The organism is Chroococcidiopsis sp. TS-821 (assembly GCF_002939305.1).
Taxonomy (GTDB): Bacteria; Cyanobacteriota; Cyanobacteriia; order Cyanobacteriales; family Chroococcidiopsidaceae; genus Chroogloeocystis.
On sequence record NZ_MVDI01000008.1, the window covers coordinates 1 to 57,671 of the forward strand.

52 protein-coding genes and 1 pseudogene (1 of these 53 running past the window's edge) are annotated in these 57,671 nt (G+C 42.1%); 17 read left to right on the forward strand and 36 right to left on the reverse strand.

What is annotated here, in order from left to right; genetic code table 11:
- The coding region (locus B1A85_RS17770; protein ID WP_148669260.1) for a sugar phosphate nucleotidyltransferase at positions 1 to 117 on the reverse strand (117 nt) is incomplete at its 3' end.
- 681 nt (positions 118 to 798) lie between these two features.
- On the opposite strand from B1A85_RS17770, the gene B1A85_RS17775 reads away from it, so the two are divergent.
- Positions 799 to 2,271, forward strand: coding sequence for a polysaccharide lyase (locus tag B1A85_RS17775; RefSeq protein WP_104548080.1), 1,473 nt, complete (start codon positions 799 to 801; stop codon positions 2,269 to 2,271).
- Between the two features lie 114 nt (positions 2,272 to 2,385).
- Here the strand turns inward: B1A85_RS17775 and B1A85_RS17780 are convergent, their stop codons facing one another.
- The 12 genes from B1A85_RS17780 to B1A85_RS17835 form a co-directional block, all read right to left on the reverse strand.
- Entirely contained in the window at positions 2,386 to 3,105 is a 720-nt protein-coding gene (locus B1A85_RS17780; protein WP_104548081.1) for a methyltransferase domain-containing protein, read from the reverse strand.
- Between the two features lie 33 nt (positions 3,106 to 3,138).
- Entirely contained in the window at positions 3,139 to 4,017 is an 879-nt protein-coding gene (locus B1A85_RS17785) for a polysaccharide lyase (protein WP_104548082.1), read from the reverse strand.
- A gap of 203 nt (positions 4,018 to 4,220) precedes the next feature.
- Entirely contained in the window at positions 4,221 to 5,153 is a 933-nt protein-coding gene (locus tag B1A85_RS17790) for a glycosyltransferase family 2 protein (protein ID WP_104548083.1), read from the reverse strand.
- A 35-nt stretch (positions 5,154 to 5,188) separates the two neighbouring features.
- Positions 5,189 to 5,713 (reverse strand): glycosyltransferase, encoded by a 525-nt coding sequence (locus tag B1A85_RS17795; protein ID WP_246841463.1) that lies wholly within the window; start codon positions 5,711 to 5,713, stop codon positions 5,189 to 5,191.
- 209 nt (positions 5,714 to 5,922) lie between these two features.
- Positions 5,923 to 6,372, reverse strand: coding sequence for a PssD/Cps14F family polysaccharide biosynthesis glycosyltransferase (pssD, locus tag B1A85_RS17800; protein ID WP_104548085.1), 450 nt, complete (start codon positions 6,370 to 6,372; stop codon positions 5,923 to 5,925).
- A 135-nt stretch (positions 6,373 to 6,507) separates the two neighbouring features.
- A complete protein-coding gene (locus tag B1A85_RS17805) occupies positions 6,508 to 7,299 on the reverse strand; it encodes a heparin lyase I family protein (protein ID WP_104548086.1) in 792 nt (263 codons plus the stop codon).
- Between the two features lie 128 nt (positions 7,300 to 7,427).
- Entirely contained in the window at positions 7,428 to 8,288 is an 861-nt protein-coding gene (locus B1A85_RS17810) for a sulfotransferase family 2 domain-containing protein (protein ID WP_104548087.1), read from the reverse strand.
- A 57-nt stretch (positions 8,289 to 8,345) separates the two neighbouring features.
- On the reverse strand, positions 8,346 to 9,464 hold the full coding sequence (locus tag B1A85_RS17815) for a glycosyltransferase (protein WP_104548088.1): 1,119 nt from the start codon (positions 9,462 to 9,464) through the stop codon (positions 8,346 to 8,348).
- Positions 9,465 to 9,665: 201 nt separating this feature from the next.
- Positions 9,666 to 10,844: a glycosyltransferase family 4 protein gene (locus tag B1A85_RS17820; protein WP_104548089.1), complete on the reverse strand. Its 1,179-nt coding sequence runs from the start codon at positions 10,842 to 10,844 to the stop codon at positions 9,666 to 9,668.
- The gene (locus tag B1A85_RS17825) at positions 10,837 to 12,210 is read right to left on the reverse strand and encodes an O-antigen ligase (RefSeq protein ID WP_104548090.1); all 1,374 of its coding nucleotides are present in this window, start codon (positions 12,208 to 12,210) and stop codon (positions 10,837 to 10,839) included. Before B1A85_RS17825 ends, B1A85_RS17820 begins: the two co-directional genes overlap by 8 nt.
- An 18-nt stretch (positions 12,211 to 12,228) precedes the next feature.
- Positions 12,229 to 14,295 (reverse strand): tyrosine-protein kinase domain-containing protein, encoded by a 2,067-nt coding sequence (locus B1A85_RS17830; RefSeq protein WP_104548091.1) that lies wholly within the window; start codon positions 14,293 to 14,295, stop codon positions 12,229 to 12,231.
- A 12-nt stretch (positions 14,296 to 14,307) separates the two neighbouring features.
- The gene (locus B1A85_RS17835) at positions 14,308 to 15,327 is read right to left on the reverse strand and encodes a glycosyltransferase (protein WP_104548092.1); all 1,020 of its coding nucleotides are present in this window, start codon (positions 15,325 to 15,327) and stop codon (positions 14,308 to 14,310) included.
- A gap of 1,401 nt (positions 15,328 to 16,728) precedes the next feature.
- On the opposite strand from B1A85_RS17835, the gene B1A85_RS17845 reads away from it, so the two are divergent.
- Entirely contained in the window at positions 16,729 to 17,634 is a 906-nt protein-coding gene (locus tag B1A85_RS17845) for a hypothetical protein (RefSeq protein WP_104548093.1), read from the forward strand.
- A 40-nt stretch (positions 17,635 to 17,674) separates the two neighbouring features.
- Here the strand turns inward: B1A85_RS17845 and B1A85_RS17850 are convergent, their stop codons facing one another.
- Positions 17,675 to 18,088, reverse strand: coding sequence for a hypothetical protein (locus B1A85_RS17850; RefSeq protein ID WP_104548094.1), 414 nt, complete (start codon positions 18,086 to 18,088; stop codon positions 17,675 to 17,677).
- Between the two features lie 1,664 nt (positions 18,089 to 19,752).
- Here B1A85_RS17850 and B1A85_RS17855 point away from each other — a divergent pair.
- On the forward strand, positions 19,753 to 20,970 hold the full coding sequence (locus B1A85_RS17855) for a glycoside hydrolase family 10 protein (RefSeq protein WP_104548095.1): 1,218 nt from the start codon (positions 19,753 to 19,755) through the stop codon (positions 20,968 to 20,970).
- 77 nt (positions 20,971 to 21,047) lie between these two features.
- Here the strand turns inward: B1A85_RS17855 and B1A85_RS17860 are convergent, their stop codons facing one another.
- From B1A85_RS17860 to B1A85_RS17870, 5 genes are all read right to left on the reverse strand, one after another.
- Positions 21,048 to 22,535 (reverse strand): site-2 protease family protein, encoded by a 1,488-nt coding sequence (locus B1A85_RS17860; RefSeq protein ID WP_104548096.1) that lies wholly within the window; start codon positions 22,533 to 22,535, stop codon positions 21,048 to 21,050.
- Positions 22,536 to 23,562: 1,027 nt separating this feature from the next.
- Positions 23,563 to 23,691, reverse strand: a complete 129-nt coding sequence (locus B1A85_RS25690) for a hypothetical protein (RefSeq protein WP_256387476.1) — start codon at positions 23,689 to 23,691, stop codon at positions 23,563 to 23,565.
- Positions 23,678 to 24,916: a Zn-dependent hydrolase gene (locus B1A85_RS17865; RefSeq protein ID WP_104548097.1), complete on the reverse strand. Its 1,239-nt coding sequence runs from the start codon at positions 24,914 to 24,916 to the stop codon at positions 23,678 to 23,680. Before B1A85_RS17865 ends, B1A85_RS25690 begins: the two co-directional genes overlap by 14 nt.
- Positions 24,917 to 24,973: 57 nt before the next feature.
- Positions 24,974 to 25,225, reverse strand: a complete 252-nt coding sequence (locus tag B1A85_RS23675; protein ID WP_146087195.1) for a hypothetical protein — start codon at positions 25,223 to 25,225, stop codon at positions 24,974 to 24,976.
- A 204-nt stretch (positions 25,226 to 25,429) separates the two neighbouring features.
- Entirely contained in the window at positions 25,430 to 26,383 is a 954-nt protein-coding gene (locus B1A85_RS17870; RefSeq protein ID WP_104548098.1) for a DMT family transporter, read from the reverse strand.
- 303 nt (positions 26,384 to 26,686) lie between these two features.
- Here B1A85_RS17870 and B1A85_RS17875 point away from each other — a divergent pair, with 303 nt between their 5' ends.
- Both B1A85_RS17875 and B1A85_RS17880 read left to right on the forward strand, forming a co-directional pair.
- Positions 26,687 to 27,397 carry a GntR family transcriptional regulator gene (locus tag B1A85_RS17875; protein ID WP_104548099.1) on the forward strand — a complete coding sequence of 237 codons (711 nt, stop codon included), beginning with the start codon at positions 26,687 to 26,689 and terminating at the stop codon, positions 27,395 to 27,397.
- A gap of 120 nt (positions 27,398 to 27,517) precedes the next feature.
- A complete protein-coding gene (locus tag B1A85_RS17880) occupies positions 27,518 to 27,928 on the forward strand; it encodes a gamma-glutamylcyclotransferase (protein ID WP_104548100.1) in 411 nt (136 codons plus the stop codon).
- A 139-nt stretch (positions 27,929 to 28,067) separates the two neighbouring features.
- Here the strand turns inward: B1A85_RS17880 and B1A85_RS24010 are convergent, their stop codons facing one another.
- The 10 genes and pseudogenes from B1A85_RS24010 to surE form a co-directional block, all read right to left on the reverse strand.
- The gene (locus tag B1A85_RS24010) at positions 28,068 to 28,217 is read right to left on the reverse strand and encodes a hypothetical protein (RefSeq protein ID WP_168192429.1); all 150 of its coding nucleotides are present in this window, start codon (positions 28,215 to 28,217) and stop codon (positions 28,068 to 28,070) included.
- 7 nt (positions 28,218 to 28,224) lie between these two features.
- Complete coding sequence (locus tag B1A85_RS17885; protein WP_104548101.1) at positions 28,225 to 28,968, reverse strand: aspartate/glutamate racemase family protein; 744 nt, start codon at positions 28,966 to 28,968, stop codon at positions 28,225 to 28,227.
- A gap of 95 nt (positions 28,969 to 29,063) precedes the next feature.
- Positions 29,064 to 31,859, reverse strand: coding sequence for a preprotein translocase subunit SecA (gene secA / locus B1A85_RS17890; RefSeq protein WP_104548102.1), 2,796 nt, complete (start codon positions 31,857 to 31,859; stop codon positions 29,064 to 29,066).
- A gap of 231 nt (positions 31,860 to 32,090) precedes the next feature.
- Positions 32,091 to 32,462 carry a hypothetical protein gene (locus B1A85_RS17895; protein ID WP_371681689.1) on the reverse strand — a complete coding sequence of 124 codons (372 nt, stop codon included), beginning with the start codon at positions 32,460 to 32,462 and terminating at the stop codon, positions 32,091 to 32,093.
- A 54-nt stretch (positions 32,463 to 32,516) separates the two neighbouring features.
- The gene (locus B1A85_RS17900) at positions 32,517 to 33,056 is read right to left on the reverse strand and encodes a diheme cytochrome C (RefSeq protein WP_104548220.1); all 540 of its coding nucleotides are present in this window, start codon (positions 33,054 to 33,056) and stop codon (positions 32,517 to 32,519) included.
- Between the two features lie 175 nt (positions 33,057 to 33,231).
- Complete coding sequence (locus B1A85_RS24015; RefSeq protein ID WP_168192430.1) at positions 33,232 to 33,387, reverse strand: hypothetical protein; 156 nt, start codon at positions 33,385 to 33,387, stop codon at positions 33,232 to 33,234.
- 36 nt (positions 33,388 to 33,423) lie between these two features.
- Positions 33,424 to 33,693, reverse strand: a pseudogene (locus B1A85_RS17905) (class I SAM-dependent methyltransferase); the annotation flags it as partial.
- A gap of 22 nt (positions 33,694 to 33,715) precedes the next feature.
- Entirely contained in the window at positions 33,716 to 34,621 is a 906-nt protein-coding gene (locus B1A85_RS17910) for a MoxR family ATPase (protein ID WP_104548105.1), read from the reverse strand.
- 61 nt (positions 34,622 to 34,682) lie between these two features.
- Positions 34,683 to 35,696, reverse strand: coding sequence for a bifunctional riboflavin kinase/FAD synthetase (locus tag B1A85_RS17915; RefSeq protein WP_104548106.1), 1,014 nt, complete (start codon positions 35,694 to 35,696; stop codon positions 34,683 to 34,685).
- A gap of 92 nt (positions 35,697 to 35,788) precedes the next feature.
- Positions 35,789 to 36,595: a 5'/3'-nucleotidase SurE gene (surE, locus tag B1A85_RS17920; protein ID WP_104548107.1), complete on the reverse strand. Its 807-nt coding sequence runs from the start codon at positions 36,593 to 36,595 to the stop codon at positions 35,789 to 35,791.
- Positions 36,596 to 36,838: 243 nt separating this feature from the next.
- Between surE and pheS the strand changes: the two genes are divergently transcribed.
- Positions 36,839 to 37,840, forward strand: a complete 1,002-nt coding sequence (gene pheS / locus B1A85_RS17925; RefSeq protein ID WP_104548108.1) for a phenylalanine--tRNA ligase subunit alpha — start codon at positions 36,839 to 36,841, stop codon at positions 37,838 to 37,840.
- 8 nt (positions 37,841 to 37,848) lie between these two features.
- Here the strand turns inward: pheS and B1A85_RS17930 are convergent, their stop codons facing one another.
- The gene (locus tag B1A85_RS17930; protein WP_104548109.1) at positions 37,849 to 39,267 is read right to left on the reverse strand and encodes an ATP-dependent DNA helicase RecQ; all 1,419 of its coding nucleotides are present in this window, start codon (positions 39,265 to 39,267) and stop codon (positions 37,849 to 37,851) included.
- A 375-nt stretch (positions 39,268 to 39,642) separates the two neighbouring features.
- Here B1A85_RS17930 and B1A85_RS17935 point away from each other — a divergent pair, with 375 nt between their 5' ends.
- Both B1A85_RS17935 and B1A85_RS17940 read left to right on the forward strand, forming a co-directional pair.
- Complete coding sequence (locus B1A85_RS17935; protein WP_104548110.1) at positions 39,643 to 39,897, forward strand: DUF4212 domain-containing protein; 255 nt, start codon at positions 39,643 to 39,645, stop codon at positions 39,895 to 39,897.
- A gap of 6 nt (positions 39,898 to 39,903) precedes the next feature.
- A complete protein-coding gene (locus B1A85_RS17940; RefSeq protein WP_104548111.1) occupies positions 39,904 to 41,577 on the forward strand; it encodes a sodium:solute symporter family protein in 1,674 nt (557 codons plus the stop codon).
- 105 nt (positions 41,578 to 41,682) lie between these two features.
- Here the strand turns inward: B1A85_RS17940 and B1A85_RS17945 are convergent, their stop codons facing one another.
- Both B1A85_RS17945 and B1A85_RS17950 read right to left on the reverse strand, forming a co-directional pair.
- A complete protein-coding gene (locus B1A85_RS17945; RefSeq protein WP_104548112.1) occupies positions 41,683 to 42,075 on the reverse strand; it encodes a RidA family protein in 393 nt (130 codons plus the stop codon).
- Between the two features lie 13 nt (positions 42,076 to 42,088).
- Positions 42,089 to 42,520, reverse strand: a complete 432-nt coding sequence (locus tag B1A85_RS17950) for an NUDIX hydrolase (protein WP_104548113.1) — start codon at positions 42,518 to 42,520, stop codon at positions 42,089 to 42,091.
- A gap of 272 nt (positions 42,521 to 42,792) precedes the next feature.
- Here B1A85_RS17950 and malQ point away from each other — a divergent pair, with 272 nt between their 5' ends.
- Positions 42,793 to 44,304 (forward strand): 4-alpha-glucanotransferase, encoded by a 1,512-nt coding sequence (gene malQ, locus B1A85_RS17955; RefSeq protein WP_104548114.1) that lies wholly within the window; start codon positions 42,793 to 42,795, stop codon positions 44,302 to 44,304.
- 117 nt (positions 44,305 to 44,421) lie between these two features.
- Here the strand turns inward: malQ and B1A85_RS17960 are convergent, their stop codons facing one another.
- Together B1A85_RS17960 and B1A85_RS17965 are read right to left on the reverse strand one after the other, a co-directional pair.
- Positions 44,422 to 45,207 carry a RodZ domain-containing protein gene (locus B1A85_RS17960; protein ID WP_104548115.1) on the reverse strand — a complete coding sequence of 262 codons (786 nt, stop codon included), beginning with the start codon at positions 45,205 to 45,207 and terminating at the stop codon, positions 44,422 to 44,424.
- 3 nt (positions 45,208 to 45,210) lie between these two features.
- Positions 45,211 to 45,984 carry a pseudouridine synthase gene (locus tag B1A85_RS17965; protein ID WP_104548116.1) on the reverse strand — a complete coding sequence of 258 codons (774 nt, stop codon included), beginning with the start codon at positions 45,982 to 45,984 and terminating at the stop codon, positions 45,211 to 45,213.
- 116 nt (positions 45,985 to 46,100) lie between these two features.
- On the opposite strand from B1A85_RS17965, the gene B1A85_RS17970 reads away from it, so the two are divergent.
- The 8 genes from B1A85_RS17970 (at position 46,101) to B1A85_RS18005 (ending at position 53,512) form a co-directional block, all read left to right on the forward strand.
- On the forward strand, positions 46,101 to 46,853 hold the full coding sequence (locus B1A85_RS17970; RefSeq protein WP_210404556.1) for a DUF2993 domain-containing protein: 753 nt from the start codon (positions 46,101 to 46,103) through the stop codon (positions 46,851 to 46,853).
- A 395-nt stretch (positions 46,854 to 47,248) separates the two neighbouring features.
- Complete coding sequence (locus tag B1A85_RS23680) at positions 47,249 to 47,755, forward strand: hypothetical protein (protein ID WP_146087196.1); 507 nt, start codon at positions 47,249 to 47,251, stop codon at positions 47,753 to 47,755.
- A gap of 127 nt (positions 47,756 to 47,882) precedes the next feature.
- Positions 47,883 to 48,641, forward strand: a complete 759-nt coding sequence (locus B1A85_RS17975) for a hypothetical protein (protein ID WP_104548117.1) — start codon at positions 47,883 to 47,885, stop codon at positions 48,639 to 48,641.
- A gap of 205 nt (positions 48,642 to 48,846) precedes the next feature.
- Positions 48,847 to 50,352 carry a calcium-binding protein gene (locus B1A85_RS23685; RefSeq protein WP_146087197.1) on the forward strand — a complete coding sequence of 502 codons (1,506 nt, stop codon included), beginning with the start codon at positions 48,847 to 48,849 and terminating at the stop codon, positions 50,350 to 50,352.
- Between the two features lie 112 nt (positions 50,353 to 50,464).
- A complete protein-coding gene (locus B1A85_RS25815; protein WP_104548120.1) occupies positions 50,465 to 51,484 on the forward strand; it encodes a calcium-binding protein in 1,020 nt (339 codons plus the stop codon).
- A gap of 216 nt (positions 51,485 to 51,700) precedes the next feature.
- On the forward strand, positions 51,701 to 52,150 hold the full coding sequence (locus B1A85_RS17995) for a DUF3574 domain-containing protein (protein WP_104548121.1): 450 nt from the start codon (positions 51,701 to 51,703) through the stop codon (positions 52,148 to 52,150).
- A gap of 72 nt (positions 52,151 to 52,222) precedes the next feature.
- Complete coding sequence (locus B1A85_RS18000) at positions 52,223 to 52,984, forward strand: alpha/beta fold hydrolase (RefSeq protein ID WP_104548122.1); 762 nt, start codon at positions 52,223 to 52,225, stop codon at positions 52,982 to 52,984.
- A gap of 48 nt (positions 52,985 to 53,032) precedes the next feature.
- Positions 53,033 to 53,512, forward strand: a complete 480-nt coding sequence (locus tag B1A85_RS18005) for a hypothetical protein (RefSeq protein WP_104548123.1) — start codon at positions 53,033 to 53,035, stop codon at positions 53,510 to 53,512.
- 66 nt (positions 53,513 to 53,578) lie between these two features.
- Here the strand turns inward: B1A85_RS18005 and B1A85_RS18010 are convergent, their stop codons facing one another.
- Both B1A85_RS18010 and B1A85_RS18015 read right to left on the reverse strand, forming a co-directional pair.
- Positions 53,579 to 57,118, reverse strand: a complete 3,540-nt coding sequence (locus B1A85_RS18010; RefSeq protein WP_104548124.1) for an NB-ARC domain-containing protein — start codon at positions 57,116 to 57,118, stop codon at positions 53,579 to 53,581.
- 69 nt (positions 57,119 to 57,187) lie between these two features.
- Positions 57,188 to 57,671, reverse strand: partial view of a glutathione S-transferase family protein gene (locus tag B1A85_RS18015; RefSeq protein WP_104548125.1) — the 3' portion only. The gene runs 194 nt beyond the window's last position; 484 of the gene's 678 nt are visible here — the last part of the coding sequence; its start codon lies beyond the right edge, outside the window; it ends in the stop codon at positions 57,188 to 57,190.

Sequence of the window (57,671 nt, forward strand, 5' to 3'; positions counted from 1 at the left end):
TTTCATGATGTGCCACAAGATTGGCTTGCCCCCGATCTCTACCATCGGCTTCGGTTTGATTGTTGTCTCTTCACTGATCCTTGTCCCCAATCCCCCTGCTAGTATTACCGCTTTCATTGGTTTTCCTCACTAAATGTTTAATTGGTTGTTTCTTTTGAACTAAGCACTGACAGCAATATTTTCAATATCTGCAATACAGCGCATCAAATTGATTCTTCTAGTAGAAGAATTGATGAATAAAATTACTGTAAGTGGTACTACTGAATTGTCTACTAATGCTGTTAGAAACACGCATGCATTGAGTAAATGCAACTACAAGCATTTTTTGTTTTTTTTATGAGAAGAAAAAATACCTGTACAGATCATGAATTTATCTGTATTGCAAAGGTTTAGGTTTTAAAAGAGCATATCAATGTTTTTCAGAAAAACATTAATCTTCAATTTCCTCAAAAATTCTCATCCTAATACATTGGTTCAAACATTTTCATTGAAATCGCCACTATTCAAGAGGTTTTTAAACCTTTTGTTTATTTTTCAATTACAGCATATTTCCTCTGTATATTCACTGAATAACTTCGAAAAAGCAATTAACTTTTCTGTGTTTTTTCACAGAAAAGTAGATCAGTGAAATCCCTCTGGAAACATCAGCAATTGAGACATTAACTTTAAATTGTGATGAGTTTTATGAAAAAAACATAAAGTCACAATACTTGTAATTTCAAAGGCAATTCTTGAACTATTAAGGTTCAGAATTCTCTAATTTTCAATTGCATCAATTTCCTTACTCACTAATAAGTTATGGCAGTTAAAAACAATAGCTATTCTAGAAAACTGGCAAGAAAAGTTAGCTTCTCTATTTTAGGAATATTAGTAAGTACATCATTTGTTTTACCCCTAAATGCTAATAAATCATTGGCAGCTATTATTGATTCAGTAACTGATGACATTAGTAATGCTAGAGGAAGAGAGTTTGCACAAGATAAAGGAGGGAGTGCCTGTAATAAGTTAGAAAATGTTACTAGCGTAATGGGCAGTACCATTCATCCAATTAGAGCCGGTAAACAAGCTTTTCGCCATTGGGTAAATCGCTGTGGCGAACGTTCAGAACTTGCAATGAAGAAAACTGTAATTGGGCAAACATACTGGTATGGTTGGTCAATGTACATCCCCTCAGATTGGCAAGACCCGTCTGATGCTTACGATATTCTCATGCAATGGGCAACTTATCCTTCTCCTAGAAATGGGAGGTTTGCTTGCGGAGCTAATGGCTCATACATTATGAGAAGTGGTAACAACATTAGCTTTAGATTTCAACGTAAAGGAGAAAATGCAGATTCTGAGTGTACAAGTTACAACTTAGGAACTCTCCCTGAACTTCGAGGTAAATGGGTTGATTTTGTCATGCACGTTAAATGGACGGGTAATACAGATGGATTTTTGAAGCTTTGGACGAAAGTTGGTAATGGTACGTACACTCAAAATGTAGACTACAAAGGACGCACTTTCTGGAACGATGAAGGTGAAGGACCTTACTTCAAAATGGGGTTATACAAAGGCGATCCTAACTTTAAGGGAGCAGCACCGCGTGTTTTATATACTGATGAATATCGTTTAGGTGATGCTAACTCTAGCTTTGAAGAAGTTGCTCCTGGGGGTTCTACAATAGAACCTAAGCCACCAGCACCACAACCAAAACCTGAAAAACCACAACCACTACCTGAAACTCCAAAGTTACTGATTTTTGAAGATTTCTCTTCTACTACAAGTGGTAATAACTTTACAGTTGAATCAGGGGGAACTTGGAGTGTTCGTAACGGAAAGTACGAACTGCGAGATAGCGATCGCAGTCTTCCGCAATCTCCTAATCGCAATATCTCAGTTCACAATAAATCCATATCTGGTGACTTCACATTAACTGCAGATGCTAGCGCCACTGCTACTTCAAGTCGATGGGATGATTTCTCAATCATCTTTAATTACCAAAATCCTAACAACTACTACTACGCTAGCTTTAATGAAAGCGATGATGATAAAACTAACGGAATTTTTAAGGTAGTTGCAGGAGTTGCTACGCAAGTTGCTAACTTTAATTCCTTAATCCGAGGAGGAACTACCTACAGTATTAAAGTAGAGCGAAGTGGCAATACGATTAATGTCTATCGCGACAACATTTTACAAGCTACTGTTCAAGATACTACCTTCAATAGTGGCAAAGTTGGATTTGGTAGCTTCAACAACTCAGCGACTTTCGATAATTTGAAAGTTGAATGAGCGATACATGGTAGCCCGCTTGAATCTAAAACAATTTAAGGCGGGCTATTCCAAGAACTGAACATCCAAAGTTTTTGATATTGATTGTCACTCAGTTGCCCTAGTTTCAAGATTCTAGGGTGATTCACCATACATGATAAAAGACTTTGTTAAAGTAAAAACTTTCTCCTCAAAAATATTTGCTCCAGGAAATAGTGCCATCAATTGTTTTTTTGTCAGTAGTTTTACTGAATCTACCAACATAATTGCAGTTTCGCGATTAGATGTTTTCTTCCTCCATCCCAGATCGAAATGAGTAATAAGCCATACTTTAAGTTGCAGTGGCAAAAATTGAAAGAAGGGAAAGAGAAAATGAGGCTCAATAGGAAAATAATAGTTTGGCGTTTGTACAAAATATCTCTTCCCTATCCTAAGGATCTCGTTTGCCATTGATTGCTGAGCTTTGTAGTCGCCAACATGTTCAATAACAGAGTTTGAAAAAACTATGTCAAATTGCTTGTCCTGAAATTGCTGCATATTTGTCGCATCAGCAATCACACAATTTATGATTTTATTGTTTGACTTGTACTCTTTAATATTAGTGATTGTCACCTCTATATTTTTGATTAAACCAATTTGTTTTAACCATGAAAGATTATTTTCCCAAATGATTGGTGTTCCACCTACGTCAATTATCCTCAAGCTATCTGCTTTACTAGCATAGCTCTCAACAAAGTTTTTAAACTGAATAAATCTTCTTTTTCTTAAATGATTGGATAGAGAATTAGATTTTCTTTCATCAGAAATTTTAGTTAAAATTTTTGCTGGATTAAGGCTGCTAACATTAAAGAGCATAATAAACCTCTTTAGGGGGACTCTTAAACTGTATTAAGGTGCAACATCTGCATAGGTTGCACTCGCATCTCCCATACGGATACTGTCAAAGTAAAGAACTCGAACATTAGCTTTAGATTTTTCAGGATTATGCTTCCAATCCGTTTTGTAAATGCCAAATTTTTGGAAGGGACCGACTTCGTCATTATAAGTATTAGGTCCAGTTTTTCTCATAACAAGCTTGCCATTTTTCCAGACTTCAACTAAGCCGTCATCTTCATACGACCACTTGACATGAAATACCCAGTCAGTCCATACCCCTGTCTGATATGCTCCTAAATCAATTGTTTCTCTACCAGCAGGTTTATTATTTTTAGTAACTCGACGATGATCCCAACGTCGGTGTACGTGCCATTTTCCATCTGCAATCATTAATGCAAGTTGCGGACTTCGCCATCTCTCTCCTAAGTCAAAATCTGGTCTAGCATTCCATTGAGTAACAATTTCATAGGATGGATCTTTTACGAACCCAGGAGGAAGATAAATACTAAAACCATACCAATATTCTGATTTGGTAGGAACAGCACCTAGTCTTAACTCTGCTCTTTTATTGTTAGAAGCAAGAGGGTCATCTTTATAAAGAGTAAACCGAGCAGCATAGCGACCTTCTCTAGCAACAGAATCATCTAACTGAACTGAGTGATCGCAGCAGATTTCCTTTCCTGGCTTTGTAACGTTTTTGCCTTTATGCTTCCAGTCTAGATTATTTCTCCAGTTATTTAAGCTTCCTGCCTCAAATGTTTCGCTAAAAATGACGTTTCTCGAATGACCTGTATTACCAGTTATTGTTCTCGTCCAAAGAAAGCTGAGCCAACTTATAGAGGTCAATAAAGCAATATGAAGAGAGACCTTGAGGGCTAGATTGAGAGACATTTTTTTAGTTATATCGCTGAAACTGCAATTGTCTATATTTCCTCTTTATCCAAAGTAGTTGTTTGATAACATTTAGCTTACATATTTTCTTGAAAGAAAGAATCTTACATACAAAATGAGTGTATGTAAGACATAGTAAGATATAAGATATGTAAGACCTAGCAAGGTATATGGAAAGTACTATTTACTTCTACTCGTCTGAATTATGTACTACTTTTACCTAGTTCTAAAGACAGAAAAGGTCTTAGTACAGGCCAGAACGTAGCTTTGAGTAAGTCTTTCAAAAGAAAGGCTAAATTCCACATCAACCATCTGCGCATTTGCAGAAAACACAAAAACTTTTCTTGTGAGGTTATTTGAGCTCGTTTAATTGCTGCTATGTACTCGCTAAACCACTTCCATCGAGTTAAATAAAGTTGTCCTTTTTTGTTAGGATCGTACCATGCAAGCCTTTTTCTAAATGCTTTGTGCGCTCTTACTGATGTATTTGGATGATCTCGTTTTAAAAATAGATATTCAGGAATTTCGTAAAATTCGCCTTTGAGAGTAAGTTCTCCTAGCAGGACTAAATCTGAGGAAGGGTAACTACCCATCCAAGCAGTTGATTTTAAAACATCTGTACGGATTAATCCAAATATAGGATGACACCCATGACCGTGACGAACTAACTTTTGGTATTGCGCAAACCGTTTGTGTGGTTTTGGCGATCGCAGATTAAAACCATCCACATATTTCTCTATTTCCTGCCCGTATTCATTAATCACAATAGTCTTCGGGTAAGCTAAAACTACCTCAGGATGCGCATCTAGCACTGCAACGCATTGTGCTAAGAGTTCCGGAGCACATACATCATCGTGACAAGCCCATCTAAAGAACTCACCTGTAGATAGCTCTAACACGCGATTAAAATTCCAACCGGCTCCTAAATTTTGCTCGTTTCGATAATAACGAATACGTCGATCTTGAGCAGCATATGCTCTACAAATGTCTTCTGTTTTATCAGTTGAGCCGTTATCAGAAATAATAATTTCAAAATCCTCAAATGTTTGAGCCAACAATGAGTTTAATGCCGCTTCAAGGTAAACTTCACCGTTGTATACAGGCATACCAATACTGACTCTTGGCTGATCTTTCATTTTTCTCTCGTGTTAATTAACAAAAAGGAGTAGCTCTACTTTGTTTGAAGTTCTGCAAGCTTGTATCGAACAATCAAATGTTCAGCAAGCGAAGGAGCATTAAACAGCTTATTTTTCAAAGGAACTGGAGGTTGCTTAATATACTTAATCAATTGCTCTAACTCAGTACAGTGAGGTACGCCAAATCTTTCTACAGCGCGTGCAAAGAGTAACTGGTGATCGTCCACGTGTTCTCCATAACGCCTTAACCTAGGTATTAGGACGAAACAAGCCCCCATTTCTGCTAACATCCGCGTGGAACCTTGACCAGCATGAGAAATAACTAAAGATGATTGCCTTATTGCATCATGCATTTCGCTGATTGTTAGCGAAGCTACACTAGTCAGTAGTGGATGGTTCAGTTTATCTGCGTTGGTTGCCCCGTGTTGCAGTAATACGGGCTCAACTATGATTTCTCTTTCTAGTAGTTCCTGCAACCAAAAAACAGCCCGATCAAAGGGAAAGAAAATAGTTCCAAGTGTGTAAACAATCATTGAAACAAACCTCAATTTAGGCTTCAAGGCGATTGAAAAGCTCGTATTAGCCTGCAATTTATTAATGCCTTGTCAGCCAAGATGAATATTATCTGCATATACGAGCTAATTTCATTGGCAACTGTATAAGATTCAACAAAATATAAAATATTAACTAAATAAATTCCCTTTGTTCGGCTGTATTTTGATTAGAATTCACGACAAGTTGTCTTGTGATTGTCGCTATTGAATAAAATTTAAGTAACAATACCTTTGTATTGAGCCTTTGGATAAATATTTACACATTCCGGCCACTGAACATAAAATTCATCAACAAGGTTGTAAACAATTTTTCCTGTGAGACTTAAACTACTAGTGCGGGAAATACTCTCAATAAATACAGTTTTAATACCAAATATTTTACTAGCTAAAATAAATGGTACAGCTAAACTTGCTCCTGTCGAAATCAGTAGATCTGGCTTACTTTGAGATAAAATCTTTAAAGCCTTAATAAAATTAATGCTTGCCCGACCTAACATGCGAGCTTCTTGCATAGTTACCCAATGAACTACTTCTTTTTCACTTAATTTTCTGGTGTCATAGTGGGGATAAGTTACCCATTCTCTTTGATAAGCAGACCAAAAACTTTTTAGACCTAACATAGTAGAGAAATGACCGCCCGGATTACACACTAGTAGTAGTTTCATTTGTTGAACTCCCTAGATCGGAATGTTAATGATGCTATATTAAGCCCTTAAAAATGCACGAGTTCATTCCTAGAGATTGCCTATAAACTTCTTGGATAAGTTTAAATTTAATGAACATCACACAAAGTTTAGCAGCTAACGAGAAGGAGCAACGTCTCGAAAGGTAGACTTGGCATCGCCTAAACGATATTGAGCTGTATATAAATATCTAGGAGAAGGACCTTCAAAATTAGGATCGCCTTTATATAATCCCATTTTAAAATATGGACCAGTATCTTCGTCGTTCCAATAAGTAGAACCTACGTGATTAATCTTAAGGTTATAAGGTTCGTTACCTACCCTCGTCCAAAGTCGCAGAAAACCGTCTTTATTTCCAGTCCACTTCACGTGCATGACAAAATCAACCCATTTTCCTTTGGCATCAGTAACACTTACAAGTGGAAACTTATTACAAACAATCTGTGCAACGTCGCCTTGGTACTGTAAATTGAAGGTAAATGTTTCATTAGTACGAGCAATGTAAGAACCATTACCTCCACAACCTTGACGAAACTTTTTATTTGTAGGATATGTTGCCCATTGATTGACTATATCGTACCCTACAGAAGTATCCTGCCAATTAGATGGAATAAACATAGACCAGCCATACCAATAAGTCTTGCCGATCTCAGTTTTTTTCATTACTAACTCAGAGCGCTCGCCGCATAAATTCACCCAATGTTTAAACGCATACTTCATGCCTTCAATTGAGCTAGCATTTACGAGTTGATTGCAAGTTGCTCCACCAGATGCAGTTGAGAATTCAAGTCTTCTTGCTTGCTCAATACTTTGAGTAACAGAATCAATAATATCTGCCTGTGATTTATTTGTAAATAAAATAAGTACTACGGCTACACTAATTGGTAATTGAGCCCAAAACTTCATCATCTTAGAGCCTCACACAGCTATTTCCCAATACTTATTCAGACTTTCGAAATTCACCAGGCTTCAAGAGAAATATTTTTGCTTTTTTTAAGCAATAACTTGTTCAAACTTTTCGTAATTCAACATCTAATTTACCTTGAAAGAAAGTGAGTAAGAGCATACTCATACACTTCCATGTCAGGTTGACATATTTCTCGTATTTTTGCTTCTATTTTTTCAGAGATAAGAGATTGCTTAGCCGTTTTTGCTTTACTGTTTTGGTTGTAATTTCTGATTTTCAGTTTTCGACCAAACTTTTGTTCAAACTGTTCAATAAATACTTCTTTATGCTCTAAAAAACCTATAAGTCTAAACTTGTGTAAGTTTTCTTGTGCTCGTTTTATGGCTGCTTCTGAAGTATAATCTCCACTTTGAACAAGACCCCCTATACTCTTGACATACATATATCCACCTCTTAAAGCTCTTTCTGAGTCTAAGAAGTTTAGAAGGTCTTCTTCAGAAAGTTTGGAGATTTCCTGCTGGCTGTAGAAGTAAGCAGAAATTAATCTTTTAACTGGGTTTCTGAGAACAGTAACAAATGCGTACTTATCAGAAAAATTTTGATAAGCAGCTTCACTGAAGCTGAAGTGACCAGCAATATAGTTAATATTTGGCTGACACATATAATACAACAGTAGACTTTCTCGAAATTTTCCAATCAAGTAGTCATTATCTTCCGCTGTTATTGGTGTATCTTCAAAGTATTTGCGTGCTGCACTAGAAGCTGCTGCTCCATTTAAGTGGAATGTATTGTGCTCAATAATGCTAGAAAAGCTTTGATAGCAAGCTTTAATAGCCTGAGCAATAGAAGTTCCTCCGCATTTGTGAAGGTGTAAGTAAAAAATCTTGGTATCAAGTGAACCTTCAAGAACATTATTACCGATCGCCGCGATCGCATCTAATGTTCTCAGAGCTTTATCAAAAGATGGTGTCGTTAGCAGATTACTAACCATATATCTTACCTAAAGTATGTCGAATGTATTTATTTTTACTAAGTTTGTTAGTGGCTGTTATGCCACAAGTGAGTCATAAATAGCTTCTAGTTTGAGAGTTTGTTTATGTAAATCAAATTTCTCACAAACAAGCTTGCGACCTTGCCGTCCCATTTTGGTTCCTAAATCAGGATTGGATAAGATGATGTCAAGTTTATCTGCTAGAGCCATGTAATCTCTTTCAGAAACTAGAAAGCCAGTTTCTCCATCAATAATTGCTTCAGGAATGCCACTATGTTTAGTCGAAACAACCGGAATACCGCAAGCAGAAGCTTCATTAAGTACAATGGGTAAACCTTCACAATCTCCATTTGGAGCAGTTTGGCTAGCAAGGGCAAAGATTTCAGCACCACGCATTAAGTTTAAAACCTTTTCATGCGTTTGAGCGCCCAGGAAACGTATGCGTTGCTCAAGACCAAGCGCTTTTGCTAATGCGTGCAATTCTTCAGTTAAAGCGCCTGTTCCTACTTGAATAAGGTTAACATCCGAGTGTTTACGTGCAACTTGCGCAAAGGCGCGCAGCAACGTGTCGATACCTTTTTTGTGGGTATGTCTGCCTACACAGAGAATGTAGCGCTCTGCTGCTTTTTTTCCAGGGGAAAATTTAGTGGTATCTACTCCAATATAGTGCTGAATAATTTTCTCCTCTGGATATTTTTTTTCTAAAAGTTTATCTTGAATAAACTGAGAAACAGCAATGAAGGCTGCAGCTTTTCTTTTGAGTTCTTCTTCATGAAAAATCAGTTGATAGTACAAGAATTTACCTTTGCGCCACAAAGCTTTACGAGAGATAGTAATGTCGTAGCCATGAAAGGTTACTAAAAACGGTATTTTTAGTTTTTCGGCTAAAGCCATTGCATATACGCCATCTGGACCAAAATGAGCATGAATTAAGTCAATTACTTCCGAATTGAAAAGTTTTTTAAAAAGATGAGGAGAGCGCGTTAAAAGAAATAGGTTTTGTTTAAATCCCAAAAAATCACTTTGACTCAAAGCAATATTGTGAAAGGGAATTTCTGTTAGAAGAGTATTAGCGATAAATGTTGGTTGATATCGCGATAGGTTTTGTGTTTGTTCCTTGATAAAAGCTTCGGATTTAAGCGGAAAAACTCTTCGGTAAATGCCAATATTTCTCATGGCAGTATATATAGGAATCGGAGGTCAGGGATAAGAGAAGAAAGGATTGATTGAGAAGCAAGTATGAAAGGTTAATAGAGTAACGCTTCTTTGCGCTTAATATTCAATATGATGATTGCTTGATTGAGAAGACCATTCTTGTTTATTTGCGATCTTCTAATAAATCTTATTTTGCAAATTTCTTCGTGTTTCTTAGAGAGCTCAAAGAACAAGTTGAGTTTCAGAAAAATGAGTGGATTGTAAGCCTGTAATCTTCATGATTTTTTGGGCATATTGTCTAAGGCTACAATTGACTTCGACCCATTTTTGACCGCGAGTAAGAATACTAGGAGTGTCGGGCGCATTAACAACACGTATAATTGCGCGTGCCGCTGCTACTGGATCGTATGGAGCTACCGTCCATTGAGCAGCGAAATTATGCAAGATTTCTCCAATACCGCCAGTACAGCTGCCAATAACGGGTACACCGCAGGCGATCGCTTCGACAACGGTGCGACCAAAAGGTTCTCTAGGAGCAAGTGTCACGACAACATCAGCATACTTATAGTAGTTCTCGATGTCTAACGCGGGCGGTAGAATTGTAAAGCGATCTGCAACTCCTAAATCTTCAGCTTGTGCAACTAAAGCACGACTATGAGCTTGTGCGGAGGATGTGTCTTGTCCAATAATGACTCCATGATAATGATGACCAGCAGCTTTTAAATGGGCTAACACTTTTGGGAGCGATCGCAAGTTTTTATCGTTGGCAATATCTTCTTTGCTAATCCGCGAAGGTGTCAGAATAACCCGCGCACCTGAAGCCAGAATTGGTAGTAGTTCTTCTGGAGGAGGCACATTTCGCCGTGCGTTAAACTGTTCGGGATCGACCGGAGGATAAAGAACATCGCGAGCATTAGGAACTAATCTCCTGATATGCTGCGCCGTAAATTGCGAATTGCAAATTGCGTAGGGAGCAAGACTGCTGAGCGTTACTTTTCTAATTAAGCTACCAAGGCGATGTGGTGAATCTGCTAAGTCGCGAAAAACAAGGTAAACAGGGCGACGACTCAATCGAAGTGCAGGTGCTGCTTGCAACATCGCTGGTAACACTTGCCGAGCTACGCAGTTTTCTAACAGCAAAGGCCAATCCGGAGGTTGTTGATTGACCCAACGCAGTGCTTGCTTCATAAACTGCGTCAAATCTTGTTCGGGAATGAGATGCAAACAAGCTTCATGACCTGCTTGACGCAAATACTGCTCCATTAAAGAATTAGATCTCAAAAGAACGCAGACTTGATCTAACGTCCCACATTGCTGAAAACCTTTAAGCATCAACGCCAGAGAAACTGTCGCTCCTCCTAAAGCATGATGAAACACTGGCACAACTAAAAGTTTACGCATGACGCACTCCTGACAACTTAGGTTTTGGACTACGTAGCGCAACACACAGCGCAATTAACAACCCTGATACATGCATCTCATATATGACAGGAGTTGTTGGAGCTAGCAATGTATAAAAAATTAGGATACAAAAGCAGCACATGGGTCTACCAGCGCGGGTTCGGTAAAGCCACAAAAAGAGCGAACCCCAAAAAACCGCAAAAATTGTTGTGCCAATGATTCCATTACGGTATAGTAGATTCCCCAAAATAAAACTGTGCGATCCAACGACCGCATTTTTGTTACTACCAGTAACTTGAATTGCACCTCCAGCACTAGGAAATCCCCAAATGAGTGCATCTTCATTACCGAGAAGGTCTTGCCATGTTTGGCGATAGATAGCGTTGCGGACATCTGTAGAGTCTTCCCGCGCTTCACTGACAGACTGCGTCGTTTGTGAAAATGTATTTGTAATCGTACTTGTTATCGGAGGAAGCGAGAGCGTTGTGAAGCTAATTAAAGCTATCAACGCAAAAATAATTGGAGGTCCCCAAAACTTAGTTAAATTCTTGAGTAAGAAATACAGAATAACTACGATGGGAAAAGAAACCCAAACTGCCCGCGTCCCACTAATAACAATTAAGAATACGCTTCCCGAAAGAAGAAGCAACGACCAAAAACGTTTTTTGATCTCTAAAGCAACTATACCGATGAAGCCAGCAAATATTGCAAAAAATTCAGGATAAATGAAGAACAAATTATAGCGACGTACGCCAATTGAATTGCCGTAATTTGCATAAGGTTGTAAAAAATTAGGGTTGTTAATAAACCCTTCAATCACTCCTTGCCCCGTGAGAAAGGCATAAACATTTTGAAAGCGAGGTGGAAAAAACAAAGTTTCTGGAATGACGAATTGTAGCAAAGCCCAGAAGGTGACCATTTGGACAACGCTTACCGTACAAGCCCAAGTCACCACTTCTATGCGAACTTTAATGTGATTGCTTTGGACGTACCACAACCAGATTGCCGGGCAAAAAGTCAGAAGAAATACCGTAGTGAAGGTATCTCTTCCTGAAACCGAGTATGCCACAATAATTTTGCCTATTTGATAGGCTCCAAAGCTAATTAAAGCAATAACAGGCAAAGACGGGCTTTTAAGTCGAAATTCCCCATATTTTTGCCATTCATAAACAGCAACACCCAGCAATAATACAGTAGCAAAGTATCTGTAGATTCCTAGCAACCACCACAGGGGAATCAGGACAATACTCGCGCAGACAATGCGTTCTGGCAGGGTTAAAGCTTGCCAGCGAATCCAGATACCAGAAACAAGTTGGTCTTGCTGCGCTGTTGCGGCAGCAAATCTCGGTTTATACAGCTGAGTCATCAGTTTATTTAAAATTAACTAAGCCTCGGTTTCGATTAATTCGCGCTGACGTCCGTAGCGATAGCCAACATCTTTGGGTTCAACATAGTTGACGACTAGCCCCATAATTTGGGCGTGATGCTGTGCAAGTTGTTCAAAGCCATCCATCACTGCATAGCGATCGCTCTTACCTGAACGCACGACAAACAGAACATTGCGCACGACTGAACTCATTAGATTTGTTTCGCTTGCTAAACCAATCGGTGGACTATCAACCAAAACATAGTCGTAACCGCCATCAGCTTGAATTTGGTCTAGATATTGTTGAAAACTACCACGCGCAAAAAATTCAGGAATTTTTCCTTTAGAAAGCGCTGGTGCTGGTAACAAGTCCAATCCCAAACAGACTGAAACTGGTGAGGGCTGACCATCTTTCAGTTTTTTCTGCGGCTGTCCCAAACGCTGACTCAGCTCAGCTTGACGTAAATCACCGTCAACAATCAGGACTCGGAAACCAAAGTTAACTAAAGCCAAAGCAAGTCCTAAAGTTACAGTCGTCTTACCTTCACCTGAGGTAGAACTTGTCACTAACAACCGCTGATGCTCTAACATCAAAACCGCAGAAGCCAGCCGTTGTAATTCAATTGCCACCTCACCAGACAAGTTGCGTTCCATATCGGCACGTTTGAGTCGAGAAATCCGACCCAAAACTGGAAATTCCACCTGTTCGAGATCTTTGGGACGCAGCATAGGATTGCGCTTCTCTAAGAAGAAAATTAAGCTGATGCTGCCGAATAATCCTGCCAAAATTCCACCAAGTGCGATCGCCCGTTTGCTTGGTTCTTCCGGTTTTGGATCGATAGCAGGTGCATCCAAAGTTTGGACGTTGGGATACACATTGAACGGGTTCGTTTTTGTTTGTTCAACTTGAGCAAGAATACTCTTGTAGACTCCCTCAGCAATCTCATATTGTCGCTGCAAGTTTATCAGCTGCGCTCTATTTTGAGCAATGTTGTTCAGTTCCGCATTAACGCGATTGATTTCACTAGCAATTTGATTCGCTTGTTGCTGTAATCCAGCAGCATTATTTTGCGCTCGGATCAGTTCAGCAATCATCTCAATTCGGCTATCGCGAGTGCCATTACCACCAAGCGTCGGATCGATTTGGTTGGCACTTGCCCCAGGAGCCGCGATCGCAATTTGCTGATTCAGCAGTTGCATCAATTCTTGACGTTGAGACAGCAGTGACTGCACTTGCGGACTTTCATCGGTATACCGGCTTCGTGCTTCTGCTAGCGCAGTTTCAGCATCAGAAAGTTTTTGTCGAATTGCTTGGTATTCTCTGTTTTCTCCTAAGCGCAATGAATTCATTGCCTGTTGCGCATTGATTCCTAAACGTTCCGATGCAGCTTGTGCTTGAGCTTGGTTTGCTTGAGCTTGTGATAGTACATTGGTGTAGGTTGTTCTTAACTCTCGCTGTTGAGCAATCAATGCCCTTGTTTGTTCTGCTACTTCTGTCAATCCAGTCGCTTGTTGAAAACTAGCTAACTCTGCTTGCGCTTTTGCTAACTGCGCTTGCGCCTCCTCTAAATCAGTTTGGGAAAATTGCTTGCGGACGTTTGTATCTTGATGGCGCAGTTCATTAAGACGAAGCTGATAAATATTAATCAGGTTGCTTAATCGCCTTTGCGCAATATCTGGACTAGAAGCTTTGACTTGTAAGTTAATAATTGTTGATTGCTCTTGCGGTGTCGCACTAAATGCCAACTTGTAATCACTCAATCGTGGAAACAAGCTTTTTTCTGGATCTACCGCCAGCGTCCGCTCCATAACGGTATCACTCATTAAAATTGCCATCTGAATCTGCAAAGGATTCAGTTCTCGCGTAAATCCTAGTGCGGTATTCTGTATTTGACCTAAAGTTCCTAAATTAGTGTCCAACCGCGTTGTTGGTTGGGGAAGATTTAACTTAGCAGTTGCCTTCCACACGGGAGCAACATTCGTCTTTGTATAAATGACTGAATACAGTGTGGCAGCAAGCACGACACCGTTTAGCAGCAACAAGGGCATCCAGTGTCTACGGATGATATTGACTATGTGGTTCATATTCTTTCTCAGCTATTGACCGAATAACTTGAAACGCAAGTAGCCACGCAGCCCTAAACGCAGAACTGCTCTTCCTTCAGAAGGAAATAAAGCACAGATACCACGCCGTAACAACCGCTCCAGGGTATCCTTGGCACTCCGCCCGATTTCGCGGCTTTCTTGCAACGAAAGCCAGATAATTTCAATTTTTTCTTTCCAAGGAACGTTACCTTGTTGTAGTGCAGTGAGCGTGCGATAGTCTACATCCAAACGCATATTCAGCCGGTCAGCTAACCCCATGTTTGCAGATGCCTGATTAATAAAATTTGCGGTATCTTCTCGTTCCTGAATCAAGTAACGCAAATCGTCATTGCGAGCTTGCTTGTTTTTACCGTGTATGCGATAAAACATGAGTGGTTCGTTAATGCAGCCTACTTCACCATAAAAAGGAACAACAACAGTTAAATACGTATCTGCTGCGGCAGCTTTTCGAGTCGGAATTGGTAAAGCTTGCTGTAATGCAGCGCGACGATATGCAAGTCCAGAAGTGATTCCCATCGCATATCTTCCCCATCGTAGTAGTAAAGGACGCACATCTCCTTGGTTGAGAAGTGTAGAACCTTTGCCGATTGGGACTCCATCTGTATTTACAGATGTCCAACAATGCGAAATCTGCACCCATTCTGGATGCTTGTCAAAGGCTGCAACAACCTTCATAAGTTTGTCTGGATGAAAGTAATCATCAGCATCTAGAAAACAGATGATTTCCCCTTGAGAATGAGCTATTCCGGTATTTAACGCCTCTCCTTGACCGGCATTCTTTTGCCAGATTGCCGTAAGCTGCTCTTTGTAAGCTTCAATAATTTCGCGAGAATTGTCTGTTGACCCATCATCAACAACGATCAATTCCCAGTTTTGGTAAGTCTGGTTTAAAACACTTTCAATCGCTTGAGGTAAGAACCGACCGTAGTTGTAGTTATTAATAATGACACTAACTAGTGGTGTCTTTTCAACGCTAGAAGGTGTTGATTGCTGTTGAAGTACTTGAGTCATTGTCTTACGCGCAATTAGAATTAAGTCGAGGCAGGCAGTATTTTTGTTCAGGCTATCAGCGAATACAAATATCTCTTTCCGCAGCAGTACGGAATAAGATTGTGCATCGATGTGTCAAAGCCATAAATAATGACAAATCTTGCCACGCTATACCGCAATGCCATCAAGAGAATACTTACTGATTATTGATTATTGAAAGAGTTGCGAGGATTGGATGAATTTGTATAAGTTGGCAACTTACGGATTAATTCTCGCAAAACATCGGTTTTGGTTCTTTCTGTCCGTTGGCAATAAGCTTCAAGTGCGCTCATTTCCATTTCTGAAACTTTGAAAGTAATCCACTGCTTCTGTTTGTTTGACACATCTATATACATGAAAAAAGGGTTCCTATCGTTGTCTTTGTTAATACACCAGCGGGAAGCCGCCAGAAATCAACGCGGCAACTTATGTAAAAAAAAACGACCCATAGCCTCTAACACTAGAGACTATGGGCTGTTAATAAAGAGTTATAGTTGTTTAATTCAATTCCTTTGTCTGTGCATTACTGCTAGAAAGCCTGTGTTGTCAAGAGAAAGTAAAGTATTACTTCGTTTTCTCATGCACAAACTTAGCCTCAAAAAAAAGCACAATCTCTTCCCCACTTTAGGCTGCCTAAGTGCACTCTTGGTGTCTTCTTTAGCAGACTACAGCGAAGGAGCTCCGCTGGTAACGTTAAGTTATGTTAAGGTGCTTGAGCACCTTTAATACTTACATGTATGGGATAATATTATATATAAACACGAACAAATATGTTGTATTTCACGCTACAAAACACTGACTTTTACCTAAAATTACAGAAATAAGTCATTGTATTACCGTTTGACGAAGATTCTATCTGGTGCTAAGCTCTTGAGCATTTAAATTGCTTATCTTATTGATTAAGCAGAAGCACGCGAAAACGCACGAAATGTCCGGTTGAATTTTTATTTAGGTTTTAATACTTAGTGAAATTATGCTTCAGATTAGGAATGTCTGTTATTGGTATATTGCCATGAAAAAATTGGTGTTCAAATTGTTATCTTTTAGAAAAGCATTAACTCTATGCAAATCCTATCTTTTGGTAGACGTTATGGAGAGTAAGAGTGATTGATCCTAAATAATAGCTGAGATTACTTGTTCTTAGGTAAGATGTAAGTACAAGTAGAGGTATCTCAGGTAAACATATTTCCTGTGTAAGTGTTGTACATTTCAAGTTTCACATCTATAAGCTACACCTTGACTAATCAAATCTGTATGATTTCTGTTTATGTGATTTTTGTTAGCTTTAAAATGTGATCTTGGTCAAAGGCGGGAACATTGTCTCGATTTTATCATCTTTGGCGTGTGCTACACGTAATGTAAAGTAGCTGAGCTGTGGCTTTGATGAATACAAAACTGCCATCTAATCAAGTTCAATTTTATTTGCCGAACTTAGACTCGCTTGAAAGTTCTGAGCAAGCCTTTGCTGATGCCTTCTTGAGAACCGCACAAACTCTACATCAGTATTTAGAGCAAATCAAATCTACTGTCAAAGCTATTCCAGAATTTACGGATGAGCCTTTCAACTCAGCTATTCTAGGTTTGTATACCAAAATGTGTAGCCATTATTATTCTTATGTTCTATTAGAAATCTATCAACAGGATCGGGTAGGAATTAATTTTTTAGTAGAGCAATTATGCGATGCTGCGATCGCGTTGATGTATCTGCTAGAAGAAGCAGATCCTGCGCTTTTCTACGAATATATTTCGACTTCAATTGAGCAAGGTTGCAGTTTATTAGTTAGCGTTGACGAGGAACTGAAGGAATTTCCTAAGCATTTTGAGCTACTAAAGCTAAAAGAAAAATTAGAGGTGTTCATTGCTACGCATAAAGAATATCCTACTCGACATTCTTCAAGTGCAAAACCTAAAACGAGATGGGGCTCTCCTAATGCAGACACTACCTACAAACGTGCCAAAATCTTGGGGTTTAACTCTGTATGTAATCCTGCTAGACAATTTAGTTTGAAAGTCGTACCAGCAAGCTGGTTAGATTTGCAACTTAACTATTTACACTCATCCGAACTTCAACTTAGTAGTCCGGAAGCATTGAGTATCAATTTTACTCGTTTACGAGATACTGCACATCTTTGTTTACATGCCACGCAGGCTTTTTTAGCTGAAATTGCATCTAGCTATAACCTTAGTGGTGCAGGCTTGGCACTGCATCAAAGTCGTTTGACTGCACTTTATGAATGGTTTCATGACGCGCACAAAATGTATCAATTACGCCATTCATCAGGGCTATAAATAAAAATGCTAAGAAGATATAACTAGGCTTTGAGCAATATTATTCTTTGTTGTAAAGAAGTTTTGTTGACGCCTGACGACTCATGCGATACGTAAATTCGCCAACTGAAGGATTAGGAGTTTCGGGGTGAATTGTACGACTTGTTTTTCTCCAGTCTTTATGAGTTGCAAGCGAAGTTACAGTTCTTCCATCTTCTTTCTTGCAAACTTTTAACCACATTTTACCGTGTTGACTGCATATAAATTCTTCAATCCAAACATTGTCATCAACATACACGCCTTTTGCTGCTAACATAATTGCGCTCTGGCGAGGCATATTGACATTTTGTTGGATCTCTAATGCTCCTGTATAAAATAAATGATATTTCTCTCCTCCTTTACGCCACAATCGCTGCTCGCAATAAGGGCAAAAAAAGCGCATTACATTTTTACGACTACTACGTTTGCCTGGCATTAGAAACCTCTCATAAAAATTACTGCTCTAGTACTGCTCTAGAAAAATTGATCCTTATACTGCAAGCTAAACACGAGATTCACACCACCTTATTACTACATCCACTACGCGATAACGCACGTTCTTCGAACAACTTTTTGTGTTTTAGATTACTTCAATAACAAGTAAAGATTTTCCCGAAAGTAAATAAAATAACATCTTTGATTGGTTTGTTTTTCGCTGAAACATCACATCAGGATAAGATTTGTTGTATAAAAACAGCATTTATTTCTATCGCATGTACATATATAATCTCCAAGCAAAAAGATGAAACGTACGCACTTAATTGAAAAAGGCACGAAAACATCAAGTATGATATTGCTCTTATTCATGCGCATTCTTCATCCCTCTTTCAAATGCGCTATCGTAAATTCTATTAGCGATCGCTCCTACCAATAACTGACTTTACTCAGAGTATTGCTGATAACGATAAGGCTGTTACTGCAACTGTTGTTAAGAAATACCTCTTTTGCATTATTTTTAACAACTAGCAACGCTTCAGAGTACAAATAAAGCGTTCTACACCCTGCTTTTTAGCAGATCTATCCCCTCAACTTGAGGTTGCTTAAGTGCACTCGTATGGTGTCTTCTTGAACAACCTGCAGTGTAAAACACTGGAGAAAGTAGTTATTATTTATAGCACTTAGCTTTTTTGCAGGCAGGAAATATACTGAAATCTTCGGTTTTCTTCAGGTGTATTTACAGTATGTACATACCAATTCTAAAAAATCTGTATTTTCGTATACAAAATTCAGGTTTTTTCAATTTTTTGCTACTTGAGTACAAAATTTGCCTCAATTTTGTACAAATAACAGCATTTATACGGAACGAGTTGCATGTCGTTTTGGAGTAACGTTATCCCTTGCTTTTGAGCGGCAAATGCTTGCGTGTAAGTAGTGGCTGCGGTTTTTATCATAATTTTCCTGATTAGCTCGGCTCTAAAATTAAGTAGTTTCTCATAAAACTTAATTTTAAAAAGTTTATGAACTTCTCAGCACTAGTGTATGTATTTATGCGGCAATTTCCCAAATGGTACTTAAAGTTTTGATGAAGTTGTTTTTAAAGATTTAATGAAGACGACTAATATTTTTCGTAAAGAAAAATACACAGTAAATATCCTGATACGAAAAAATGTTCAACTGCAGTTACAAAACTATACTACCTAATTTTGCTGAAGTTAGGTTATAAAAACATAAAATTTAAAAGATTTGCTTTATTTTAGTGTATAGAGAATTACTTTTCAGTAGGACGACAATCAAGCTCGTACATTCGTCATTGAGCGGCGCCAGAAATAACTACCTAATATTTAATACTTTTAGCTAATCTACTAAGCGCTGGCTGTGTAATATATGTAACACGCTTGTTGCTAGAACTATTTTAAAAGAAGCTGGATATTAAGAACTGTAAAACAGAACGAAACAAATTTGTAAAGAGATAATCCTATCCCAAGCAAATTTAAGCCGTGACAAATCCTAGTGAAAAACTCTTGTTATCTTTGTTAAATTTTGTCGCACTAAGCTAGATAGCCAAAGATAGACTCGCGAACTTAATATTTTTTGGAAGCTAATGCTTGTATACTTCAGAGTTTGAACAGGTGAGCTTATTATTTGTACTGAATTTAGAAAATGCTTAAATTGCATCGATCGCACTATTTACTGCTCTTATTGTGTGCGGTGAGCTTGACTCTAACCATAGTGCTTGCACCACTATCGCATCAGATAACCGCTGCTAGCCCTCGCAGTCATTCTGTGCCGGAGTTAAGGGGCGTATGGTTAACAAATATAGATAGTGATGTATTATTTCAGCGCGATCGCTTAACCAATGCAATCGGACGCTTACATCAACTGAACTTCAATACAGTTTATCCCACAGTCTGGAATTGGGGCTATACGCTTTATCCTAGCCGAGTCGCACAACGCATAATTGGGCGATCCCTCGATCCCACTCCAGGGCTACAACAACGCGATGTCTTAAAAGAAATTGTGCGACAAGCACATCAAAAAAAGATGGCAGTCATTCCTTGGTTTGAGTTTGGCTTTATGGCACCGGCGGATTCGCTGCTTGCTCAACGTCATCCACAATGGCTGACAAGTCGTCGTGATGGTAGTAAAGTTTGGCAAGAAGGAAAGCACGAACGAGTATGGCTCAATCCCTTCCGTCCTGATGTACAGCAATTTATTCTAGACCTCATTGTTGAAATTGTTAGCAATTATGACGTAGACGGTATTCAATTTGACGACCACTTCGGTTTACCATCCGAGTTTGGCTATGATGCCTACACGGTAGCGCTTTATCAAAAAGAACACCAAGGACAACGTCCTCCTAGCGATCCCCAAGATGCTGCATGGGTCCGCTGGCGTGCAGATAAGATTACAGCATATATGCAACAAGTCTTTCGCGCAGTCAAAGCTAGAAAGCAAAATTGCTTAATTTCTGTGTCGCCAAATCCGCAACGAGTTTCCTACGACTTATTTTTAGCCGATTGGGAAAAATGGGAACGCCAAGGCTTCGTCGAAGAATTAATTTTGCAAGTTTATCGCAACGACATCAACGTGTTTATTAGCGAATTGCAGTACCCAGAAGTTGTTGCAGCAAAACGTCATATCCCAGTCGGTATTGGAATTTTAAGCGGGCTAAAAAACCGTCACGTGCCAATTCAACAAGTTCAAGATCAAGTAGCAGCAGTCCGCCAACGCAACTTTGCAGGCGTTTCCTTTTTCTTTTACGAAACTTTATGGAATCTTTCGCAGGAAAAGTCAAGCGATCGCCAATCCGTCTTTCAAAGAATGTTTTCAGCAGCTGTACCGCGACCAAATATTTACAAAGGGTGGAAGAGTGGTTAGGGGTTAGTGGCTAGTGATGAATTATGTAAACAAATACTAATTCTCCTTCTCCTCTGCTCCCCTGCTCCTTTGTGCGATCACCCACCGATCCCCAAACGTCCGGCTAATGCGGGAGTGAGAGGTAAGAGTGTGGCAACCATTAAAAATAAAGCGAGTAGTCCCAAAGCTGCGCGGGCGTCATCCGGTTCGCTGAGTTCATTTTGGCTGGGACGTTCTAAGTCGCGTTGCAAAAAGATGATTATAACAGCCCAATACAAAGCTAGCGGATTTGCAAAAGAGGCGATCGCCAGCACAATTAAGGTTGCGATCGTAGTACGTCCAGCAGTTTTGCGCCCGTAAATCGCTTGTACAATCCGCCCGCCATCTAATTGCCCAGCGGGCATTAAATTCAGTGCTGTGATGACTAAACCTAACCAACCAATCACCGTGAGTGGATGAACTGCGACAACGTTTTGTTGCAGTGCCGAGCCTAAAATAACGCGAGCAATTGTACCTACTAAAATAGACCCTTGAAAAAACTCGGTTGGTACTTGAAATAAACTTTCAGGGCGAGAAAGGATTAAACCAAGAACTAACATCGCGAACGATAAAACACCGCCAAACGCAGGTCCAGCGAAAGCGATATCGAACAAAACTTTTCGGTTAGGTAAAATCGACTGAAATCGAGTAATGGCACCAAAAGCACCGATTTGTAAAGTTGGCAGAAAAAAGGGTGGGCTGAGACGCACTTGATAACGTCGTGCCAGCAAGCGATGACCGAGTTCGTGCGTCAGTAAAATTGCTAAAATTCCTGCTGCAATCGGCAAAGGTTCTGAAAATCGCTGCCAATTTGTGAAGAAATCAAACCCTAGTAAAATACCTCCAGCTTCTAAACACGTAGCGATCGTGGCGACGAGTAAGACAATTGCCAAAATCGTTTGTGGTAAAGTCGTCGGTTGGGGATCGTTACGACTAGGAAGTACAATCACAACCGGCTTACCGTCGAGGTTTTCGACTAAAAATAGACGATAGCGATCGCCTAACTGCTGCTGGAGGTTGCTACTGAGTTTTTGGAAAACTGCCTCTGGTTCTCCGCGGAGATTACCCCTGAAGATCGCTCCTTCTTGATAAGGAATTGTCTCAGTAGCAAAAAAAGTATCGATGCCAAAAATACCGCGAATCGCTGCTAAATCAGCATCGGCGATCGGTACGACTTCAGGTTGTAGCGGTGCGGGTGGAGTCGTCTCTTCGGTTTGAGGGGTGTCTTGAGTCGCATTTGCGAGGCGTTCGGTTGCGCGCGATCGCAAAATCGCATCTTGACCAGCTGCCCGTAGCTGCCTTCCCAGAAAAATATAGACTGCGGCTGAAGTGACTAACAAGAACAATATCCCCACGATATTTATGTAGATCCCCGCAGCGAATAAGCCGAAAAAGAGTAACCATGGAGCCATTAACACCACTGACTGTAACCAGGCAATGATTCCCAACTTGCCATACGGTCTAGCGCGATAAAAGCCCCAGCCTAGTATTATAAAAGCTGCTAATACAATCAGCCCGACTATAGAAGTTTCAGATGCGATCGACATATTTTCCACCTTCGCTTCAACCTGCGATCAACTTTAGCTCGCTAGCTGTCGCTAATACTTTTAATAATTTACAAGACTTCCTTGAATAGCAGTTAGTAGGTTACTAGATTCTTGCAATCCCGATCGTGAAGGGTAATAACTGGCTGCATACTTGAAGTTGCAATTAAATTTACGCCAATCAGCTTGCTCGTTGGTACGTACATCAAGTTTTTTCGGTGTAAAATAATACAGAAATTAACTGTAGAATAAATTCTATGTACTTAAGTTTACAAATTACGCGATACATAACGTTTTGTTACAAAGCTAATTGCTGTCGCAAACGTTCCTTGTATTCTGAATTGTTATGTTACTGAAAAATCATGTTTTCTTCAGGATAAGGTCATTCAAAAATTGTATTTTTCAGGGACAATCATGTTATGTGTTTTACATGTAGATTTTGTAAAATATGGTCTCAGTACTTACAAGCTAAAGTTGAACCAGTAATCTCTTTATCATTCAGGTGACAATACTTATCCTAAAAATCTAGACTACTTATAAAACAAAACTTGAGTAATTTAATAACCATGGAGTAATACTATACTAAGCCAAGTATTACTCACTATTCCCTGAAAGTAAAGTATTAACTAGTAGTGCTCCATGACGCTATGCCTGAGTTAACGAAGCATATTAGCTTAAAAGTCATGCGTTGTACAGCTTTGCACTAGGCGCTAATCTTTTTATGAAGTAGTGCTTAGCTACGTATCGTTGAATCAAATAATGTCATAAAAACTTTTCTTTTTCTATACTTCAGTACTCTTGGTTTTGCCTAAAGATATTACTGTACACTTGATTGGGACTGGTGTTCCCCAAATCAATGTAATGTTTGTTACTGGTCAATACTCGATAGAGTTTGCGCATCAACCAACTGAAATTGCAACAATGTTAGAAGTCTAGGTATTTTTTTAGGAAGACAAGGTTATTACAGCACGATTTCCAAAAATGCCCTCAAGTATATGTCAGTAGCAGAATGGGATTTTTGGTACGAAGGTTAGCCAACCATCGAATTGCAAGGTACAGTACGCGATCGCTCAACGAAGCGCGATCGCATGGGCAATAATGCATTTGTCACCGCTGACAAAGCAGGCAAGACGCCTGCCAACTGCTTAATAAATTTCATCCAACTTTAAAAAAGTTTGCAGAAGAACATTCGCGCCCTGCGTGCAGTGTTCTGGCGAAGTATACTCATCCTCAGCATGGCTAATGCCAGCGCGACTAGGGACAAAAATCATCCCCATATCCGCAAATCGACCGATTTCTTGTGCATCGTGTCCTGCGCGACTTGGTAAGTACGTATAGCTTAAACCCATTTGCTGACAAATTTGCGCGATCGCCGTTTGAATCTCTGGTGCAGCTAATGTTGGCAAGACGTGCAGCATTTGCGTCATTTCGATTTCTGTTTGAGTTGCAGCCGCAATTTCTATAAGCTGATGTTTGAGCTGCACCACCATATTTTCTAAATGCGTTTGCGACATATCGCGCAGGTCAATTTTTAAATCTACCCTCGCGGGTACAATATTAGCTGCATTAGGAGAAACATGAAAATAACCGACTGTAGCTACCTGTTCTCCTGGAGTTTCGGTTGCTAACTTGTTGACAGCTAAGACAATTTGTGATGCAGCAACCAAAGCATCTTTACGCATGTTCATTGGGGTTGTTCCTGCATGGTTAGGACGCCCAGTGACAGTAACGTGGTGGCGATATTGTCCGACAATGCCAATGACAACTCCAACATTATTGCCTGTACTTTCTAAAACACCGCCCTGTTCAACGTGTAATTCTACAAACGCTGCAATTTCACCTGGCTGGCGCTTCGCAGTTACCACCTGCGACCAATCACCGCCAATTCGTGCTAAACAAGCTTCAATGGACGTACCATCATTGCGACGATAACATTCAGGATCGAGAACCGCAGTCCCTGCCATAGCTTTACAACCAAGAACGCTATTTTCTTCGTCGGTAAACACTATTACCTCAATTGGGTGGCGCAGGCGAATATTATTCTCGTAAAGTACGTGTACAATTTCAATGCCTGCTAAAACTCCGAGAACTCCATCAAATCTCCCCGCAATAGGAACAGTATCTATGTGCGAACCTGTAGCTAGCGCCCCTACATTTTCTTGTCTTCCTGCATAAGTACCGATAATATTTCCGGCAGCATCAATTCGCACTGTCATCCCAGCTTCAATCATCCACGATTGCACGAGTTGTCGCGCGAGTATATCTTCAGCCGTAAACGCTACGCGACTCACACCACCTCCTGGCAGTTTGCCAATTTCAGCTAACTGCGAAATATTTCGATTCAAGCGATCGCCATTTACTACAGGTATCAAGGCAACAGTCATACAACCCTCTTGGAAATTACTTGTTGTGTCGATCAAAAAAGATAGTTCCTAGCCTTCTTAACGGCGCGAAGAACAACTCAAACGCAGCGATCGCAATTCCAGCAAGAAAGAAAACGCCGTCGTCAGCGTTCTCAATTCATATAACACTGGAGTTATAAAATTTATCATCATGCCAAATTTTCTCGTCCCAGCTAAGTCATATGCGCTCGCATCGCTTTTTTCAATAGGGTTTGCTGTTTTAGCTTCTATGTCCATAGCACATTTTTTTGCACGATGCGGATACAAAATTCTACGTAATTTGTCGTTCATGAATTGTTAACTGCTGACACTTAAAGCTGGAGATTCTCCAAGAATTTGGCACTGTAGCAGAAGCTGACACTTGATTAACTCCCGCGCTGTTTTGTATACAGTATACAATAGCAGCCAAAAAATTAATGCAGCAAAGAGCAGATTAATCATGTCCCAAGTAGCCCTTCAGTTGCGATATTAATACTAGTTCTTTTCTCAAAGTCGTCAGCAGGAATGATCGCTACGTGCTGATATTGCCAAGTAAACTCCTGCAAGAACGACGGCAAATGCGCACCAATTGAAGATGCTTAACTTTTCAGCAAAGATAATAAATGCTAAAACAGCTGCGATCGCAGGAATTGCCAGCATCGCAACAGCAACTAAGCCAGAAGCAAAATTGGCCAAGCTATAAGTGAGTAATCCTTGACCGACAACTTGGCAAACAATCGCTAAAGAAATAACTGTACACCAACCAACTCCAGACGTAGGAAACAATTGCTCGTGCGTTAGTAAGACCGCCGGAAGTACGCCCAAACAGCCGATGAAACACGTCCATTGCATAATTGTTGGTGTTGCAAATTTACTGCGGAGTTGCTCTAAACTCAAAAGACATACGGCTGCTAACATTGCCGCGCTTAACGCCGCAATATCTCCCAAAGCATGACTATTTGTGCCTTGAAAATCTTCGATCCCAATCGCGATCGCGCCACACACAGCGATCGCCATTCCTAAGACAAATCTCGCTGAAAATTTTTGACCAAGTACGAGCCACGCGCCTAAAGTTGTAAACAACGGCATCATATTATTAAATAGTGTCGAGTTCGCAACACTCGTCTGCGTCAAAGACCACGCCCACAAGGTTAACGAAGCGGCAAAACTCATTCCGGCAGTTGTCAGTAAAGTGCGATCGCGCCAGGTATAAATTAGCATCGATACAGGTTGTGCGTGAATTTGACTTGTCAAGCCTCTGACTTTATTCCAGCCCGCGAAGGCGATTGCGGCAATGCCCAAACGATTAAACGTTGTCGCATTTGGTCCAATTTCTTGCTGCGCGATCGCAGTTAAAATCGAAGCAAATGCAATTCCGACCAAGGCAATCCCGAGTGCGATCGCCGCCAATCCATTTGCAATCAGTGTTGGAGACGCATGATTAACTGAGCCGAGTTTGAACTGCTCCATAGTGCGATCGCTAATTAAATAGAAATGCCTTTGCAGTACAGTTTTTATTTATATATACACTGCTCAGTTGCCCCAAAAAGTATCTCAATAGACGCTACGGTGAGAATCTGACAGCCAAATAAAAACATTAAATACTATAGGTATTAGTCACCAAGTTGTCCGTTCAATCTCATGTAGTATTTATGAAAGTAGCTATTTACTGTATTCTGTATACAGCTGCCAGAAGTCTCATTTACTGATACCTTCTCGACTTAAAATAATTAGCAGCTGCCATTTATCCTGTAAAGATTAAGGAGTTATACCTTGCCCCTGTCACCGCGATCGCTCCAGCGAAGTCAATCACTACAGGAGCAAACTTATCAAGCCTTGCGCGCGGCTATCCTCTCAGGTGAACTAACGCCAGGGCAGCGATTAATCGAAACTCATCTAGCCAAAAAGCTACAGGTAAGTAGGACTCCAATTCGAGAAGCACTACGGCAACTCCAACGCGAGGAATTAGTCATTGCTGAACCAACTAATGTCCTACGTGTCGCGACAATTTCCATGACCGATGCGATACAGTTGTACGATTGCCGACTCGCATTAGAGCAATTATCTGTAGTCGAAGCGTGCGCACATGCCACCGAGTCCCAAATTCAAAACTTAAACTTGATGGTGATGCAAGCTGAGAAACTCGTTAAGAGTAAACCATCCCAATTAACTAACTTTCAACTACTTGATTTAGACTACCGTTTTCATCGGCTACTCGCTGAAAGTTCGGGTAATTTATGGCTCAGGTCGCTTCTCGATCAAGTTTTTGATAAAATGATGCTCTTAAGAATTCATACGATTCAAAATAACCGCGACGTGCTAGAAATTCGGACTGAACACCGACGGATATATGAAGCGGTGCAAGCACGGAATCCCGAGGCAGCAACTCAAGCAATTAAGGCGCATCTCATCGCGAGTAAAGAGCGTGTTGCGCGTGAAATGCAGAACATGCAACATAGTAGCGGTATTCTTCAAGAAGGTTAACATATCTTAGATTTTAGATAACTTAGATAGTGAATTTGTAACAAAGTTAACGCTCCCTATACGACATTCATTTTTTAGACTAGTTTAGCTGGCAAAATTTGGTAGTTATTTACAATAAGCATGACCGAGACAAATACCAACTCAAGCGCAGGTACAAAGCGGATATTTATTTGTGGTTCAGCATTGCGCGGACAACCCGATCATCAAAACCTGCAATCGGCAAAGTTTATCAAAGAAGCAAAAACCCAACCCCGCTATCGACTTCACGCCGCAGGTGGTGGTTGGCATCCTGCAATCTATGAAGTAGAACAAGGTGGAATTTCAATTCCAGGAGAAGTATACGAATTAACTCAAGCTGAGTTTGACTACTTATCTGCCAACGAACCACCAAACATGTACCCAAGTGACATTGTTTTAGAGGATGGCGAAGTTCTTACTGCATTTCTCTATCCGCAAGAGTTAGTAAAAAAATATAATTGGCCTGACATTTCGCATCACGGTGGTTGGGCGGCTTATAAAGCTGCAAGTTAAAGGTAGGACAAGTGCGATCGCTTTCCCATACAATTCGCGTAGCAACTCCGCAAGAAGATGCCATCGTTGCGGAGCATTTCTATATTATTGTGGCAAGATATTATTGCTACTGATGCAGTTAAGTTTAACTGATAAGAAATTACGCTAGAGTTTGTCGAGTGCGTGCGCCAAGATCTGTCTTACCAAGTGCTTGTCGCCGAAGTTGATTGTAAAGTTGTTGGTTCTGTAGTCGTAAAAGTGGCTGCATTGGAGGTGTCTGCGTTGAGCCAGCTGAGCGCCGGTAAGACATCCACGATTCATTCTTGATGCTCAACAGCAAAAGCATGAAGCATTCCAGAATATGGCTTAGCAATAGGATAAGCTAAATCGCCCTTCTTACTCGTATTCAAGCCTAAACTGACCAAAGCTTCAACAAACTTAACCGCGACACTCACGCCATCAATAACCGGAACTCCTAATTCTTGACTTAATTGCGTTGATAAATCAGCCATCCCACTACACCCTAAAACGATCGCACCTGCCCCATCTTCCGCCAAAGCTTGACGACATTCGGCTAAAATCGTTTTTCGTGCATGAGAATTTTCATCCTCAAGTTCAAGTACAGGTAAATCAATCGCGCGAATTTTGCGACAAAAATGCGTCATCCCGTAATTTGCAACTAAATGTTGAGCAATTATCCGCGTGCGACTCAACGTCGTCACAATTGAAAATCCAGTCGCGATTAAACTCGCAGCGTGCATAGCCGCTTCTGCAATTCCTAAAACGGGACCTTTTGCCAATTCCCGTGCAGCGAGTAACCCAGGATCGCCGAAGCAAGCAATTACATAACCATCAACACCTGCGGCTTCTCCTTTTTTAATTTCTTCAAGAATGCCAACAACACTCAGCGCTTCATCGTAGTGTCCTTCAATCGAAACAGGTCCCATCTCAGGGTTACACGCAATAATTTCAGTTCTAGGACTCGCCACCGCGATCGCCGCCTTGGCAATCTTTTGCGTCATGCTAGCAGTGGTGTTAGGATTGATGACTTTGATCTTCATAGCTCCTAGCATACCTCAATCACGACAGCCACACCCATACAAAAGAAGACCGCCGAAGCGGTCTAACCGAAGCTTATGTAATTGCGGACATGGGTTTAAACCATTCCTGATGGTGCTTGCACGGCTGGTTGAACCTGCGGCTGGAATTGGAATAGAGAGTATACCACATTACGACGAATATTAGTCATCATATCCAAGAACAACTCATATCCTTCGCTCTTGTACTCAATCAGCGGGTCTTTTTGACCGTAACCGCGTAACCCTACTGATTCGCGCAACGCATCCATTTGTTGTAAGTGCTCGCGCCATAGTGTATCAATTTGCTGCAAGATAAAGAATCGCTCAGCTTGGCGCATCAAGCCTGGCTGAATTTGATCGACTTGCGCTTCTTTGACATCATACGCAATTCTCACTTGCTCGTGCAGGAAGGTTTTAATTTCGCCAACCGAGAGATCTTCCATCTGATTTGGTTCTAAATCAGCCAGGAGATAGACAAATTCTTTAACTTTACTCACCAAATTTGGCAGATCCCACTCTTCTGATGGCAAATCGGGGTTGATGTAGTAATCCACGATTTCATCCATCGTTTTTTCAGCGTACTTAATCACCAATTCTTTCAAGTCAAGACCTTCGAGAACGCGACGACGTTCGGCGTAAATTGCCCGACGTTGGTTATTCATCACCTCGTCGTACTCAAACACCTGCTTGCGAATATCGTAGTAATAAGTTTCGACTTTCTTTTGCGCGCCTTCTAAACTGCGAGTCAACATTTTAGACTCAATCGGCATATCTTCTTCGACTTGGAACGCCGTCATCAATCCTGCAACGCGATCGCCGCCAAAAATCCGTAATAAGTTGTCTTGCAAACTCAAGAAAAAGCGTGTCGAACCAGGGTCGCCTTGTCTTCCAGCGCGTCCGCGTAATTGGTTATCAATGCGTCGCGATTCGTGACGTTCAGTGCCAATGACGTGTAAACCACCAAGCTGAACAACTTCGTCGTGTTCGCGCGACGTAAATTTTTCGTATTCGCGCAGCAATGCGTTATAAACTTCCCGTAGCTTCTGAATTACCGGATCGTCTGTTGGTGCTTTTTCTGCGGCAACTGCAACCTTATCTTCTGCTTCGAGTTCAGGTAAACTCCGTTCGCCGTATTCGCGGACAGCAAATTCTACAGCGGCTTTAAGTTGTTGCTCTAACTCGCGCGATAGCTGCGTAGGGAAAATTTGCGGTGAGGCTTTCCACGTTTTGACTTTCTTACCAGGAACAAAACCTTGACCGCTACTGCTACTCGACGCTGGTAGTCCTGATGCCCTTTCTACTGCAAAGACATCTTCATCTTCTGGTAAAACAATGCGGGGCATAAAGTATTCGCGCAGCTTGAGTCGCGCCATATAATCCGCATTACCGCCCAAGATAATATCGGTTCCGCGACCAGCCATGTTTGTTGCAATTGTTACCGCGCCTTTACGTCCTGCTTGGGCGATAATTTCTGATTCGCGTTCTACGTTTTCAGGGCGGGCATTGAGCAGATTGTGCGGTACATTACGTTGCGTGAGTAAAGCACTGAGGTATTCAGATTTTTCGACACTAGTCGTTCCTACCAATACGGGGCGACCAATTTCGTGCATTGCAGCACATTCTTCGGCAACCGCTCGCCACTTTCCTTCCTCCGTCTTGTACACCATGTCAGACAAGTCTTGACGTTTGGTAGGACGATTCGTAGGAATAATCGTAACTTCTAGCTTATAAATTCGCTCAAATTCTGCTTCCTCGGTTTTAGCTGTTCCAGTCATCCCTGCTAACTTGGGATATAGCAAAAACAAGTTTTGATAAGTAATCGTTGCTAAGGTTTGCGTTTCTGGCTGAATTTCGACTCTTTCTTGCGCTTCAATAGCTTGATGGAGTCCATCGCTCCACCTCCTTCCTGGCAGAACTCGACCTGTAAACTCATCTACGATTACAACTTCGCCGTTACGGACGATATAATTGACGTCTTTGACGAACAGTTCCTTAGCTTTGAGTGCATTAAAGATGTAGTGTGCCCAAGGATCGTTAGGATCGTACAAATCCTTGACTTGCAGCATTTCTTCTGCTGCTGCGAAACCTTCGTCGGTGAGAATGACGTTGCGAGCTTTCTCATCGACTTCATAGTGTTCGTCTTTTTTTAACGCGGCGGCAACTTGCGCAGCTTGTAGATACTTTTCTGTGGGGCGTTCGACTTGTCCAGAAATGATTAACGGCGTCCGCGCTTCGTCAATGAGAATCGAATCAACTTCGTCAATAATACAGTAATTAAACGGGCGCTGTACGACTTCTTGAATCGAGGAAGCCATGTTATCGCGCAAGTAGTCAAAGCCTACTTCGCTATTCGTGACATAGGTGATGTCGCAATCATAGTTTTTCTTGCGCTCGGATGGTCCCATGCCTTGCTGAATTAGCCCCACACTCAGCCCTAAAAAGCGATGGATTTGCCCCATCCATTCTGCGTCACGGCGTGCTAGGTAGTCATTGACCGTAACAATGTGTACTCCCTTGCCCGAAAGCGCGTTGAGATAGGCAGGAAGCGTTGCTACCAGCGTTTTACCTTCACCGGTTTTCATTTCGGCGATTTGTCCTTGATGCAGGATCACACCACCGAGAAGTTGAACATCAAAGTGGCGCATTCCTAATACGCGCCTTCCAGCTTCTCGCACAACCGCGAAGGCTTCTGGAAGCAGATCGTCCAAGGTTTCGCCTTTATCCAACCGCTGCTTAAACTCCGCTGTTTTGCTACTAAGTTGCTGATCGGAAAGCGCTTGAATATCTTCTTCAAGAAGATTGATGTCTGTAACGTAAGGCTGGAATTTTTTGAGCTTACGAGCGTTAGGATCGCCCAGCAAGTTTTTCAGCATGGTAGGGTTCGGGAAACTTTAGGAATTATTCTTATTTTTGAGCTTAAATATTGAGTTTAGTATGCTGCAAGCACTTGATTTTAATTAAATACATGTCTACAAGTGAAGCATTCCTAGAAACTCAAACATAATCGCAGTCGCTCTTGGCTAGATGCTCCAAGTTTAGACTATATCCATCGTATCACCTTGCTTCAAGCTAGGGCGGCGATCGAGGTGTGGATCGCCCTGCAATTAGAATCGGATTCCTACTTGACCATTTACCCCTCTAACTGAGTTATAGCCTACACCGACAACAAGGTTATTCGCTGTATTCACCTGTAAACCACCCGATAACGCAATACCCTGATCCTCAGAATAGAGCCCAATTCCAACGTAAGGAGATATCACGGGCAAACTCAAAAATCTAAGGACATCGACGCCAGAAGCACCATTTGGTCCTCTTCCTAGTTCTACACCAAAATCGAATGCTCTTGCTCCTACTGAAAAAGTTACATCCCCTTCCCTACCACCAACCGAAACCCACGGTTGAGGAATAATTTGTGCGTTGACTGGGTGCGGTGCAGCTAATACTACCAAAGCTGAAGCCGCTAAAATTTCTTTAATTCGTTTCACGTTTTGACACTCCTCATAACCTTTTTAAATTTTGGGGCATATTTCTTACTGTGTTTCCCACTCAGGTGATAGACGACGGAAATTGTATTCTGTTGCACCAGGATGGCAACTCACGCAGCCACCTACATCGACAGGACGAGGTAGTGTCACATTAGGATGTAACGCTTTAAAGTAACGCGATTCTCCCAGACGATACGGTGTCGTTTCTTCTTTGAGTAAAGGGCGCGAGAAATTGCGCAGATAGTTCCAAATTAGCAAGCGTGTGGGATCGACGAGTTGAGGAAGCGTGACGCCGTAGTGTTGTGGATCTTGTAATAATCTTTGCCAAGTTTGCGTTGGCATGACTGCGGGTGGTAAAGCAATATGACAAGTTGCACAATTTTCTAAATAAAGCTCTTGTCCTAATTGATAGCGTGGTGGCACAATATCGACAGTGCCAATTTCTTCTGTCGTTGTATTCGCTTCAGGAGAAGGTTGGGCATTGGTAGCAAGTGCTAGCCCCCAACCCATTGTGACACTCCATAGCAAAAGGACTGAAACAAGAACAAAATGCGATCGCTTCTGCGTTTTAGTGCGTGGTTGCATCATATCTCTCGAACACTTCCTCAACACGTAAATAGTAGGGGTCAAAGGTCAAAGTTAAAACCAGGGTTATTATGACCTTTGCCATAGTTAGTAATGGCTAAATACTCACTGCATTTTGATGATCTATTACCTAATATCAAAAAGTGTAATGTCTCAACTATAATTCCTCAGAAGCTTACTTAATTGCTAGTACAATCATGCGGCAGCTATCGAGTGTCAGTAGTTTACCGTCATTTCCATAAGCTTGTATTTCTCGAAAACCAATTTGTAATAACCAATCGTGTAATTTAGTAAAAGTCAAGTGACGTACAAAGTAATTTATCTGCCACACTTGTCCATCCCAAATGACAGTACGCTCAGTGTATGTTCAATTGGTAAACACATCAAATCGAGTGCGATCAATCAAATAATTATTGTTGCAATCTGTAACAGAATTAGCGCGAAATTCTTTTAAAATTCGGTACAAGCTTTGCAATTCTATTAACAACTTATCACCTGGTTTGAGCGTGCGGTAGGCTTCTGCTAACACCCGACGATTGTCTCGATCGTCAAAGTAGCCGAAGGCGGTGAACCAGTTAATAATGCAATCAAAGTGTTCTGTCCAAGGAAGCGATCGCATATCACCTTGAACGTCTTCGACTTTGACTTTATTTAGGGATTTAGGGAATGGGAACCGATCGCAATAGCCTTTCTACGATAGATTTAGCTTTATGTCCGCCAGCAGGAATCAGGCGATGACACAAGACGTAAGGTGCTAAATACTTAACATCATCAGGAATCGCGTAGTTGCGATCGCACAAAAAAGCGAGTGCTTGTGTTGCTTTGTGTAATGCTACCGTACCGCGCGGACTCACGCCTAGCATAATTTCTTCCGACTCGCGCGTAGCGCGGACAAGATCGAGAATGTAGCGTTGTAACGATTTTTCAACTTTGACAGCCGCACAACTGCGGCGTAATTCAGCAACTTCTGCAAGTGTAATACAAGGTTGTAAATCAGCTACGGTAACGCCTTCTTGCAACCGTTGCAGCATAGCTAATTCTTCGGTTTCGCTTGGATAACCCAAACTCAACGATAAAATAAAGCGATCCATTTGCGCTTCAGGTAAGGGAAAAGTCCCTTGATATTCAATCGGGTTTTGTGTCGCAATGACAAAAAAAGGACTCGGAACGCGACGTGAAACGCCATCGACGGTAACTTGTTCCTCTTCCATCACTTCTAATAGCGCCGATTGCGTACGCGGTGTCGCACGGTTGATTTCATCTGCTAATAGTACATTCGTAAATACGGGACCTGGAAGATATTCAAACTCGCCTGTTTTGGGATTCCAAATGTTTGTTCCGGTAATATCTGTCGGTAGCAAGTCAGGAGTGCATTGTAGGCGTTGAAATTTACCTGCGACAGAACGCGCTAGTGATTTTGCAAGTAAAGTTTTACCTACGCCAGGAACATCTTCTAGCAGTACATGACCTCCAGCTAGTAGGGAAACTAACACTAAGCGGATCGGTTCAGCTTTACCAACAATTGTACGACTCAGGTTTTGCGTCAGAATCTCAATTTTTTTCATGCACTACTGTGGTTTTTTAAATAAGCCGTGAAGTGTTACAGATTGAGAACACTTGGCAAGTTCATTTTTTATTGTTCCCTTGTAAAGCCTCTTTTGCAGCAGTACAGTCAAGTTGAATTTGGGCTTTTAATTCGTCTAATGAAGCAAATTTCTGTTCTGGACGTAAGAATTTTTCTAGCTGAACAGTTAACGTTTGACCGTATAAATCTCCCGACCAGTCAAATAAATATACTTCTACAGATGGATGCGTACCGCTGACTGTAGGACGAATACCAATATTCATCACGCCCTGATAGTTACCTATGTCTTGAACAAACACCCGAACAGCGTAAACGCCATTCGCTGGAAGAAATTTTTCGGGTGGGACGGCGACATTAGCAGTCGGAAAACCAATTGTTCTTCCTAATTGTTGTCCTTTGACAACAGTTCCTGTCAGAGTGTAGGGGCGTCCTAATAATTCTTGAGCGCGTTGCAAATCGCCGTGTTCGAGGGCTTGACGAATCGCTGAACTACTAATGCGATCGCCTCCTCGCGTATAAATAGGAACAATCGTTACTGGAATGTCAAAGCTCGCCGCGATCGCTTGCAAATCTTTTGCCGTACCACTACGCTGCTTGCCAAAACAAAAGTTCTCGCCGACACTGATTGCTTGACAGCACAACTGTTGAATCAGAATTTTTTCGACAAAGTCTTGCGGACTTAAAGAAGCTAACTCCCATGTAAACGGAATTCGGATGAGTTGTTCGACACCCAAAGCCTGAAGTTGCTGAACTTTTTCCTCTAAAGGTGTCAGCAGCGATCGCTTTTTTCCTGTAAAAAACTCTTGCGGGTGCGGATGAAAAGTAACGACAGTACTATAGGCGCGTTCAGGACAAGCGACACTAGATATTGGCGTTTGCGTGTCCGCAGGAACCGATAAGGGGTAAGATAGTAGGCTTTTAACCTCTTCCTGATTTTTGAGCCGATACAAAATTGGACGAATCACTTCTTGATGCCCAAGGTGAATGCCATCAAAGTTTCCTAGGGCGATCGCAGTCGGTGTCAAAGCATTAGTTAGAGAGGAAGTAACCCACACGCTTTACATTTTGACATAAATAGGTCAATGGTAACAGATTGATCGGGAGTTAGGGGTCAGAGGTTAGAGAAGTTTTTCTACGATTTTCAACTTTAGTCTTTCTTTTGGTCAAATTTCCATTCAGACAACGCATGCAGCGCGTCGAGATATGTCAAGTTGTAGTGTAGAGGTGTAATAGTGATGAAGTTATGGCGAATCGCCTCAACATCTGTTGGAATGTCTTGAGGTAAATTTAAACCCTGTTTAGCAGGCGTGACATCTTCAAGCAACTCTCCGGCTAACCAGTAATAAGTTTTACCGCGAGGATCGACACGCTTTTCAAAAACATCAACGTAGCGACGGATTCCCTGACGCGTGACTTTTACTCCGGCAATTTCTGCTAACTCGACAGCCGGAATATTTACATTGAGTAACATGACTTCAGGTAAAGGGTGACTTGTCAACTGTTCGAGTAAGTGAATCGCAAACGTCGCAGCAGGGTGAAACTCCTTAGAAGTAAAACTTGTGAGTGACAGCGCTACGCTAGGAATACCTTCAACGATTCCCTCCATAGCCGCCGAGACGGTACCAGAATAAAGAATGTCAGTCCCTAAATTTGCTCCCTGATTGATACCAGAAAGCACAAAATCTGGTGGACTATCCAGTAAGGCCCACAATGCGAGTTTAACGCAGTCAGCAGGCGTTCCCGAACAAGCCCAAGCTTTAATACTAGGATGAAATACAGACTCGACAAGTTCTGCACGAATCGGTTGATGTAATGTTAATCCATGCCCAGTTGCCGATCGCTCGCGATCTGGACAAACAACCGCAACGTCGTGTCCGGCTGCTGCTAAAGTATCGGCTAGAGTCCGAATCCCTAGCGCGTAAATACCATCGTCGTTACAAATAAGTAGTTTCATAGAAGTCAGGGGTTGGAGCTCAGAGGTCAGAGAGTTGAAGAAGCAGAGGATGCAGAGGACGCAAAAAGCAAGGGAGAATAAATAATGAGCGTTGACTTACAACTCTTACGTCTTCAACTCAAAGCTAATCACTATATCAATAGCCACTAGTCACTTACTCCTACTCGCTTTTAAACTGATACGATACACTTATATTGATTTGAATAGCTGGCTTTCAGAGAATTACTGTTGAATACGACAAGCATGAGCAATCAGCCTAGCACTTTAAAGGCTCAACTGGAAAGTTTACGACAAGAAGGCATAAGCGCGATCGCTGCTGCTGATTCCTTGGATCGTTTAGAGGAACTGCGTGTAGCTTACCTCGGTAAAAAGGGTCAGTTATCAGGATTATTGCGCAGTATGGGGCAATTGAGTGCTGAAGAACGTCCGCAAATTGGGGCGATCGCCAACACTGTCAAAGAAGCCCTGCAAGCGGAAATCGAAAACCAGCGTCAAAAGTTACAAGCAGCGGCGATTCAAGCGCAATTAGAAGCGGAAACCATTGATGTCACAATGCCTGGCGTTTACCGCCCACTGGGTCGCGTTCATCCGCTGCACAGTACAATGGACCGCGTGCTGGATATCTTTGTTGGTCTAGGCTACACCGTAGCTCAAGGACCAGAGATGGAGACAGATTACTATAACTTTGAAGCACTCAATTTCCAACCAGATCACCCTGCGCGTGATATGCAGGATACCTTATTTCTTCCTGATGGAAATCTACTACGGACGCATACCTCCAACGTCCAAATTCACTACATGGAAGACAACGATCCGCCAGTGCGCGTCGCAATTCCAGGACGTTGCTATCGTCGCGATACTGTCGATGCTACCCACGCTGCAGTATTTCATCAAATTGAAATTTTAGCAGTCGACGAAGGTTTAACTTTTACCGATCTCAAAGGCACAGTTAAAGTATTTTTGCAAGAATTATTCGGCGATTCGCCAATTCGCTTCCGCGCTAGTTATTTCCCCTTCACCGAACCTTCAGCTGAAGTAGACGTGCAATGGAAAGGTCGCTGGTTAGAAGTCATGGGCTGTGGTATGGTTGACCCTAACGTGCTAAAAGCCGTAGGTTACGATCCTGAAGTTTATACCGGATTCGCGGCAGGAATGGGCGTAGAAAGATTGGCGATGGTATTGCACGAAATTGATGATATTCGGCGTTTCTACAACAGTGACTTGCGCTTTTTACAGCAGTTTTAAATCGCAAACTAATAACAGCGATCGCAATGTTTGCAGTTAAATTCTGGTTGGTTGAAGCCAAAGGCACTTAAAAGAAACCGCCAGCGACACGAACGGCTATTGAGATATTTATTAATTAGATTGTCAGTATTGAGTTTTGTTGATGATTGTAGGCGTGGTTGATGAATAATGTAATGGAAAGGGTCTTGCCATTCAAGTTGACCTGTGCTGTGCAAAAGTGATAGCGCGATCGCACTTTCATAATCTCGCGGAATTTCTCCTTTTTTAGGCAGTTTTTTGGCTAGCTGTTGGGCTTGGTTGTATTGCGACCGTAGTTTTTGCGCGAAAAACTCTTGACGCTGTTTATCTTGGGGATCTAGCCATCCTGTCGGTTCGCTGACAAGTGTTAACGCGATGCTAGGTTTACCATCACGCCCTGCGCGTCCAATCTCTTGTATATATTCAGATAGTAGTAGTGGTGCGTGAAAATGAATGACCCAACGGACATCAGGTTTATTAATCCCCATACCAAACGCTGAGGTGCAAATCACAAAGGGAATTTTACCGCTTAACCATTCAGCCTCAATTTCTCGGCGTTCTTCTGCACTTAAGCCTGCGTGGTATGCAGCAGTAGTGTAACCTTGTTGATTTAACCAGGCGGCTAGACCTTCGCTATCTCTACGCGTGCGGACGTAGATTAATCCAGCTTGTTGAGGCTTGGTTTGAAGAAATTTTAATAACTTTTGTTTTCGTCCGCGTGGTGTCCATACCGTTTGCACTTGGAGATGGAGATTTGGACGATAAGGATTTTGGCGAAAAACTTGTGGCTGTTGGAGTTGTAAAACTTGTTGAATCGTAGTTTGGGTTATTGGATCGGCGGTAGCGGTAAAGGCGGCGATCGCAATTTTTGTTCCTTTGGGTTTTGATTGTAGCAGTGCCGGGCGTACTGTTCCCAAACGGCGGTATGCTGGTCGAAACGTATCTCCCCACTGTACTAAACAATGCGCTTCGTCAAGAATTAAGCTGTTGATTTGTAATTGCGGTTGACGCAAGCGTTCCCATACGGGTGCGCTAAAAAGCGTTTCGGGTGAAAGATACAACAACTTTAGCTGCTGTCGTTCTATTTGCTGTAAGATTTGTTTTCGTTGATGTGTCGGCAGTTCACTGTGTAATAGCGCAGCAGGTACATAGCGATCGCGTAATTCTTTGACTTGATTTTCCATCAAAGCGACTAACGGTGACACCACCAGCGTTAACCCAGGCTGAAGTAATGCTGGAAGTTGAAAGCAAATCGATTTTCCCCCGCCTGTAGGCATAACGATCAGGGTGTCTTGCTGTGATAGTAAACTACAGATAATTTCTTCTTGGGGGTGGCGAAATTCTGAATATCCCCAAACTTTCTGTAAGGTATCTCGTAGCGTATGAGCGGCGATCGCGTTTGAATTCATCAGCAACCGAGTAGGAACTCATCATTTACCTTAAGTTTTCCCAGAGATTAACGCAAATGCGATCGCAATTCGCTCGGCGCCTGAGGTCGCAGCCTAACAAACCAAGTCCACAAGGGTGGACATACACATTAGCGTTGATTAGCCTAACTCCAAGACTGATTTAAGGTCGTTTCTCCTTTTGCGCCCCTGCACCTTCTGTTAAGTGTCTAGTAACACAGGAAACCTACTAACTTAACAAAATTCCTTTCTCTTAATCCAACTGATACAATATTTTGTCTTGCTCGCAACATATTTAAAACGATAAGAGTATTGATACCTATATCAATATGATTTATCAAAGTTGCGTTCGTACATGTGAATGTTTTTTGAAAAAATATGGATAAAGACCGAAGCCAAGCTTACTGGCGGGCTAACACAGCTTTAATCAGAAATCTTTTAATTGTCTGGGCGCTAGTATCGCTCATTTTCAGTATCTTACTCGTTGAACCACTCAACGCAGTACAACTTGGTCGAGTTCCCCTCGGTTTTTGGATGGCACAGCAAGGCTCAATTTTAACGTTTGTTGTGCTGATTTTTGTCTACGCGGTTCAAATGGATCGCCTCGATCGCAAATACGGAATTAGAAAGTGAGGGGATATGTCAGTTGAACTTTGGACGATTGGATTTGTTGCCCTGACGTTCGCGTTATATCTGTATATTGGCTGGCGATCGCGCGTGCGAGATAGTTCGGGTTTTTACGTTGCTGGTCAAGGTGTTCCTTCAATTGCTAACGGCGCAGCAACAGCAGCCGATTGGATGTCTGCGGCTTCGTTTATTTCGATGGCGGGGTTAATTTCGTTTTTGGGCTACGACGGTTCAATTTATTTAATGGGTTGGACTGGCGGTTACGTATTATTAGCGTTGCTTTTAGCGCCATACCTGCGCAAGTTTGGCAAGTATACTGTACCGGATTTTGTGGGCGATCGCTATTATTCCAACATTGCTCGTTTAGTTGCAGTAATTGCTGCTTTATTCGTATCGCTTACCTATGTTGCTGGACAAATGCGCGGTGTGGGTATTGTCTTCAGCCGCTTTTTACAGGTAGATATCGCGACAGGGGTCATTATCGGGATGGTGATTGTCGCCTTTTTCTCAGTCTTAGGCGGAATGAAAGGCATTACCTGGACGCAAGTTGCCCAATACTGTATATTAATTATTGCATTCTTGATTCCAGCATCGGCGATCGCGCTTTTACTAACAGGAAACCCAATTCCACAACTTGCTTTTACATTTAGCGATATCGTTGCTAATTTGAACCAAGTTCAACTCGATCTAGGTTTTCAGGAATACACGCAGCCATTTGCCAATAAAACGCAGTTAGACGTTTTATTCATTACAATTGCCTTGATGGTGGGAACTGCTGGATTACCTCACGTGATTGTCCGTTTCTACACGGTTCCTGATGTTCGCGCTGCGCGTTATTCGGCAGGTTGGGCATTACTATTTATCGCCTTGTTATACACTAGCGCTCCTGCATTGGCAACTTTTGCAAGATATAACCTGATCGACTCTTTACACAATCAAACTATCGAGGAAGTTCGTCAGCTTGATTGGGCAAATAAATGGGAAAGAACGCAATTACTGACGTTTGAAGATAGAAATAACAACGGACGTTTAGAGTTAACACCAGATCCGGCAACTAACGAAATTACCATTGATCCTGATATCATTGTGCTTTCTACCCCAGAAGTTGCTCAACTCGCGCCTTGGGTGATTGCGATTGTAGCAGCAGGAGGACTCGCAGCAGCGTTATCCACCGCGTCGGGGTTACTTTTGGTGATTTCAAGTTCAGTCGCGCACGACATTTACTATCGCATTCTCAAACCCGACGCTACAGAAAAACAACGCGTCTTTGTTGGGCGAATTATGGTAGGGCTTGCTGTTGCGTTAGCAGGTTACTTTGGCATTAATCCCCCGGGATTTGTTGCGCAGGTGGTTGCTTTTGCTTTTGGTTTAGCTGCTGCTAGCTTTTTCCCAGTGATTATTCTCGGTATTTTTGATAAGCGCACAAACCGTGAAGGTGCGATCGCTGGCATGATCGCTGGCTTACTCTTTACTATTGTTTATATTATCGGTGTTAAATTCACTGGTATGACCCCTTGGTTTTTTGGCGTTTCTGCTGAAGGGATCGGTACTTTGGGGATGATTATTAACTTTATCGTCACCCTGGTTGTTTCGCGTCTGACACCACCACCACCACTCGCGGTACAAGAAATGGTAGAAGACTTGCGATCGCCATCAGGAGAGTTACCCCCCAAAGCCGTACATTAGGATAGTTGGGTAGTTGGGTAATAAAGAACAATAATCAAATCACTCCTACACTCGCACACTCCACTAGGCAATGCCTCTATTTTTATCTCTATTACCCATTACCCATCAACTCGAAATCACCGCGATACACTCAATTTCTACCAATACATCTTTCGGTAAGCGCGACACCTCAACGCACGCACGTGCTGGCGCTGTAGACTCGTCAAAATATTGGCTGTACGCGGCATTCATTGCTGCAAAATTATTCATATCTGATAGAAATACAGTCGTTTTGACGACATCTTGAAACGTTGCGCCAGCAGCTTCTAAAATTGCCTTGACATTTGCCATGACTTGTGTAGTCTGCTGTGCAACATCTTCACCCACGATCGCATTTGACTGAGGATGAAGCGGGATTTGACCAGCAACAAAAATCATTTGACCACTTGCCGCGATCGCTTGATTATAGGGTCCTACGGGTGCAGGTGCAGCATCTGTCCGAATAACTTTTCGCGTCATTTGAGGTTTATGATTAAGACAAACGAGGTCGGATACCGTAATGGCGGTAATGCCAATAATCGCGCAAAATGCGATCGTGGTCAAAGCAAAGATTTCGTGGAATGCGCCATGATTCAAAAATTCCCAAATTTTTAGCATCGTCTCCAGCTTGTGGTTCCCCCGCAGCAGTTGCTAAAAAGACGACACTTAGCGTATGCTGACGCGGATCGCGCTGTGGATCGGAATAAACCTGAAATTGTTCAATGAGTTCTACTTGTAAACCAATTTCTTCTTCAGCTTCTCGCAAGGCTGCGGTTTCTACCGCTTCTCCATAGTCAACAAAACCGCCAGGCAATGCCCATCCTACGGGTGGATTGAGACGTTCAATTAAGATAATTGGGCGATGCGGTTTATCTACTAACTCGATAATAATATCAACTGTAGGGACAGGATTTCGATAGTTCATCAATACAATTTTTTGCAGACAAATACTTTGTTTTTTTCTGAAACTTTGGAATAAGGTATCATTTCACCCTAAAATTGGAAAATTTACATATAACAAAACGAATATCCCTCAGAGGACAAAATAAAAACTTAACATGTTTTAAGCTACGTATAAAAATATTACTACTTACGATCCAAAATAACGTTTCTTTACTATTGCCTAACTGTAGATAGGTTTTACGCAATGGTTTGGCATGATAAATTCATTGCGACCGCCTCATACAGCTTTTAAATATGCCTTTTCCCAGAGCCAGTGGTATTCTGTTACACCCGACATCCTTCCCTAGTAAATTTGGTATTGGCGATCTTGGCGAATCTGCTTATTCCTTTATTGATTTTTTAGTGCAAAGTGCTCAACAGTTGTGGCAGGTTTTACCACTTGGACCTACAGGTTATGGTAACTCTCCTTACGCCTCTTACTCAGCAATGGCGGGTAATCCCCTATTAATTAGCCCAGAAAGATTAGAAAAACAAGGGTTATTAACATCCGCTGACTTTGCTAATTTACCAGAGTTTCCCGGCAGCAAAGTTGATTTTGACCGAGTTATACAAACTAAGCTTCCTCTACTCAAGAAAGCTTGTGCAAATTTCCAAGCCAACGCAACACCGCAACAGCAACAAGAATTTCAGCATTTTTGTGCAGATAAGGCGTATTGGTTAGACGACTATGCATTATTCATGGCGCTAAAAGATACAAATGAGGGTGTGAGTTGGTATCAATGGAAACCAGAAATCGCGCGCCGTCATCCCGAAGCTTTAGCGCGATCGCGCCAAGAACTAGAAGCAGAAATTTTCTACCACAAATTTGTACAGTTTGAGTTTTTCCGCCAGTGGCAGGAGCTAAAACATTATGCTAACGAGCAGGGGATCGCCATTATAGGTGATATCCCAATTTATGTAGCGCATGACAGTGCTGATGTCTGGGCAAATCCAGAAATCTTTTGCTTAGACGAGGAAACAGGCGAGCCAGCTTTAATGGCAGGAGTTCCTCCCGATTATTTTAGTGAAACAGGGCAATTGTGGGGCAATCCTGTCTACAACTGGGAGAAGTTACAGCAACTAAACTTCAAATGGTGGGTGCAGCGTTTTCAAGCAATCCTCGATTACGTTGACATTATTCGCATTGACCACTTTCGCGGATTTCAAGCTTACTGGGCGGTAGAACAAGGAGAAACTACTGCGATCAATGGAGAGTGGATCGAAGCTCCAGGCGAAGCGTTATTTCAAGCCATTAACGAACAGTTGGGTAAGCTTCCAGTGCTAGCAGAAGATTTAGGCGTCATTACACCTGAAGTTGAGGCGCTGCGCGATCGCTTTGAATTTCCTGGAATGAAGATTTTGCAGTTTGCCTTTGGTTCAGATGCTGGCAATCCTTTTTTACCATTTAACTTTCCACGCAACTGCGTCGTCTATACAGGAACGCACGATAATGATACAACAGTAGGTTGGTTTAATAGTGCTTCTGAATACGAAAAAGAAAGACTACTGCGTTACTTGGGTTGTCTTAGTTCTGATGGTATTCACTGGGATCTCATTCGCTTAGCACTCAGTTCGGTAGCCAATCAAGCACTTGTTCCACTCCAGGACTTATTAGGCTTACCGACAGAAGCACGCATGAATTATCCCAGTAAACCCGAAGGTAACTGGGAATGGCGGTATCATGCAGACAGTCTCACTTCAGAGTTGAGCGATCGCCTCAAATCTTTAACAGAACTATACGGTCGCGCTCCTGTAAAAAAAGAGTAGGAGTGAGGGGTGAGTAAGGGGCTAGTAGCTAGTGAAACAGAAGTTTATACAGTATTTCTCCCTTACTCCTCTACTCCTCTGCACCCTCTGCTCTAAATATCCTGACCTATCAATAATTCAAAGTCGCTGATTTGCTGCTGCAAAAGTGACTTCCTGCGTTTGACCAGGATTGCCAATCTGCTGAGCTTTTTCTTGGTTAAACTGCACTAAGACGCCGCCAGCATTTTCTGTTGTGAGGGTGAGTTCTTCTTTAGCTTCCCAAGTGCGTTGGGTTCCTTGAGGAAGAGTTCCTTCAAACGCTGTTTTACCATCAGCCGTAACCCGCAACCACGATTGAGCTTTGAGCGTGACGCTAACTTTTACGGGTTTACTATCGTGATTCGCACTACTAACAGGTTGGATATCTGATTGTGGCGATCGCGTCTGAGTAGGCAAGATCTGCTGTACGCGTTGAAAACTACTATCTTGCAATTGATTGCGGCTCAATGTATGCGACAAAGCATTGACAGCCCAAAAAACAACAAATAAATATAATAAATAAAGATGAATGGGTCGTAATTGTGCTGCAGGTAAGATTCGCTGCGTAGGCTTCAACTGTAGTTGCCGATCCTCAATAGGGAAGTTGCGAGCTAAATCAGTTCCATCTAAACCAAGCGCATCTGCATATTGCTTGATATAACTTTGAATGTAAATTGGTTCGGGGAGTTCTTCTAGATTTCCTGCTTCAATTGCCTTGAGTAGACGCCGTGGAATCATTGTTTGCATCGCGACTCTTTCTAAGGATAAAGCTTGGGCTTGGCGCGCTTGATATAATTGCGCACCAATTTCCAATAACTTCTCGGCGCCTTGTTGTTCTAGCGACGGTTCAACTTTAATTTTTTGCTTCCTACACCACTTAATCATTTGTTACTCCTGGATTGCACTTGATTCCTGAATGCGCATGCGGTCTATTTGATCGCGCAAAAAACGCAGTTCAAAATCTTGTAATGGACGATAGCAACCTTCAGATAAAGGCGGCGGCTGTAATTGAATCAAGCCAATCGCCGTACGCTGTAACTGATGTACGGGATGTCCTAATTGCTGAGCAATACGTCGTATTTGTCGATTCCTCCCCTCTTGTAAAATCACCTCTAAACAAGTATGAGTAGCATTTTGAGCGAGTATCCTGACACGTGCTGGTCGAGTTTTGCGACCATCTAACTCCACACCACGACGCCATTGCTGTAGTACAAAGAGTGGCGGATGACCTTCTACCCAAACCCGATAAGTTTTTTTTATGTTGTGCCTAGGGTGCGTCAGTGCGAGTGTTAAGTTGCCATCATTAGTGAGAAGCAACGCTCCCGTAGAATCCGCATCTAGGCGTCCAACAGGGTGAATGCCTTGACCGACCCGTAATTCTAGTGGCAAGAGATCCATAACAGTGCGACGCCCTTGGGGATCGTGACGAGTGGATATAACTCCAGCAGGTTTGTTAAGTAAGAGATAAACTGGTTGCGGACGCGATCGCAGTTGAATCAGCTTTCCGTCAACTGTGATTTCATCTACCTGGGGATCGGCTTTTTGTCCTAACTCAATGACTTTTCCATTACACCGCACCCGTCCCAGCCGAATCATCTCTTCTGCTTGTCGCCGTGACGCAACACCCCACTGGGAGAGAATTTTTTGAATTCTTTCCTCCATGATAAAAAAAATTAATGTGTTCTGCCCATACAAAATTTTGTCATTTCATGTAGCAGATTGTGTACAAATATTAAAGAATCACTACGAGTTCAATCATAAGAGCTAGGGGCAAAAACGTGGGGAGTCAAAAGACAGAAGTAGAAGCGGAACATAGCGATACACCGACAACCGAGGGCATGACTTCAGACAACCATTCTAAACAAAGTCGCATAATTTCCAAGGTGTTGTCGCCAGCGGTGCGGCTGTGGTTGCGATCGCAAGTTCAGCAAGTTGCGCATCTTGATGTTCAAATTTCAGGAAGCGATCGCCAAATCCTTACAGGTTATATTCCTCACGTAGCAATATCAGCCCAAAATGCCGTTTATCAAGGATTATACTTGACAAATCTTCAACTTCAAGGTAAAGATATTCGGACTAATTTAGGTGGAGTTCTACGAGGACAGCCCTTACGACTACTCGAACCTGTACCAGTTTTTGGCGAAGCAATCCTAGCTCAATCGGATCTGAATGCTTCACTCAAATCACCACTCCTAGCAGAAGCACTGACGACATTACTCAAAACGTTTCTACCAGAAAACAGTATTACAAATGAAACAGTAGCTTGGGAGCAAGTCATTTTAGAAAGCGATCGCCTCACAATTCACGGTACAATTCACAGCGATCGCAAAACGCCACTGATGCTTGACGCACGACTAGGATTAGTTAGTAGTCAAGAATTAGCACTAAAAAAACTGCAAATCCATTCGCATTTGGGACTACAAGAGATCGACGATTATCAAATCGATCTTGGTTCAGAGGTTGCGATTGAAAAACTGACTTTAAATTCAGGTCAACTACTGTGTTGCGGTCGCATCAATGTTCTTCCTTAAAATTGGTCATTGCTAATTGGTCATTAAATAGCGATTAGCTATTGGCTATTAACTTTTTTGGGCTAAATGCTAACAGAAGAAGTGCTTTTCTATTACCCATTACCTATTACCCATTCCCAAAAGTTAAGCAACGATCCGATCATTTCCGACATTTGATCCGATCTTTTCCTACTGCCAATCGTCATAGGTTTTCCTAAGCTAGATAGTGTCAGCAAGTTTAGCTGGCGATCGCTCTTAGATAGTTGCACAATTCTACTACACTGCAACTTGACATTCATTTGGTTTGCATAACTTCATTCCGGCTGCTTGTACAGGCACGCTGTAGGTGGATTTGTGCTGGAGCGATCGCGCAATAGCTAGCACGTATATTTAAACCCACAACTATCCACGGCAATATGACTATTTTTTTGGAAAACATTTCTAAAAGGACAAAAGCGATCGTCGCACTAACAGTAACTTTAATGTCAACGACAGCAATTGCTACTAGTCCAGCAATGGCAGATTCATATAAAGCATTCCCAGGTAGTATGTGTCAGCACTCAACTTCTACCGATCTTCCAAAGCTGGTTCGCGGGGCAAATTACGTCTACAACTCTAGTACTTCATATGCTTATGTAGCTTGTCCCATTGTGCGAGGAGTTCCAGGAGACGATGAAGGCACTACGACTGGACCTTATACAACTGTTTATGTCCTTAAAAATTACAACAATCAGACAGTGACTTGCACTCTTTCAGGTTACTGGTCAAATAACGGTGGTGCAAGTAGTCAGAGTACGAGCACGAGTACTCAAGGAATGTCATCTATGAGTACGGCGAGAGTTGCTAAAAGGAATATTTATGGACTTTTTTGCAGCTTAGCACCACATAGTGGAATTTACAGTTATTACTCGTTCTTCAAGTGAGCGCATTCACATCAAATTGCTTTTGACGCATAAACACAGGGAAATAAAAAAGTTACACGACATTTATTTATTTCCTAAAAAAATATTGACGATTTTGTAAATCCATTACTTGAAACTAAGAGTAAATATGATTCCTCCTACGATTGAATTCGCATCCTTTCAAGATGTTTTGGATTGCATTGAAACCAAAAAAGCAGAGTTTGCTCAAGCGCCCCTATTTCAATTCATGCAAGACAGCAGTATTTCTCCGTTACAACGACTAGGATTTTCTCCTTGTATCGCCCATTTCATCATGAGTTTTGGGGATCTCAATAAATATGTATTTCGTGATGAGACTAGCAACTTTGATCTAGTTCAGAACGCAATCAATGAGCATACTTATGAAGATGACCATCATTGGCATTGGTTCCTGCGAGATTTGCAAGTGCTGGGATTTGACCGTCCTCAAAGCTTTGTAGATACCTTACGATTTCTCTGGGGCAAAGATACTTGCATGACTCGGCAATTATCCTATCAACTCTCTGCATATACACTAAATGCCGATCCCATTGTCAAAATGGCAGCGATTGAAGCTATTGAAGCCACAGGCAATATTTTATTTAGCTACACTACACAAGTTGTCCAGGAGTTACAAAGCATCACGCAACAAGAATATATTTACTTTGGCAAGTTTCATCTTACTGTTGAAACGGGACATGCTGTTAGAGATGACAATAACGAGTTTCAACTCGCATCTATTCCCTTAAGTTTGGAAATGAGGCAACAAGCATTAGATGTTGTGAATAATGTCTTCGATCTCTTCACAGCTTGGCTAAATGAAATGTTGATCTATGCGCAGTTTCACCCCGTTCAAGATTGGCTTTCTCCTACTCCTGATCGCGTATAACTTGACACGCTGCTAAACCTTTAAAGCTTCTATTTAGCGATCGCTAATCAAAGATTCATTCAGCCAATACTTTTATACCAGCGCTGCTCCAGAAGCAAGTTGCAGGTGGATTTGTGCTGAGCCTAATAGCGTCGGCTGTAACGGTTAACTGCATGAAACACTAGCCAACGCGGACATACAAACTCAAAAAAGAAAGGATAAAACTATGGCGATTATTTCAGGAAATCCAACTAACGGAAACGATGTCATCGTTGCAGATGCAGCTAACGACATTATTGATGCACTTGCAGGCAGCGATCGCGTTGATGGTGGCGGTGGTAATGATGCTCTCATCGGCAATACAGGCAACGATAGTTTGTTCGGCAACACAGGTAACGACACTCTTCTAGGAAATACAGGTAACGACGTTCTCAGGGGTGGATTAGGCAGTGACATTCTCGATGGTGGAGAGGGCATTGATCGAGTTACTGAGTCGGGTGATGCGACTATCCGCCTGAACAACACTAGTTTAAGAGTCGGTAATGAAACTGATACGCTCAGCAACATTGAAACGGCAACACTCACTGGAGGTGAAGGTAATAACTCGATTAGTGCCTTTGAATTCACGCTCGGATCGGTAACTCTCAATGGTTTAGCTGGTAACGATCAACTAAGAGGTGGTACTCGCAATGACACGCTCAATGGTGGAGTCGGTAACGATCTGCTTGATGGTCAAGCTGGCGACGATCTCCTCAACGGTGGCGATGGCAATGATAATTTAGAGGGCGAGGCTGGCAATGACACATTGAATGGTGGCGCAGGCATTGACCGAGTTACTGCGTTCAGCGATTTTAACCTCACTTTGACCAATACTACTTTAGTGGGTGAAGGTGTCGATCAGTTGAACAGTATTGAAACTGCGTTACTACGTGGCGGTAATAATGGAACTGTCGTTGACGCGTCTCAATTCACCTTGGGTTCTGTTGATATTGGTGGTGGAAATGGCAACGATCTCCTCTTTGGTGGTAGTGGTAACGACGAACTTGATGCAGGTTCATCAGGCTCTGATACGCTGAGAGGCGGTTTAGGCAATGATGTTTACGAAGTTACTGGCTTTAACGATACCGTCATAGAGAATCCTGGGGCTGGTATTGATACTGTTGAGTCTGACGGCAGCTTTACGCTAGGAGCCAACGTAGAAAACTTGGATCTTAAAGGTTTTAACGCTGTTAATGGCACAGGTAATGAGCTTAACAACTTCATCGACGGCAACCGAGCTAATAACACGCTCAACGGGGGAATTGGCAATGATACCCTCAAAGGTAGTCAAGGCAATAATGTCTTGATTGGCGGTGTTGGTAACGATCAATTCCTCTTCAGTACAGGCAACGCCTTTAGATTTGACGATCTTGGTGTAGATACGATTACAAACTTTAGTGTGGGTAGCGACAAAATTGTTTTATCCAAAACTACATTTGACACGCTCATTAGTGGTGCAGGCGGTACTTTGAATCCGTCCGAGTTTGAGGTCGTCGATAGCTTCTCTGAACAGTTCTCCAGCAATGCCAAGATTACCTATAACTCGGTTAGAGGCAACTTATGTTTTAACCGCAATGGCTCTGTGTTAGTTGGTGGCGATGCCGAGGGGAACATTATTGCCGACCTAAATCCTAGCAATACTCCTGGTGGCTCTCCTAATATCAGTGCCGCAGACATCCTGATTGTCGCTTAAGGATGGTGCTTGCGCTTGTGGTGGGTAAGAGCGCGATCGCGAAGTGTCTCTGAAAAAGAATCGCAACTACCCATTACCAGTTACCTTTTACCAATTACCAAGCAAGGAAAACATGGCAACTATCTTTGGTACTAACGGCGATGACAACAACCTTTTTGGCGGAAATGACCTTGTAGGAACAACCGGAAACGACGATATCTTTGGTTTTGCTGGCAATGATGAATTAATTGGCGATCTCGGCGATGACTTTCTGTCGGGTGGAGCGGGTAACGACATCCTCAATGGAAGCGCGGGAACTGACTTCCTTGACGGTGGAGCGGGAAATGACTCTCTTTTCGGCAGCGATATTGGGATTAATGTTCTTAGTAATCTCCTCAACGGAGGTAATGGCAATGACTCACTTCGTGGGGGAGATGGCGATGATTCACTCTTTGGCGGTGCAGGTAATGACACTCTTAGTGGTGTTTTTGGTGTTGACAGCCTTATAGGCGGCGCGGGCAATGACCTCTATGATGTCTTTGAGCGCAATAATGTTGACACAATCGTTGAGGCTGCCAATGGTGGCATTGATACTGTCGAGTCGGATGACAGTTTTACGCTGCCTGACAATGTAGAGAACTTGGTACTCAAGTTTGAACCTGGACTTATTGGTACGGGGAATGAACTCAACAACAATATGACATCTCGAACTATCAACGTCATCCTTAGTGGGTTAGGAGGTAACGACTCGCTTAATGGAGGAAGTGGCAATGATATTCTCTCTGGAGGAGACGGTAATGACCTCTTAATTGGAGGATCTGGGAGCGATCGCCTACTCGGAGGTACAGGTGCAGACCGCTTTCGTTTCAATGCTGCGAATGAAGGAATTGATTTGATTACAGACTTCGTCGCTGCGGATGATTCTATTCAGGTTTCTGCTGCTGGTTTTGGCGGTGGGCTAACTTCTGGTGTCATTAGTGCCAGTCAATTCCGCTTAGGTTCCTCTGCGGCTGATGCTAATGACCGATTTATCTACAACAACAATGGAGCGCTGTTTTTTGACTCTGATGGTACAGGTGCAGCGCTTCAAGTGCAAATTGCAACGCTTGTTGGAATCCCAACTCTTAGTGCTGTAGACATTGTTGTGATTTAACTGAAATCTTGCAGCATTTTCAGTTAGCCATAAAGCCCGCCTGGGAATCAATTCCTAGGCTGATAACTCAAGCCCACTTTAAGTGGACTGGAAAGCTGATTCAGTCGGATTTATCAGATAGCTGTTAGCCCGTACTTTATAGTGCAGGGCGAGCAATCGGGTAACAGATAAAAATGGTGCAAGATCTGAATTTAACTATACTTAAGGAAATATACTATGCTCGCTTTACGAAAAAGTTTTGGCGCTCTTTTTATTACTAGTCTGCTGTTTACAGGCTCGGTTGCTTCATTACCCGCAGCCCGCGCCCAAATTCCCGAAGCACCAGTAGATAGCTTGAGCCGCACCAATATTCTGCTGCAAGATGAGTTATATTTTGGCAGATCTCGCCCTGGTGGCATTGTCTCTGAAGAACAATTTCAAAGATTTTTACGCAATGTTGTTACACCACGTTTTCCTGATGGATTGACAGTAGTTGATGCAAGTGGACAATTTCGCGGAAGCAACGGAACAATCGTTCGAGAACCAACAAAGATCTTGATTTTGATTTATCCGAATAGCCCAGCAAAAAGACGCGCAATTGAGGAAATTATTAGCCTTTACAAGACGCAGTTTCAACAAGAATCAGTTTTGCGGGTGACGAGTGTGCCAGTACGAGTTGGCTTTTGAAATTAGGTAATGGGTAAATAGATACTTTTTACAATTACTAATGACCAGTTACCAAAAGATTTAATTATTAATATGAGTCTTTTTTGTCTCGTTCACGGTGCTTTCCAAGGGGCTTGGTGTTGGGATTTATTAATTCCCTTCTTACAAGCACAGGGTCACAAAACTGTAGCAATGGATTTGCCAATTGACAATGCATCGACTACCTTATCCGAATTTGCGGATACGGTTATTCAATCGCTACCAGAAATTGACGATGATATTGTCTTAGTCGGTCACTCAATGGCTGGTACAGTAATTCCGCTTGTCGCCGAAGCAATAAACGTGCGTCAACTCATATTTATAGCTGCGCTAATTCCGCATCCTGGAGTCAGTACACTCGATCGATTTTCGCGTCATCTTGATTCTGAAACCCTCAAATCATTCAATTATCAGCCAAAAGACCCAAGTATACTCGAACAGTTTCACTCAGAACCTGATATTTTTGAACCTGCTTCTGTAGGGAAAGATTTTTCAGACGCAGCAGTATTGAAGGAATTCTTCTATTCTGATTGTCAACCGGATGTAGCACAGTGGGCGATCGCAAAAAGTCGTTCGCAACAATCGCTAGCCTATATTTTTGAAACAAATCCTCTTACAGCTTTACCAAAAGTTGAGCGTAAATATATTGTTTGTACCAATGACCGGATTATATCTTCTACATGGTCGCGCTACGCTGCACGCCAGCGCTTAGGAGTTGATGCAATTGAGCTAGCATCTGGACATTGCCCGCATTTGTCGCATCCTGACCTTTTAGCTTCAGTATTAATGAGCAACGAACAATCGTACTTTTACTGAGGAAGCGATCGCCAATTCAATCTTTAACTATTGCATGGAGTTACTTTTATGATTCACCATATCTCGATCGACGCTTACGATCCATTGCGTGTTGCTAACGTTTTAGCAGAAATTTGGCAGGGTAAAGCGTATCAATTTTTCTATCCTGGTAGTTACAATGTCATGCCTTTTGACAGCTATGGCACTGGTATCGTAGTGTTTCCTTATGGAACTGTGTGGACTCCAGGTACTGATATCAAACCAGCCCAGTTGCAGCCATCCGTATCTACTGATTTGGTAGCTATTCATGCTGCAATTTCGGTTCCTGCAACTGGACAGCAGATTGAGCAGATTGGACAACGGGAAGGGTGGCGCGTTTTGGTTCGCAACCAAGAAGACAGTATCTTTAGTTTGATTGAGTTTTGGGTGGAGAATCGCATCTTGTTTGAGTTTTTGCCACCAGGATTTGAAACTCAATATTTACAGACAATGCAACCAGAGAAGATTGAGCAAATTTTAGGACAGCCAATTCAACCCATCGCAGTTTAGGTAATGTCTTAGCGATCGCTGAATTCCATTTCTCCTTTGCTCCTGTACTGTCTACTTGTCGAAACTTTAAAGCGAAACGGTTTCTGTGGCTCCTAGTGCCTTTAATGTTAACTTTTGCGCTGGGGTTAAACCTGTTGTACCCGTGATGTTCATTTTTTCATAAAGTCTAGGCGCTCTTAGTGTTGTGATACACTCTCCAGTGAGAATATCCCAAAGTTTAATGGTCTGATCTGTTCCACCACTAGCCAGCATTTTTCCATCAGGACTAAACGCGATCGCCCACACTTCACCTAGATGACCACTTAAAGTTTTGAGACAATTACCTGTGGTGATATCCCACAATTTCACCGTTTTGTCGTGACTACCACTCGCTAGAATTTTACCATTAGGGCTAAATGCAACGCACCAAGCGACACCTTTGTGTTCCTGCAAGGTGTTTAGACATTTGCCATATTTATTCCATAACTTGACAGTTTTATCGTCACTTGCACTCGCAATCATTTCCCCGTCAGGACTAAATGCAACGCCAAAAACTAAACTTGTGTGTCCAGCTAAAGATGCGATACACTCGCCTTCTAAATTCCATAGCTTGACAGTTTGGTCATCATGTCCACTCGCTATTTTGCCATCAGGGCTAAATGCGATCGCCCAAGCCCGACAGTCGTTCGATAAGAGAGAGCATTTTCCTGTGGGGACATCCCACAATCTTATTGTGCGGTCATTATCGCAACTAGCAATAAGATCGCCAAGCGGACTAAAAACTGCTGAAAATACTGTATTGGCGCGACTTGGAAAACCTTGGAGAATCTGCTGGAGTTGACCTGTAGCAGTATTCCACAATTTGATCGTACCGTTATTACTACTGCTTGCTAAAGTATGACCATCAGGACTAAACTTGACACTCCACACCCAGCTATCGTGTCCTGAACGCGATTGAACGCATTCTCTTGATTGGATATGCCATAACTTAATTGTTGTATCGTCACTAGCACTCGCCAAAAACTGACCGTCAGGACTAAACGCAATCGATTTGATACTGGCGCTGTAGCCTTGCAATGTGCGCAGCGATCGCCCTGTATGCACGTCCCACACAACGACGGTACTATCAAAACTACAACTTGCTAAAGTTTGACCGTCAGGATGAAACGCAACTGACCAAATCCAACCAGAGTGCTTTTGTAAAGTTCGCGCGCATTCTCCTGTTACCACGTTCCATAACTTCACTGTACAGTCGTAGCTACCACTCGCTAGCATTGCTCCATCGGGACTAAAAACAACTGATGCAGCAGGTTCGCTGTGTCCTGCAAACGTTTTGAGACATTGACCTGTATTGACATCCCATAGCTTGATGGTGCGATCCCAACTACTACTGGCGATCGCTTGACCATCGGGGCTAAATACAATTGATCGCACCCAATGCGCGTGTCCGTGTAAAACCTGGATCGTTTCTCCACTTTTGAGATGCCAAAATCTTACGGTTTGGTCATAACTGCTAGTTGCAAGCAAATAACCATCTGGACTAAAAGCTGCATCTGTAACGTGATTTGTATGTCCTTCAAGGATTTGTAAGCATTCTCCGGTGGAGACATCCCAAACTCTGAGCGTACAATCGAAGCTACCTGTTACTAAAAGATTACCTTGCGGATGAAACGCGATTGCGTGCGCCCAGCCTGTATGTCCTTGTAGTACGTGCAAACATTCACCTGTAGCTACATTCCAAAGTCGCACAGTTTGGTCGAAACTTGCACTTGCGATTGTTTGTCCATCAGGACTAAACGCAATTGAAATTACCCAACTTTTGTGTCCTTCACAAGTCAATAATTCTGTATAGTTAGCCGTATGCCAGATTCGTACTTTGCTATCTGCATTACCCATCGCCAAAAACTGACCATCAGGGCTAAACGCAACTGATAAAGCACTATTTAAAACACCTGTAAAAACTGATTTATTAAAATCTGCACCAGCGAAGTTCACTTGCTGTAAATTCGCACCAACAAGATACGCTTGCCAAACTTTCAAAGACGAAAAATCATAACCGCAAAGATCGACTTGTAAATAACGTAAGAGATTAATCGCATTACCACCACCATAGCTTACCGAAAAGGGAGGCGATCGCAACTGTAAAATAATATTGCTGAGTTGATGTTCCACTTGCTTAAAAGAACCTAAATCAGCTATGAGTCTCGCTGCAAGTGGCGCAAGAACAACTCGTGTTTGACTTTCGCGAATGTAGTCTTTAGAAGAGGCTTTAATTAAGGCATGAGATAAGAATAATTTCAGTCGTTGTGTCAGAATTTCTGCACGATTGTGCTCGACTAGCTGTTCGGTTACGTACTCCATGACAACAGGTTGTAAAGTAAATAACCCATTGTTTTTTTCTAAAAGCGATCGCCGTCGTAAAGATAGTAAAACTTCAAGCAATTTTGATTGCGAGATTTGCGGAACAAAATCTTCACGTAGTTCTGCTAAAGTTACCCATTCGCGGTTAATCGCCAGCCAATAAATGACTTGTTTTTCTAACTCAGATAAGCGTTGAAACTGCTCATCTAATAGCACACTAATATCGCCAAATGCGATCGCTTCCTGTACTAAAAACTCGCTGACACTTCCATCAAATAAATCGCGGACAGTTGTCGCAACAATTTTGATTGCTAGGGGATTTCCCGCGTAACTCGTCTGTAACTGTTGCCAATCGTTTTCTGAGGTGCAAAAACAGTCATTACTTTGACAGATTTCTCTAACTTCTGCTGTACTTAAGCCGATTAAAGGCAAACTGCGAATTGGTAAAAGATTTCCTTCGAGTACGGTGACAGTTTTTGGTTGTTCGCGACTTGTCAGCAACAGACAACTTGAGTGAAGTTCTGCGCCAATGCGCCGTATAACTTCGCCATACCCTTCATAACCTTGGCGGTACTGTCCAGCGTGTCCATGACTTAGCACTGCATCCACATTGTCCCAGATAATTAAACATCGTAAGTCGCGTAGGTATTGCATTAATAGCGATATTTGCGCTTCATAAGTTTCTGGTAATGCATCTTGTCGCGCAACAATTTGAAGAACTTGTATCAAAACTTCTACAATCGGTGGTGCATCGCGTAAAGATTGCCAAATTAAAACATCAAATTGACCTTGAATTTGAGTTGCTAGCTTCGTTGCGAGTGCAGTTTTACCAATACCACCCATACCTAAAATGGCAATTAACCGACAGCGATCTTGAGTTACCCACTGCTGTAATAGTGCTAATTCATCGCTACGACCGTAGAATACCGAAACATCGATTGCTTCTCCCCAATACTGGGATGTTTTACGAATAGGTGCGATCGCATTGTGATTTTCGCTCTGCTGTAGTCGCCGCCGTAACACTGCTTGCAGATTGTTTTTTGTGACTTGTTCGCCAAATACTTGTGTTAGTTGCTGCCATAATTGAGCGCCAACATCACGAATGTGACCTGTATCATACCCGGCGCGTGCCGCAATTTGCGGATAAGTCCACCCTTGCCAAGCGTAACGAAAAACGAGTTCTTGGATATCTTTTAGCTTCTGTTGTGCTAGCAACGTATCTAGCAGCGCTAAAGCTTCTTCAGCAGACATTAATAAATCTTGCATACACCACTCCCCGCTTGATTTAGGACAAAATAGCTATTATGTAACGCGATCTTTGTTAGTGAGTTTTAGTCAAACTGTTGGGTTGCTAAGCACAAGCATCGACAGGTACGAAGTACGCTGTTTTAGCAATGTCAGTAACTGATGCGTATAATCTTCTGCAAAAGCACTCTGAATTGAAGGACGCTCTTTTAATGCTTGTCTCCAAATTCTTACTTTAGGAGTATCTGTGAAGATACCAAAATCAGCGATCGCATCAAACGCATCAAAGTAGGAAAATATTGGAGCGTAGATAGCATCAACAAGTGAGAAGCTTTCGCCTGCAAAATAAGGAGTTACGAGCGATCGCTCAACCCAAGCAAATTTTTCCATCAGTTCTTGGCGTTTCTGTTCAAATGACTCTTCGTTAGGTGCATTAAAAAAACCAGCCATCACAGCCAGAATATTGGAACCAAACTCGATCCAAGTGCGATGTTTTGCCTTTTCTAGTGGATCGAGTGGGTGAAGCGATCCTGGTGTAATTTCGTCCAAATACTCACAAATAACCGCCGACTCA

What these genes read in the sequence shown, in the direction of transcription:
- B1A85_RS17785 (WP_104548082.1), bottom strand. Translation starts at nt 4,017, where the DNA reads ATGTCTCTCAATCTAGCCCTCAAGGTCTCTCTTCATATTGCTTTATTG.
- B1A85_RS25815 (WP_104548120.1), top strand. Translation starts at nt 50,465, where the DNA reads ATGGCAACTATCTTTGGTACTAACGGCGATGACAACAACCTTTTTGGC.
- B1A85_RS17830 (WP_104548091.1), bottom strand. Translation starts at nt 14,295, where the DNA reads ATGAACCACATAGTCAATATCATCCGTAGACACTGGATGCCCTTGTTG.
- B1A85_RS17845 (WP_104548093.1), top strand. Translation starts at nt 16,729, where the DNA reads ATGAATACAAAACTGCCATCTAATCAAGTTCAATTTTATTTGCCGAAC.
- B1A85_RS17910 (WP_104548105.1), bottom strand. Translation starts at nt 34,621, where the DNA reads ATGAAAAAAATTGAGATTCTGACGCAAAACCTGAGTCGTACAATTGTT.
- B1A85_RS17865 (WP_104548097.1), bottom strand. Translation starts at nt 24,916, where the DNA reads ATGACTGTTGCCTTGATACCTGTAGTAAATGGCGATCGCTTGAATCGA.
- B1A85_RS17835 (WP_104548092.1), bottom strand. Translation starts at nt 15,327, where the DNA reads ATGACTCAAGTACTTCAACAGCAATCAACACCTTCTAGCGTTGAAAAG.
- B1A85_RS17950 (WP_104548113.1), bottom strand. Translation starts at nt 42,520, where the DNA reads ATGAACTATCGAAATCCTGTCCCTACAGTTGATATTATTATCGAGTTA.
- B1A85_RS18000 (WP_104548122.1), top strand. Translation starts at nt 52,223, where the DNA reads ATGAGTCTTTTTTGTCTCGTTCACGGTGCTTTCCAAGGGGCTTGGTGT.
- B1A85_RS17885 (WP_104548101.1), bottom strand. Translation starts at nt 28,968, where the DNA reads ATGAAGATCAAAGTCATCAATCCTAACACCACTGCTAGCATGACGCAA.
- B1A85_RS17775 (WP_104548080.1), top strand. Translation starts at nt 799, where the DNA reads ATGGCAGTTAAAAACAATAGCTATTCTAGAAAACTGGCAAGAAAAGTT.
- B1A85_RS17780 (WP_104548081.1), bottom strand. Translation starts at nt 3,105, where the DNA reads ATGCTCTTTAATGTTAGCAGCCTTAATCCAGCAAAAATTTTAACTAAA.
- B1A85_RS17880 (WP_104548100.1), top strand. Translation starts at nt 27,518, where the DNA reads ATGACCGAGACAAATACCAACTCAAGCGCAGGTACAAAGCGGATATTT.
- B1A85_RS17860 (WP_104548096.1), bottom strand. Translation starts at nt 22,535, where the DNA reads ATGTCGATCGCATCTGAAACTTCTATAGTCGGGCTGATTGTATTAGCA.
- B1A85_RS17960 (WP_104548115.1), bottom strand. Translation starts at nt 45,207, where the DNA reads ATGATTAAGTGGTGTAGGAAGCAAAAAATTAAAGTTGAACCGTCGCTA.
- B1A85_RS17825 (WP_104548090.1), bottom strand. Translation starts at nt 12,210, where the DNA reads ATGACTCAGCTGTATAAACCGAGATTTGCTGCCGCAACAGCGCAGCAA.
- malQ (WP_104548114.1), top strand. Translation starts at nt 42,793, where the DNA reads ATGCCTTTTCCCAGAGCCAGTGGTATTCTGTTACACCCGACATCCTTC.
- pheS (WP_104548108.1), top strand. Translation starts at nt 36,839, where the DNA reads ATGAGCAATCAGCCTAGCACTTTAAAGGCTCAACTGGAAAGTTTACGA.
- B1A85_RS18005 (WP_104548123.1), top strand. Translation starts at nt 53,033, where the DNA reads ATGATTCACCATATCTCGATCGACGCTTACGATCCATTGCGTGTTGCT.
- B1A85_RS17855 (WP_104548095.1), top strand. Translation starts at nt 19,753, where the DNA reads ATGCTTAAATTGCATCGATCGCACTATTTACTGCTCTTATTGTGTGCG.
- B1A85_RS18010 (WP_104548124.1), bottom strand. Translation starts at nt 57,118, where the DNA reads ATGCAAGATTTATTAATGTCTGCTGAAGAAGCTTTAGCGCTGCTAGAT.
- B1A85_RS17935 (WP_104548110.1), top strand. Translation starts at nt 39,643, where the DNA reads ATGGATAAAGACCGAAGCCAAGCTTACTGGCGGGCTAACACAGCTTTA.
- B1A85_RS17995 (WP_104548121.1), top strand. Translation starts at nt 51,701, where the DNA reads ATGCTCGCTTTACGAAAAAGTTTTGGCGCTCTTTTTATTACTAGTCTG.
- pssD (WP_104548085.1), bottom strand. Translation starts at nt 6,372, where the DNA reads ATGAAACTACTACTAGTGTGTAATCCGGGCGGTCATTTCTCTACTATG.
- secA (WP_104548102.1), bottom strand. Translation starts at nt 31,859, where the DNA reads ATGCTGAAAAACTTGCTGGGCGATCCTAACGCTCGTAAGCTCAAAAAA.
- B1A85_RS17900 (WP_104548220.1), bottom strand. Translation starts at nt 33,056, where the DNA reads ATGCAACCACGCACTAAAACGCAGAAGCGATCGCATTTTGTTCTTGTT.
- B1A85_RS17805 (WP_104548086.1), bottom strand. Translation starts at nt 7,299, where the DNA reads ATGATGAAGTTTTGGGCTCAATTACCAATTAGTGTAGCCGTAGTACTT.
- B1A85_RS17810 (WP_104548087.1), bottom strand. Translation starts at nt 8,288, where the DNA reads ATGGTTAGTAATCTGCTAACGACACCATCTTTTGATAAAGCTCTGAGA.
- B1A85_RS25690 (WP_256387476.1), bottom strand. Translation starts at nt 23,691, where the DNA reads ATGAAATTTATTAAGCAGTTGGCAGGCGTCTTGCCTGCTTTGTCAGCG.
- B1A85_RS17940 (WP_104548111.1), top strand. Translation starts at nt 39,904, where the DNA reads ATGTCAGTTGAACTTTGGACGATTGGATTTGTTGCCCTGACGTTCGCG.
- B1A85_RS17965 (WP_104548116.1), bottom strand. Translation starts at nt 45,984, where the DNA reads ATGGAGGAAAGAATTCAAAAAATTCTCTCCCAGTGGGGTGTTGCGTCA.
- B1A85_RS17870 (WP_104548098.1), bottom strand. Translation starts at nt 26,383, where the DNA reads ATGGAGCAGTTCAAACTCGGCTCAGTTAATCATGCGTCTCCAACACTG.
- B1A85_RS17790 (WP_104548083.1), bottom strand. Translation starts at nt 5,153, where the DNA reads ATGAAAGATCAGCCAAGAGTCAGTATTGGTATGCCTGTATACAACGGT.
- B1A85_RS17930 (WP_104548109.1), bottom strand. Translation starts at nt 39,267, where the DNA reads ATGAATTCAAACGCGATCGCCGCTCATACGCTACGAGATACCTTACAG.
- B1A85_RS17850 (WP_104548094.1), bottom strand. Translation starts at nt 18,088, where the DNA reads ATGCCAGGCAAACGTAGTAGTCGTAAAAATGTAATGCGCTTTTTTTGC.
- B1A85_RS23685 (WP_146087197.1), top strand. Translation starts at nt 48,847, where the DNA reads ATGGCGATTATTTCAGGAAATCCAACTAACGGAAACGATGTCATCGTT.
- surE (WP_104548107.1), bottom strand. Translation starts at nt 36,595, where the DNA reads ATGAAACTACTTATTTGTAACGACGATGGTATTTACGCGCTAGGGATT.
- B1A85_RS24010 (WP_168192429.1), bottom strand. Translation starts at nt 28,217, where the DNA reads ATGTCTTACCGGCGCTCAGCTGGCTCAACGCAGACACCTCCAATGCAG.
- B1A85_RS17820 (WP_104548089.1), bottom strand. Translation starts at nt 10,844, where the DNA reads ATGCGTAAACTTTTAGTTGTGCCAGTGTTTCATCATGCTTTAGGAGGA.
- B1A85_RS23675 (WP_146087195.1), bottom strand. Translation starts at nt 25,225, where the DNA reads ATGAACGACAAATTACGTAGAATTTTGTATCCGCATCGTGCAAAAAAA.
- B1A85_RS17975 (WP_104548117.1), top strand. Translation starts at nt 47,883, where the DNA reads ATGATTCCTCCTACGATTGAATTCGCATCCTTTCAAGATGTTTTGGAT.
- B1A85_RS17815 (WP_104548088.1), bottom strand. Translation starts at nt 9,464, where the DNA reads ATGAGAAATATTGGCATTTACCGAAGAGTTTTTCCGCTTAAATCCGAA.
- B1A85_RS17945 (WP_104548112.1), bottom strand. Translation starts at nt 42,075, where the DNA reads ATGACGCGAAAAGTTATTCGGACAGATGCTGCACCTGCACCCGTAGGA.
- B1A85_RS23680 (WP_146087196.1), top strand. Translation starts at nt 47,249, where the DNA reads ATGACTATTTTTTTGGAAAACATTTCTAAAAGGACAAAAGCGATCGTC.